At 37.3% G+C, this 57,671-nt stretch carries 53 protein-coding genes (2 of these 53 only partly in view); 34 read left to right on the forward strand and 19 right to left on the reverse strand.

Going from position 1 to position 57,671, the window contains the following annotated elements:
- The 5 genes from ACJRPK_RS04975 to ACJRPK_RS04995 all read right to left on the reverse strand — a co-directional run.
- A protein-coding gene (locus tag ACJRPK_RS04975; protein WP_407138688.1) for a DoxX family protein crosses the window boundary here: on the reverse strand, positions 1–237 show its 5' portion. 162 nt of this gene lie to the left of the window's left edge; the window shows 237 of its 399 coding nt (coding positions 1–237); the start codon lies at positions 235–237; its stop codon lies beyond the left edge, outside the window.
- 136 nt (positions 238–373) lie between these two features.
- A complete protein-coding gene (locus ACJRPK_RS04980) occupies positions 374–673 on the reverse strand; it encodes a hypothetical protein (RefSeq protein WP_407138689.1) in 300 nt (99 codons plus the stop codon).
- A 211-nt stretch (positions 674–884) separates the two neighbouring features.
- Positions 885–1,631: a LytR/AlgR family response regulator transcription factor gene (locus ACJRPK_RS04985; RefSeq protein ID WP_407138690.1), complete on the reverse strand. Its 747-nt coding sequence runs from the start codon at positions 1,629–1,631 to the stop codon at positions 885–887.
- Between the two features lie 2 nt (positions 1,632–1,633).
- On the reverse strand, positions 1,634–4,702 hold the full coding sequence (locus ACJRPK_RS04990) for a two-component regulator propeller domain-containing protein (RefSeq protein ID WP_407138691.1): 3,069 nt from the start codon (positions 4,700–4,702) through the stop codon (positions 1,634–1,636).
- A gap of 206 nt (positions 4,703–4,908) precedes the next feature.
- Positions 4,909–5,475, reverse strand: coding sequence for a hypothetical protein (locus ACJRPK_RS04995; protein ID WP_407138692.1), 567 nt, complete (start codon positions 5,473–5,475; stop codon positions 4,909–4,911).
- A 574-nt stretch (positions 5,476–6,049) separates the two neighbouring features.
- Here ACJRPK_RS04995 and ACJRPK_RS05000 point away from each other — a divergent pair.
- Together ACJRPK_RS05000 and ACJRPK_RS05005 are read left to right on the forward strand one after the other, a co-directional pair.
- A complete protein-coding gene (locus tag ACJRPK_RS05000; protein ID WP_407138693.1) occupies positions 6,050–6,514 on the forward strand; it encodes an RNA methyltransferase in 465 nt (154 codons plus the stop codon).
- Positions 6,515–6,588: 74 nt separating this feature from the next.
- Positions 6,589–7,938, forward strand: coding sequence for an alanine/glycine:cation symporter family protein (locus tag ACJRPK_RS05005; protein ID WP_407138694.1), 1,350 nt, complete (start codon positions 6,589–6,591; stop codon positions 7,936–7,938).
- Positions 7,939–7,943: 5 nt separating this feature from the next.
- On the opposite strand, the gene ACJRPK_RS05010 is transcribed toward ACJRPK_RS05005, so the two are convergent.
- From ACJRPK_RS05010 to ACJRPK_RS05035, 6 genes are read right to left on the reverse strand one after another with little or no spacing between them, the layout of a single operon-like run.
- Positions 7,944–8,342, reverse strand: a complete 399-nt coding sequence (locus tag ACJRPK_RS05010) for a DUF2452 domain-containing protein (RefSeq protein WP_407138695.1) — start codon at positions 8,340–8,342, stop codon at positions 7,944–7,946.
- A 2-nt stretch (positions 8,343–8,344) separates the two neighbouring features.
- Positions 8,345–8,623 (reverse strand): TIGR03643 family protein, encoded by a 279-nt coding sequence (locus ACJRPK_RS05015; protein ID WP_407138696.1) that lies wholly within the window; start codon positions 8,621–8,623, stop codon positions 8,345–8,347.
- A gap of 12 nt (positions 8,624–8,635) precedes the next feature.
- Positions 8,636–10,120, reverse strand: coding sequence for a deoxyribodipyrimidine photo-lyase/cryptochrome family protein (locus ACJRPK_RS05020; RefSeq protein ID WP_407138697.1), 1,485 nt, complete (start codon positions 10,118–10,120; stop codon positions 8,636–8,638).
- Positions 10,110–11,642 (reverse strand): cryptochrome/photolyase family protein, encoded by a 1,533-nt coding sequence (locus tag ACJRPK_RS05025; RefSeq protein ID WP_407138698.1) that lies wholly within the window; start codon positions 11,640–11,642, stop codon positions 10,110–10,112. The genes ACJRPK_RS05020 and ACJRPK_RS05025 overlap by 11 nt, the downstream gene beginning before the upstream one ends.
- Before the next feature lie 4 nt (positions 11,643–11,646).
- Positions 11,647–12,948, reverse strand: coding sequence for a DASH family cryptochrome (locus ACJRPK_RS05030; RefSeq protein WP_407138699.1), 1,302 nt, complete (start codon positions 12,946–12,948; stop codon positions 11,647–11,649).
- A gap of 6 nt (positions 12,949–12,954) precedes the next feature.
- Complete coding sequence (locus ACJRPK_RS05035) at positions 12,955–13,116, reverse strand: DUF2256 domain-containing protein (protein ID WP_407138700.1); 162 nt, start codon at positions 13,114–13,116, stop codon at positions 12,955–12,957.
- 126 nt (positions 13,117–13,242) lie between these two features.
- Between ACJRPK_RS05035 and era the strand changes: the two genes are divergently transcribed.
- The 7 genes from era to ACJRPK_RS05070 all read left to right on the forward strand — a co-directional run bounded on the left by era (position 13,243) and on the right by ACJRPK_RS05070 (position 23,166).
- On the forward strand, positions 13,243–14,124 hold the full coding sequence (gene era / locus ACJRPK_RS05040; RefSeq protein WP_148781364.1) for a GTPase Era: 882 nt from the start codon (positions 13,243–13,245) through the stop codon (positions 14,122–14,124).
- Positions 14,125–14,290: 166 nt separating this feature from the next.
- The gene (gene der / locus ACJRPK_RS05045; RefSeq protein ID WP_407138701.1) at positions 14,291–15,598 is read left to right on the forward strand and encodes a ribosome biogenesis GTPase Der; all 1,308 of its coding nucleotides are present in this window, start codon (positions 14,291–14,293) and stop codon (positions 15,596–15,598) included.
- A 190-nt stretch (positions 15,599–15,788) separates the two neighbouring features.
- Entirely contained in the window at positions 15,789–19,397 is a 3,609-nt protein-coding gene (locus tag ACJRPK_RS05050; protein ID WP_407138702.1) for a chemotaxis protein CheB, read from the forward strand.
- A 12-nt stretch (positions 19,398–19,409) separates the two neighbouring features.
- The gene (locus ACJRPK_RS05055; RefSeq protein ID WP_407138703.1) at positions 19,410–21,623 is read left to right on the forward strand and encodes an ATP-binding protein; all 2,214 of its coding nucleotides are present in this window, start codon (positions 19,410–19,412) and stop codon (positions 21,621–21,623) included.
- Entirely contained in the window at positions 21,623–22,051 is a 429-nt protein-coding gene (locus ACJRPK_RS05060; protein WP_407138704.1) for a response regulator, read from the forward strand. The genes ACJRPK_RS05055 and ACJRPK_RS05060 overlap by 1 nt, the downstream gene beginning before the upstream one ends.
- Positions 22,041–22,604, forward strand: coding sequence for a response regulator (locus tag ACJRPK_RS05065; RefSeq protein WP_407138705.1), 564 nt, complete (start codon positions 22,041–22,043; stop codon positions 22,602–22,604). Before ACJRPK_RS05060 ends, ACJRPK_RS05065 begins: the two co-directional genes overlap by 11 nt.
- Positions 22,588–23,166: a biliverdin-producing heme oxygenase gene (locus ACJRPK_RS05070; RefSeq protein WP_407138706.1), complete on the forward strand. Its 579-nt coding sequence runs from the start codon at positions 22,588–22,590 to the stop codon at positions 23,164–23,166. Before ACJRPK_RS05065 ends, ACJRPK_RS05070 begins: the two co-directional genes overlap by 17 nt.
- Before the next feature lie 83 nt (positions 23,167–23,249).
- Here ACJRPK_RS05070 and ACJRPK_RS05075 read toward each other — a convergent pair whose 3' ends face one another.
- From ACJRPK_RS05075 to ACJRPK_RS05100, 6 genes are read right to left on the reverse strand one after another with little or no spacing between them, the layout of a single operon-like run.
- Positions 23,250–24,056 carry a TPM domain-containing protein gene (locus ACJRPK_RS05075; RefSeq protein WP_407138707.1) on the reverse strand — a complete coding sequence of 269 codons (807 nt, stop codon included), beginning with the start codon at positions 24,054–24,056 and terminating at the stop codon, positions 23,250–23,252.
- Positions 24,057–24,494: a TPM domain-containing protein gene (locus tag ACJRPK_RS05080; RefSeq protein WP_407138708.1), complete on the reverse strand. Its 438-nt coding sequence runs from the start codon at positions 24,492–24,494 to the stop codon at positions 24,057–24,059.
- Positions 24,494–25,096, reverse strand: a complete 603-nt coding sequence (locus ACJRPK_RS05085; protein WP_148781373.1) for a LemA family protein — start codon at positions 25,094–25,096, stop codon at positions 24,494–24,496. The genes ACJRPK_RS05080 and ACJRPK_RS05085 overlap by 1 nt, the downstream gene beginning before the upstream one ends.
- Before the next feature lie 30 nt (positions 25,097–25,126).
- Positions 25,127–25,456, reverse strand: a complete 330-nt coding sequence (locus ACJRPK_RS05090; protein ID WP_148781374.1) for a MerR family transcriptional regulator — start codon at positions 25,454–25,456, stop codon at positions 25,127–25,129.
- 2 nt (positions 25,457–25,458) lie between these two features.
- Positions 25,459–26,574, reverse strand: coding sequence for a CapA family protein (locus tag ACJRPK_RS05095; protein WP_407138711.1), 1,116 nt, complete (start codon positions 26,572–26,574; stop codon positions 25,459–25,461).
- A 4-nt stretch (positions 26,575–26,578) separates the two neighbouring features.
- Complete coding sequence (locus ACJRPK_RS05100) at positions 26,579–27,556, reverse strand: M23 family metallopeptidase (protein WP_148781376.1); 978 nt, start codon at positions 27,554–27,556, stop codon at positions 26,579–26,581.
- Between the two features lie 200 nt (positions 27,557–27,756).
- On the opposite strand from ACJRPK_RS05100, the gene alaS reads away from it, so the two are divergent.
- Positions 27,757–30,393, forward strand: coding sequence for an alanine--tRNA ligase (gene alaS / locus ACJRPK_RS05105; RefSeq protein ID WP_407138713.1), 2,637 nt, complete (start codon positions 27,757–27,759; stop codon positions 30,391–30,393).
- A 57-nt stretch (positions 30,394–30,450) separates the two neighbouring features.
- Positions 30,451–31,398: a GSCFA domain-containing protein gene (locus ACJRPK_RS05110; protein ID WP_407138715.1), complete on the forward strand. Its 948-nt coding sequence runs from the start codon at positions 30,451–30,453 to the stop codon at positions 31,396–31,398.
- Here the strand turns inward: ACJRPK_RS05110 and ACJRPK_RS05115 are convergent.
- The gene (locus ACJRPK_RS05115; RefSeq protein ID WP_407138717.1) at positions 31,387–33,159 is read right to left on the reverse strand and encodes an aromatic amino acid hydroxylase; all 1,773 of its coding nucleotides are present in this window, start codon (positions 33,157–33,159) and stop codon (positions 31,387–31,389) included. The genes ACJRPK_RS05110 and ACJRPK_RS05115 overlap by 12 nt on opposite strands.
- A gap of 159 nt (positions 33,160–33,318) precedes the next feature.
- Here ACJRPK_RS05115 and ACJRPK_RS05120 point away from each other — a divergent pair, with 159 nt between their 5' ends.
- From ACJRPK_RS05120 to ACJRPK_RS05190, 15 genes are all read left to right on the forward strand, one after another.
- Positions 33,319–33,888: a TetR/AcrR family transcriptional regulator gene (locus tag ACJRPK_RS05120; RefSeq protein ID WP_407138719.1), complete on the forward strand. Its 570-nt coding sequence runs from the start codon at positions 33,319–33,321 to the stop codon at positions 33,886–33,888.
- 92 nt (positions 33,889–33,980) lie between these two features.
- The gene (gene paaE, locus ACJRPK_RS05125; RefSeq protein ID WP_407138721.1) at positions 33,981–35,054 is read left to right on the forward strand and encodes a 1,2-phenylacetyl-CoA epoxidase subunit PaaE; all 1,074 of its coding nucleotides are present in this window, start codon (positions 33,981–33,983) and stop codon (positions 35,052–35,054) included.
- 65 nt (positions 35,055–35,119) lie between these two features.
- Entirely contained in the window at positions 35,120–36,076 is a 957-nt protein-coding gene (gene paaA, locus ACJRPK_RS05130; protein WP_148781382.1) for a 1,2-phenylacetyl-CoA epoxidase subunit PaaA, read from the forward strand.
- A gap of 7 nt (positions 36,077–36,083) precedes the next feature.
- Positions 36,084–36,368, forward strand: a complete 285-nt coding sequence (gene paaB, locus ACJRPK_RS05135; RefSeq protein ID WP_148781436.1) for a 1,2-phenylacetyl-CoA epoxidase subunit PaaB — start codon at positions 36,084–36,086, stop codon at positions 36,366–36,368.
- A gap of 96 nt (positions 36,369–36,464) precedes the next feature.
- Positions 36,465–37,238 carry a 1,2-phenylacetyl-CoA epoxidase subunit PaaC gene (paaC, locus tag ACJRPK_RS05140; protein WP_407138723.1) on the forward strand — a complete coding sequence of 258 codons (774 nt, stop codon included), beginning with the start codon at positions 36,465–36,467 and terminating at the stop codon, positions 37,236–37,238.
- A 51-nt stretch (positions 37,239–37,289) separates the two neighbouring features.
- Positions 37,290–37,790, forward strand: a complete 501-nt coding sequence (paaD, locus tag ACJRPK_RS05145; protein ID WP_407138726.1) for a 1,2-phenylacetyl-CoA epoxidase subunit PaaD — start codon at positions 37,290–37,292, stop codon at positions 37,788–37,790.
- A gap of 50 nt (positions 37,791–37,840) precedes the next feature.
- Positions 37,841–38,620: an enoyl-CoA hydratase-related protein gene (locus ACJRPK_RS05150; RefSeq protein WP_407138728.1), complete on the forward strand. Its 780-nt coding sequence runs from the start codon at positions 37,841–37,843 to the stop codon at positions 38,618–38,620.
- A 140-nt stretch (positions 38,621–38,760) separates the two neighbouring features.
- Complete coding sequence (locus tag ACJRPK_RS05155) at positions 38,761–39,966, forward strand: 3-hydroxyacyl-CoA dehydrogenase NAD-binding domain-containing protein (protein ID WP_407138730.1); 1,206 nt, start codon at positions 38,761–38,763, stop codon at positions 39,964–39,966.
- A 14-nt stretch (positions 39,967–39,980) separates the two neighbouring features.
- Positions 39,981–40,367 carry a four helix bundle protein gene (locus ACJRPK_RS05160; protein ID WP_407138732.1) on the forward strand — a complete coding sequence of 129 codons (387 nt, stop codon included), beginning with the start codon at positions 39,981–39,983 and terminating at the stop codon, positions 40,365–40,367.
- A gap of 7 nt (positions 40,368–40,374) precedes the next feature.
- The gene (locus ACJRPK_RS05165) at positions 40,375–40,797 is read left to right on the forward strand and encodes a PaaI family thioesterase (RefSeq protein ID WP_407138734.1); all 423 of its coding nucleotides are present in this window, start codon (positions 40,375–40,377) and stop codon (positions 40,795–40,797) included.
- Between the two features lie 181 nt (positions 40,798–40,978).
- The gene (pcaF, locus tag ACJRPK_RS05170; protein ID WP_407138736.1) at positions 40,979–42,190 is read left to right on the forward strand and encodes a 3-oxoadipyl-CoA thiolase; all 1,212 of its coding nucleotides are present in this window, start codon (positions 40,979–40,981) and stop codon (positions 42,188–42,190) included.
- A 106-nt stretch (positions 42,191–42,296) separates the two neighbouring features.
- A complete protein-coding gene (gene paaZ / locus ACJRPK_RS05175; protein WP_407138738.1) occupies positions 42,297–44,795 on the forward strand; it encodes a phenylacetic acid degradation bifunctional protein PaaZ in 2,499 nt (832 codons plus the stop codon).
- Positions 44,796–44,891: 96 nt separating this feature from the next.
- On the forward strand, positions 44,892–45,644 hold the full coding sequence (locus ACJRPK_RS05180) for an enoyl-CoA hydratase/isomerase family protein (protein WP_407138740.1): 753 nt from the start codon (positions 44,892–44,894) through the stop codon (positions 45,642–45,644).
- A gap of 29 nt (positions 45,645–45,673) precedes the next feature.
- Entirely contained in the window at positions 45,674–46,273 is a 600-nt protein-coding gene (locus ACJRPK_RS05185) for a transferase hexapeptide repeat family protein (RefSeq protein ID WP_407138742.1), read from the forward strand.
- Positions 46,274–46,338: 65 nt separating this feature from the next.
- Positions 46,339–47,073 carry a DUF3050 domain-containing protein gene (locus ACJRPK_RS05190; protein WP_407138744.1) on the forward strand — a complete coding sequence of 245 codons (735 nt, stop codon included), beginning with the start codon at positions 46,339–46,341 and terminating at the stop codon, positions 47,071–47,073.
- A gap of 8 nt (positions 47,074–47,081) precedes the next feature.
- Here ACJRPK_RS05190 and ACJRPK_RS05195 read toward each other — a convergent pair whose 3' ends face one another.
- The gene (locus ACJRPK_RS05195) at positions 47,082–47,555 is read right to left on the reverse strand and encodes an Lrp/AsnC family transcriptional regulator (RefSeq protein ID WP_407138746.1); all 474 of its coding nucleotides are present in this window, start codon (positions 47,553–47,555) and stop codon (positions 47,082–47,084) included.
- A 169-nt stretch (positions 47,556–47,724) separates the two neighbouring features.
- On the opposite strand from ACJRPK_RS05195, the gene ACJRPK_RS05200 reads away from it, so the two are divergent.
- From ACJRPK_RS05200 to ACJRPK_RS05235, 8 genes are all read left to right on the forward strand, one after another.
- A complete protein-coding gene (locus ACJRPK_RS05200; RefSeq protein ID WP_407138748.1) occupies positions 47,725–49,044 on the forward strand; it encodes a dihydrolipoamide acetyltransferase family protein in 1,320 nt (439 codons plus the stop codon).
- Between the two features lie 232 nt (positions 49,045–49,276).
- A complete protein-coding gene (locus ACJRPK_RS05205; protein ID WP_407138750.1) occupies positions 49,277–50,362 on the forward strand; it encodes a branched-chain amino acid aminotransferase in 1,086 nt (361 codons plus the stop codon).
- A gap of 160 nt (positions 50,363–50,522) precedes the next feature.
- Positions 50,523–52,598: a thiamine pyrophosphate-dependent enzyme gene (locus tag ACJRPK_RS05210; RefSeq protein ID WP_407138751.1), complete on the forward strand. Its 2,076-nt coding sequence runs from the start codon at positions 50,523–50,525 to the stop codon at positions 52,596–52,598.
- Between the two features lie 578 nt (positions 52,599–53,176).
- Complete coding sequence (locus ACJRPK_RS05215) at positions 53,177–53,629, forward strand: GNAT family N-acetyltransferase (protein WP_407138753.1); 453 nt, start codon at positions 53,177–53,179, stop codon at positions 53,627–53,629.
- A 314-nt stretch (positions 53,630–53,943) separates the two neighbouring features.
- Positions 53,944–54,135 carry a hypothetical protein gene (locus ACJRPK_RS05220; protein WP_407138755.1) on the forward strand — a complete coding sequence of 64 codons (192 nt, stop codon included), beginning with the start codon at positions 53,944–53,946 and terminating at the stop codon, positions 54,133–54,135.
- A 227-nt stretch (positions 54,136–54,362) separates the two neighbouring features.
- Entirely contained in the window at positions 54,363–55,307 is a 945-nt protein-coding gene (locus ACJRPK_RS05225) for a hypothetical protein (RefSeq protein WP_407138756.1), read from the forward strand.
- 353 nt (positions 55,308–55,660) lie between these two features.
- Complete coding sequence (locus tag ACJRPK_RS05230; protein WP_407138758.1) at positions 55,661–56,566, forward strand: DUF5018 domain-containing protein; 906 nt, start codon at positions 55,661–55,663, stop codon at positions 56,564–56,566.
- Between the two features lie 55 nt (positions 56,567–56,621).
- A protein-coding gene (locus ACJRPK_RS05235; RefSeq protein WP_407138760.1) for a hypothetical protein crosses the window boundary here: on the forward strand, positions 56,622–57,671 show its 5' portion. 126 nt of this gene lie beyond the right edge of the window; only the first 1,050 of its 1,176 coding nucleotides appear in the window; the start codon lies at positions 56,622–56,624; the stop codon falls past the right edge of the window.

Below are 57,671 nucleotides of genomic sequence, written 5' to 3' on the forward strand. Positions count from 1 at the left end.
CTTATATCCAATAAGGAAAATAAAACCAGCTGCCAGCATTACGATACCTGAAAGCGCTATAAGCCATTCCGGTTCTCCAAAAAAATGAGCGATACCTTTGAAGCTCGCTTTTTCTATTCTGTTAGCTGTTTTCTCTGTGTTGAGCAAATGATTCGCACCGGCTACTAAGAAAATACCACTAACTAATATGCGTAATAACTGTATGGAATGACGATTAATTAAAATTTTGTCAGTCATATAATTGTGTTAGAAAGTTGATAAATGATGTATATTGCACGCGTTTTTCTAGTCTATATCATAGCCTAGTTAACCTTTTGAAATGTGAATTTTTAAAAGGGTGTTAAAGTAACGCGTCCATCTATCTATGGAACAATTATATAAAACGGGGAGGGGGAGAAACATTCTCCAAATAGCGATAGCTTAACCTTGAAGTAAAAAATGAATTAACGTCAGGAACTGGGTTCGGGTTATTTACTTCCCAAGAGAATATGTGAAATTGAAATAGTGGAGTGCAATAACCACTGAGAGCAACCACTTGCATAGAAGAAATATCAATTTGCGAAAAATCAGCAGTATCCTTCACTAATTTTGGAGAATTTTCTTTTTTACATTTGGGGTTAAAAAAAGCAATATCATTTCCGTTAAATACCAGATTTAACCAATTCGAATCCATGGCAACAAATTTTACCATAAAGATCGTAATCAATAGAATTGCTATGTAGTTTTTTATTTTCACGAATGGAACAAAAATAATGGATTACCCGATGGGCGTATGTAACTTTTGTTACTCAGCTACGTTAAAATTCCCTTTATTTTCTTAATTAAAGACATAGACACTAGTACGCAAGCTGCTTTTATTATGCAATTATACCACCAAAAATGAATTAATGCATCGTATCCAAAATCTCAATAACCTCAGATTTCTTACGAATTGAGACCGGTACCCGTTCTCCATTTTTGAGCAGCAAATATCCACCTTCTGTTTTGATATATGCGCTGATATATTGTAGGTTGAGCAAATGACTTTGATGAACACGTAGGAACTGATAATTTTTCAGGAGCTCTGCAAAATGTTTTAATGTTTTGGTAACAAATACCTTTTCACCCTCAACCAAGTGAAAAATAGTATTGTTACTATCGGATTCACAACGTACGATATCATCAAGATTGACGATACTAATTTTATCTAAGGTATGCAGGCTGATTTTATCCGGCTTTTGTTCGGGTGCCGACAGCGTATATTTAAGAATGTCCAAACGCTCTTTTGTAGGTTGTAATTGTTCCTTAGCACGTTCAATAGCCTGACTTAGCTCTTCATTAGAGTAAGGTTTTAGCACGTAATCGATCGCTGCAAAACGAAAAGCGCGAATAGCAAACTCATCACTTGCTGTAACGAATATGATTTTCGACTTTAGATTAGGAAAAATTTCTAAAATATCAAAACCGGTTCCATCTCCAAGCATGATATCCAAAAATAGAATATCAGGCTCTTCCTTGCGCAATGCTTTGGCTGCTTCGACCACACTTTGCGCAGTGTCGATGATCTGTATATCGTTGTGATTGGTTTCTATATCACTTTTAAGAAGCTGAAGTGCATCAAACATGTCTTCAACTATAATCGCTGTAAGCATAATTAATAGTCTGTTGTTACCGGAATTTTAAAGGAGATTTCTGTTCCTCCAATACTTTTGTCATCTAGGACTATTTCTTTAATTTTCAGTGCTCCCTTACCCGTAATCGAATCCAAACGCTCGCGCGTAACGGTTAGTGCCATGGATTGATGATCGGTTTTAGTCTTACTGTTATTAGATTGAAATATTCCCACACCATTATCAATAATAGTACAATGTAAAAAATCATTTTTAATCTCAAATCGTAATTGAAGATTTCCTTTTTGCTTTCCCTTCAATATTCCATGTCGAATGGCATTCTCTACAAACGGCTGAATAAGCATTGGCGGAATAAGCACCTCTTCTGTATCGATCTCCTCTTCTAAGTGAAACTGGTATAAAAAAGGTTTGCTGGCCATCAACTGTTCAACCTCAATATAGTTTTTTAAGGTTTTGATTTCCTGATCTAAGGTGATATAATCTTTTCTCGAATTGTATAAAGTTTCGCGTAACAATGTAGCAAAACTATTAATCGTACTATTCATTTTAGCAGGATTACTGGTTCCCATAGCTTTGATACCGTTGAGTACATTAAAGATAAAATGCGGATTCATCTGTAGTCTCAAAGCTTTATGCTCTAAGGTAAGCAGATGATTTTGCATTTGCAGTTTTTCCTGTACAGCGAGGTTTTTTTGTTTGAGTTTTGAAAGATACCATAGTGTCCAGAGGGAAATCAACACGATAGCCGTGGCTAACATGGAATAAATAAACCAGGTTTTCTTGTAGATCGGACTGTCAATAAAGAATTGCAATGAGATGGGTTTGCTTTCTTTCCAACGGTAATTTCTGGATTGCGCAGTAAACAAATGATCCCCATAAGCTAAACCAGCCAAGTTCTGTTTGTTTTCTTTGGTCCATGGACTCCAGATAGCATTGTCTAATCTAAAACGATATTCAATTTCGTTAGGGTGATCAATATCAACAGTCTGATAGCTTAGAGTAAGTTGAGTCTGGGTAGGTTTTAACTGTAAAACCTGTGATTCATTCTGCCACCGAGTCCAATTAATAGAATCAACACTCTTATAAGCCACTTCTACATCTTCAAAATAAAGTTTGGGAGGAGTAATTTTTTTAGATGCCTGTCCTAATTGATACTTTGATAAACCGTAAATAGCTCCAAACCAGAGGTTGCCTTCTGCATCTTTATCAATAGCATTGAGGCAAGTTTCTATACCTAAAAAACCATCATTACGATCATAATGGTACAAATCCACGATTTCGTTATACTTGTTAAGTATAATTTTATCTACGCCACGTTCAGTTCCTACCCATAAGTTTCCATCATTATCGAATATCATTTGATATATGTTGTTGGAAAATGGATTTTTGACTCCCTTAAGCTTGGTGAACTTGAGATCATCAGCAGTTAGATCTCCGTGCCAAATGCCTCTTCCTGCAGTGCCCAAATACATAGTGTTATTATGAAAAAGTATGCTGCTTATAGCAACACGCTGCGGTAAGGGATTCGTAAAATGTTTTATTCTATTTCCTTTTAAATACCCTAATTGTCCATTTTGGGTAGCGTACCAAAGCTTACCTGATGGATCGGCTTTTAAATCCCGAATCAGTAGATCGTCAATACCGTTACGGGTACTGAAAAATTTGAGTCTTCTGATCCGTTTTTTATCAAAATCATAGGTGAATCTAAAGATTCCGGATGAGTACGAAGCTACCCAGACCGTATCATTACGAGCATAAATACTACGAATCCACTCTGATGGTAGACCCGAATTTTTATTTAGTATATGAGTTGTAAAGGAGGTAGTGACTAAGGTGTCAATGATGGGATACTTCTTATTGCTGCTATCAATTACTATACTATCTCTCTGTTGAAGTTCTTTTATTAAAATTCCTTTACCATCCGTACCAGCCCAGATATTACCAGAGCTATCACTGGTAATAGTTTTGATTTTTGTCGAAATTAATTCATCTTCCAAGGGGATAGATTGTACACTCAATGAATCAATTTTGACCAATCCCGCTTCAGAGTTTGAAGCCCAAATATTGGCGTCAGTCGCATGTACCGCATACACCCGGTTTCCTTTTAAACCGTTTTGTTGATTATAATGGGTAAAATTATTGAAGTAATATTTATAAAATCCCGCACCCGAGGTAGCGATCCAAATATTTCCGTTACGATCGTTCGCTACTTTACGAATATGGGAAACACCCAGGCCAGTTTCTCGGTTAATATTGCCAATAATATTATAAGTGTCGGGATCTACCCTATAAATTCCATTGTTATCAGAAGACATCCATAATTCATTCGTATTTTGTCTGGAGATAGCATTGATACGCAATGGTTGGCGTATGGCAAGTCCAAGACGATATTTTGAATTTAAATCGAACACAAAAAAACCAGTGTTAAAAGCAGAAGCATATAATTTGTGCCCGTACCTATGAAGTGCTGTAAAGTTTTTAGACACTTTCTTTTTTAAAGTTTTCGATTCTTTATCTAATGTTGTAGTGGTCCACAGACCTTTGCTGGTGGCAATCCAATAGCGTTTTCCGTCATACAAAATGTCATTAATTATGCTGGTATTGATATCAGCATTTAAACTTAGCTTTTGCATGCCGTGATCTGCGTGATACGAGTATAGACCTACATTAGTAGCGAGCAGCGTGCTGTGCTGAAAACGAAAAATTTTATTTACTCGGGGCCCTTCACTGTTAATAAATGAGTCTTTATATTTAATTGAAAGTCCGCGTTTTGTACCAATAAACAAGCTGTCGTTATAAAATTTTAGCGAATGAATATAATTTGAGAGCAAGCCATCACTTTCATTCCAGGTAATAAATTGCTCTCCGTCAAATCGGGAGAGACCACCCCCTTGAGTACCTAGCCATAAATATCCGATTTCATCTTGTGTAATATCATAAACTTGTGATTGTGGCAATCCGTCTTCTAAGGCATAACCACGAAGCTGATATTCTTGTGCAGTTACTATTCCATAAAATAGAGAGAAAAAACAAAATACAACAGCAGTAGTTATATATGGAAATTTCAAATGCGCGATAGTTCCTTTATACATTGTAAAAAGTAGATTTGCAACCGAGTAGGTTCGGTTGCAACTACAAATATAGGGTAACTCCATTTACAAAAAAAGTGAGTTAAAAATGGTTGGATAATTAGATATATTATGTGCTGAGTATAACGTTTTGTCGCTTTTACTTGACAGCAATTTTTTTATTTGGTGTATCATGGCAGCAATGAGGCAAGGTTTGGGGAACCCTTTTTTTAATTCGATGTCAGTGCATTCGCTGGATTTAAGATCAATATGTCATTGGTAAATGTATAACGTTCTTTTAGACTTACATACTTCATAGTAGCATCTTTGGTATAGCCTACTTTAGTTTTCAGAATATTACCGTCAATTCCAAACTCCTGATTCGGAAAAATATATTGATAATCACTCGTAGTACCTTCACAATATACATTTTGAAGCTGAGGTATTTCAACCACCGTTTGATCATCTTTAAGCATATAATAGAAGGCATCCACATGGGCACAACATGCGTAATACTCTACTTCCAGTTTTATAATTTCTTGTACACCTTCTAAGCCCGGATTCTTTAGCCTGCTTATAAACACTTCTTCGTAAAGCTCGGTGTCGCTAATGATAAGTGGATCTACGTTGATAACGTTGCCTTGAGCATCAGCTAATTTCAAAATAAAGGTAGGAGCAGCTGTTTGATTGTTTACTACATGCTTCTTTATTGTATATGCGTTAGAGCGCTCAAACTCTTGAGAGCGTCCGATATAAAGTATGAATATCAGAGAAAATAAAGGTAGATACTTCTTCATGATGTAATAGTTTAGATGGTTGTTCAATTCAAAAATACAATACGTATTAGGTACAGGGGATGATGTTTTAGTATTCGCAATCATCTATCTAGTATTCGTTAATGAGAATTAACAACTCTAGATTTGCTTTATAAAAATTACATTTAATTGTTTGTCTATAAGTATGTTGTGTGGTTTTTGGTGTCATATTAATCAGGCGTAGTACTCTCGGAAGACCTAACAACTCAACCTCCCGTCTTTTTTCAACAGCAACTCCTCTAAACATTTGTAGTTTTGTTTATTTAGATTTTAAAAAATAATAGTCAGAAGTGAGAAAGAAACTCTTTATAAAAAAAGTTTTTGATGTGATTGACAAACCTTTTTGTTCGAATAAATTTCCTTTATTTAAAATCATAAAGTTTTTCAATAGGATAACTAAAGGAACCTGTCACTACTAAAATTACTAGCTCTCTTTTAAAAGCCCGTGGGGAACTGATAATCGCATGTACTTCAGATTTTGAGGATGATTGTTGAGTTCGCAATACAGGTTGATAGTGTTTCCATAACTTTTAAACTACTTTGCTATTTTTGCAGTATGCTAGATAACTTTGAAAATGAATTTTTCGGTATCGGAATTCAGAATGGTAAAACACCTGAAAACTTAGGCGTGCTTTGGCGATCCGCACAAAATCTGGGAGCAAGCTTTATCTTTACGATTGGTAATCGTTATGCCAAACAGGCTTGTGATACGCATAATGCAGTAAAAGCAATGCCTTATTTTCACTACCAAAATTTTGAGGATTTCTACAGGCATTTGCCCAAAGGGGCCATGTTAGTAGGAGTTGAATTAACAGAATCTGCCGAAGCTCTCGAAGCATTTAAACATCCCAAGCGTTGTGTTTATTTATTAGGAGCTGAAGACCATGGCCTATCAAAAGAAGCAATCGATAGGTCACATTTCTTAATCAAATTTAAATCCGAACTTAGTCTCAATGTGGCGGTTGCAGGAAGTATTGTTATGTACGATCGTGGTATTGATAAGCCCCGATTTATAAAATAAGAATAATGATACTTTATCAAATAAAGAATCTTAGTTTATATAGTATCTTTGGATATAAGTTTTAATTACCCTCTATGTTTAAAAGAATAGAACAACTCGTAGCCGCTTTCAGCTCTTGGATTTGGGATTGGCCGTTATTATTTTTATTAATTGGAGGGGGGTTATTCTTTTTAATTTATTCTCGGTTTACACCTTTTTTATACTTCAAACATGCTATTGATATTTTGCGGGGCAAATTTGATGATGGTAAGGAAGACGGGCAACTTACACACTTTCAAGCATTATCCTCGGTAATTGCTGCTACCGTTGGTATGGGCAATATAAGTGGTGTCGCAATTGCTATAGTCGCAGGAGGTCCCGGAGCTATATTCTGGATGTGGGTGAGTGGTATTATCGGTATGGCAACCAAATTTTATACGTGTTCTTTAGCCATAATGTACCGATCCAAAGATGAGAAAAATATACCCTTAGGGGGACCGATGTATGTAATTACTGCGGGATTAGGATCAAAATGGAAACCGTTGGCAATTTTATTTGCTCTGGCTGGATTGGTAGGTACCTTACCTGCGTTTACTGCTAATCAACTCACCCAAACTTTGGTTGATGTCATGGGCTGGACAGAGGGAGATAAATTCTATATTGGTATTACCTTGGCAATTATCGCGTCATTTGTAATACTCGGGGGTATCAAGAGAATAGGAGCAGTGGCAAGTCGCTTAGTTCCTGCAATGGTAGCTTTATATTTTATTACAGTGCTCACCATATTGATTATCCAAATCGAATATGTTCCCGAAATGTTTATTTTAATTTTTAAAGACGCTTTTAGCGGAGAAGCCGTAGCCGGAGGAGCATTGGGTTATTTGATTAAGACGGGTATTAAACGCGGATCTTTCTCTAATGAAGCCGGAATCGGTACCGCACCTATGATGCATGGTACTACCAAAACCAAAGAGCCTATCAGAGAAGGTTTGGTAGCTATGACAGGACCGGCAATCGATACGTTAGTGGTATGTACATTAACCGCCTTGGCAATTTTATCTACCGGGGTTTGGAAAGATGGAGATGAAAATGGAATAACACTTACGTTAAAAGCATTTAACTCGGTCTTACCTTACGGAATTGGAGATATTATATTAATTATTATGATCTTAGTTTTTGCTTTTTCTACCTTGTTTTCATATTCCTATTATGGTAATTTATGTCTCGGGTTTCTTACCAAACCAAAATATGGAAAGTACTATAACTACATCTATATTCCATCCATCGTAGTTGCAGCTGTGGTTAAGATAGATTTTGCCATTAACCTTATTGATAGCGCTTTTGCATTAATGGCTATTCCCACAGTGATTTCGGGTTTGCTGCTGGCACCAAAGGTAAATCAAAGAGCAAAAGCCTATTTTAAAAGCTTAAACTCTGTCGTCTAGCTATATCATATTTTTTCCCACATGCGATCTGCTTTTAACTGAAATGTTCCGATATATTTAAAATTACATTCTTGAGGAGCAATAACCGATAAGAAAGTTTCCTCATTTTTTCTTTTATATAAATAATAAGTCGCTCCTATGACGGGCTCAAAATTAAATTTTGAGCTATAAATAAGATTGTTGTACTCAAATTGATGCATTAATTGTTCATACTCGTGCTTTAATTCATCAAACTTGGTCTGAATTTGGTGATTTACATTTGCGATGCCTCTATTTTTCCAGGCGGCGGTGTCTTCTATGGTTATTGCAGGAGCACTTACATTGGTGGCATACGCCTTAAGTCCGGCATCATAACGTTGCTCTTTTTCATCAAAAACTACTGCATCGGGTTTCTTTGTTGTCATTTTTATCGTTTTGAAATTTTGTTATGTGTTATTTGTTTTTGCCTGGTGGATTTGAATCGTCCCTCTTCAAAATTTCTCTTCTTGGCATGTTTGGTTTTTCTTCCCTGTACCCGGGCTCGCCACATTTTGAAACTTGATGGTTTCATCTCACGACGCATTAGTTTGATCACTTCTTCTTCGGCAAGATCAAATTGCCATAAAATTGCATCAAAAGGAGTTCTGTCCTCCCATGCCATTTCTATAATACGATCAATTTCTCTTGGTGTTAAGGATGTTTTCATTGTTATTGTTTTTTAATCAAAAGCTTTTCTGTCAGGTAGTGTGTGTTTCCGTAAAATTCGTAGACTTTCTTCTTTCACTAATTGATCATCTCGTAATCCCCAAAGGGTATCACTTGCATGTTTTCGAGTAGGAGATAATGCTACAATAGGTTTTGGATAATCAACTCCGATTACAAAATCGTTAAATTTTTGATCCAGAGCTGTCATTTTATAGGGTTCATGTATAAACTGAGACGGAATATCACGTAGCTCGCTTACCCATTTTTTTATAAAGTCTCCACGCGGATCATGTTCGATGCTATTCTTTACCGGATTGTAAATTCTAAGCATATTGGTACCCGTCTCTCCAGCTTGCATTTGTAACTGCGGAAAATGTATACCGGGTTCAAAATCAAGAAACATCTGTGATAAGTGCGAGGTAGCTTCTTGCCATGGTTGCCATAAATTGTGAGTAAAGAACGACACCACCAAAGCTCGCATTCTAAAATTAAGATACCCTGTTTCGTTGAGACATCGCATACAGGCATCAATTAGTGGATAACCGGTTTGCCCTGTTTTCCAGGCAATCTTGTAGTCATCAGACACTTGTTTTTTTAGTTTATGATATCCTTTATTGATGCTTTCAAATTCCATGGTGTCTTCCATTTCAAATTTTTGAATGAAATGTGCTTGCCAGCGCAGACGTGATGTAAATGAATCAATTTGTTTCTTATAGACTGAAGTTTTTCTTTTCTCCTTGGCATACTGAAATACTTGTCGTACCGATAAATTACCCCAAGCCAGATATGGGGATAATCGACTACATCCTTTACGTGCCAGCGCGGGTTTTGAGATGTGGGCATTGTAATTTTGAATACGCTCTTCAAAAAATGATATTAAATAGCGTCGTGCCATAATTGATCCACCCATTTGCATGAGCGGATTAGGTTTGGTCTCCAGCGGAACGGAATTAAAATGGGTGGTTAACGAGTCAATCGTATGTAAGGGAATAAAACTATCGGGATCCGGAGAAAATTCTAATAAGGGGTGTTGCATATACTCAATCCATTTTTCTTTCCAATGCTTCCGATCTTCTTCTCCTCTAAAAACTCCATTGTTTATATGCTGCTTCCAAGAGATTCGATTATTCTTACAAAATCTGGTAAAATTTTTATCACGATCAAACGTTAGACGAATACCGGTTTCCTGATGACTAAAAATCGTCTTTATTTTCCAAAATTGTTGTAATGTACTTATAACCGAGGTTATTTCGGATAAGACGGTTAGAAGCTTAGTGTTGTATGGCGCTAGTTGATCATTGATTACAACGAGTGATTGCTTAACAAAATTCCAGTGTCGCTCACTATAATGTTTATCCTCTAGTAGTGAATGTTCAAAAACATACAAGAGAAGCGTTGGTGTTTTTGATTGGATGGCATTATAGACAGCCTCGTTATCTAAAATACGTAAATCTCTCTTAAACCAAACCACATTTATTTCCTCTTTTTCAATACGCATCGGGGTGGGCTATTATATGTTGTGCTCTCTTTCTATAGGCTTCCTTTTTCTCCGGATCCATTTTATCTAACATACTCATCATCATTTTCATTCTGGAATTATCTTTAAAATAGCTTCGTTTCTCATCTAAAAAATTCCAATACAAGCTATTAAAAGGACAGGCATCTTCTTCAGTTTTTTTTGAAACTTTGTAATGACATCCTTTGCAATAAGTACTCATCTTATTAATATAGCTTCCACTGGAAACATAGGGCTTTGTCGCTACGAGTCCGCCATCTGCAAATTGGCTCATACCACGGGTATTAGTGATTTCAACCCATTCTATAGCATCGATATAGATCCCTAGATACCATTGATCGACTTCATCAGGATGCACTTGAGTAAGTAGCGCATAATTTCCTGTGATCATCAATCGTTGAATATGATGTGCGTAGGCGTCATCAAGACTCTGGCTAATTGCGTGATGCAAACAATTCATCTTTGTTTTTCCTGTCCAATAAAACTCAGGGAGCTTATTATGGTTTTCTAAATGGTTTTTTTTCGCGTAAGCGGGCATTTCTTTCCAGTAAATTCCGCGCATATATTCACGCCAACCCAAAATTTGACGAACAAATCCTTCTACTTGTGAGATATCAAACGCATCGCTATGATGTCTCCAATAATCAATCACAGTATCGATAACCTCCTTCGGGTGTAACATTTTACTATTCATAGCAAAGGACAAGCGACTATGAAATAAGTAGTTTTGATGGGGATGCATTGCATCTTGATAATCGCCAAAATGTATTAATAAATTTTCACAAAAGTAAAATAGGGTGTCCAGAGCTTCTTTTCTGGATGTAGGCCAGTTGAAACTATTCGGATCAATATTTCCTATAGTTTTTACCTTCTCCTTCCTGAGCAAATCAACTAATGATGTAATATCTTTTGTAGTTTGTTTTTCTTCAGGTATAGGGGGAGATCCTTTCCATTTGTTACGGTTATTTTGATCATAGTTCCATTGACCGCCTTCAGGGTCTTTAGCAGTTGTCATTAAAATGTCATATTTCTTTCGCATGAAACGATAAAAATATTCCATGGTCAGTTGCTTTTTTCCTTCAAAAAAATCAGATACCGTTGTTCGGGTGGTCAGAAAATGCTCTGTATCATATGCTTTATGTTCGATGGATAGTGATTTGCACAAGTCGGTTAATTGTTGGTCTAATCGATACTCATCAGGCAACTGATATTCAAATGTAGTTATGTTTTTTTCCTTAATAAGATGTTTGATGTTTTCGGATAAATCCTGTAAATTCTCTCGATGATCTAAAGAATAATACAACACTTGGTGTCCTTGTTTTTTTAGTGCTTCCGAAAAATTGCGCATGCTATCAAAAAACGCTACTATTTTTTGAATGTGGTGTGTCGTATAATCAGTTTCCTGTCGCATTTCTGCCATAAAATAGAGGACAGTATCATCAACGGCAGTAAACCATGAATGATTCAAATTGAGTTGGTCACCAAGAATTAAGCGTAATTTCATAAGTTTAAAATAAAGATGGTTGTAACCATAATTGTTGATATTCTTGTTGAGGATCGTATCGTTTAGCTTGTAACTCAATATTAAATTTGCGATCACGCGGATCATTGCCAACACCCGCTACGTACATCCAATTCCCATAATTGCTGTGTACATCATAGTCTATGAGATAGGCTTCAAAATAAGCTGCTCCGATACGCCAATCTAATTGTAGCTCTTTGGCAAAGTAAGAAGCTACATTCTGTCGACCACGATTACTCATCCATCCTGTTTTGCGTAATTCGATCATATTGGCGTTGACAAACGGTTGTTTTGTTTGTCCATGGATCCAGGCCTTTAGGTCCTCTTTATCAGTAGACCAAGTATAATTTTTTTTGAGAATACCGCCGATTTTGAAAACATCATTTCCGTGTTTTAGCGATACATATTTAAAGAAATCACGCCAGATTAGCTCAAAAATTAGCCAATAAGTAGACTCGTTTTTTGTGATATCCTTTTCATACTTTTTTACTTCCCAATAAATAGTTCTGGCAGAAATACTACCATTCGCTAACCAAGCAGATAGTTTGGAACTATATTCGGTTCCCACCAAGCCGTTACGTGTTTTTTTATAAGTTGACAGCTGTTGCGATTGCCAGAAGTACTCATCGAGACGCTTTTGCGCTTGTAGTGCTCCGCCTTTAAAAGGAAAAGCGGAACGGAAATCTTGTTGACGAGCTTGGTATCCTAAGTCTTCCAGGGTTGGTAATGATGTAACGTTTTCGATCAGATTAGCATCCGGAAATTTTGAAATCGTGACCGATTTTCGAACCCTGCTGTGTTTTTCACATTGTTTACGAAAGTTTGTAAAAACTTTAGGCAATTCACCGATGTCCATTGGCAAATCTTCTGGATGATATAAAAATTGATCGTATGAAAAATTCCACTGAAGCGATAAATGAGAGGTGTTCTTTTTAACATTATTTATCACATTATATTCTTCCTTTGTCCATTCTTTTTGAAGATAAATGTTGCTTACACTATAGCTTTCTATCACTTTTGGAAGTATCTTTTCAGGAAGATCAACATAGGTAAATAAGGTAATGTTGTACCGCTGCAATGTATCTCGCAGTTCTTGCACCGTTTCTAAGAGGAAGCGAGTCCGATAATATTCAGTTTTTTTAAAACCATATCCAGTATTCTCAAAAAGTCTGGGATCAAAACAATATACTGCAATTACACACTCATTTTGAGCTTGAGCCTTCATCAGGGATACATTGTCAGAAACCCTCAAATCATTTGTAAACCAAACTATAGCAGTTGAACTCATACGCTGTTATTCCTCTGATTGTTTTGTTAGAACACTATTTTTGTTTCTGCGACAACGTTCACTACAATAAAGTACTTCATCCCAATTACGTTCCCATTTTTTCCGCCATGTAAAGGGTCGTTTACAGACCGGGCAGATTTTTGTGGGTAAATTAGATTTGAGTCGCATATGTTATTTTGTTTAACAAATTTAATAAAAAGATAAACAAAGCAATTGCCAATTATCTTGTATTTAACACAAAAAGTCATTTAAACCATCATAAAGCTGTATTTTTGTATCCATAAACAACATTATATGTCACATAAAGCCGGTTTTGTAAATATTATAGGAAATCCAAATGTGGGTAAATCAACCTTGATGAACTCTTTTGTAGGAGAGCGATTATCCATAATAACATCCAAAGCACAAACTACACGGCACCGTATTTTGGGAATTGTAAACGGTGATGATTTTCAGGTTATCTTATCAGATACTCCGGGAATTATTAAACCTGCATATGAATTGCAAGCTTCGATGATGGATTTTGTAAAGTCAGCATTCGAGGACGCAGATGTCTTAATCTATATGGTTGAGATAGGTGAAAAGGACTTAAAAGATGAAGCCTTTTTTGCCAAAATAACCAATGCCAAGATTCCCGTACTTTTATTATTGAATAAGATTGATAAGTCGAATCAAGAGCAACTGGAGGAGCAGATGAAGTTTTGGGCAGAAAAAGTGCCGAATGCCGAGATTTATCCAATTAGTGCCTTAGAAAATTTTAATGTAAAAGAGGTATTTGGTCGTATCGTAGAATTATTGCCAGTATCACCGGCATTTTATCCAAAAGATCAGTTAACGGATAAGCCGGAACGATTTTTTGTAAACGAAGCGATTCGTGAGAAAATATTAATGCATTATAAAAAAGAAATTCCCTATTCGGTTGAGATTGAAACGGAAGAGTTTTTTGAAGAAGATGAGATAATTAGAATCCGATCTGTTATTATGGTAGAGCGGGATTCTCAAAAAGGAATTATTATTGGTCATAAAGGTGCTGCCTTGAAGCGAGTAGGGATTGAGGCGCGTAAAGAATTAGAAAAATTCTTTGGAAAGCAAATTCATATAGAATTATATGTCAAGGTCAATAAAAATTGGCGTAGTAACGAGCGTCAACTCAAGCGTTTCGGTTATAATAAGTAAGCGGTATACTTGGTAAACAACAGTAAGATTTGAAAAAGACTTAGAGCATCGCTCTAAGTCTTTTTCAATTTTTTAAGTTTTTTGTAGTAAGTTAAATTCAAATAGAGCAATAATAGCGTACCAAAAATAAAAAGGCTAATTTTGCAAAAAGTTTAGAAAAAATTCTATGAGTAATATTGTAGCCATTGTAGGGAGACCAAATGTAGGGAAATCTACTTTTTTTAATAGGTTGATACAACGAAGAGAAGCTATTGTAGATGCAGTGAGTGGGGTGACTCGTGATCGTCATTACGGCAAGAGTGATTGGAACGGAAAAGAATTTTCATTGATTGATACCGGTGGGTATGTTAAGGGAAGTGATGATGTTTTTGAAGAAGAAATAGATAAGCAGGTTGAACTGGCTATTGAAGAAGCAGATGCCATTATTTTTATGGTGGATGTCGAATCCGGGGTAACCGGGATGGATGAGGATGTCGCCAATTTACTGCGCAAAGTGGACAAACCGGTTTTTCTGGCGGTAAATAAAGTAGATAACGGACAACGTGAGGCCGATGCAGTTGAGTTTTATTCATTAGGTTTAGGAGAATATTATACGATTGCCAGCATTAACGGAAGCGGCACAGGAGAGTTACTCGATGCATTAATAGAAGCGCTGCCAGAGGTAGAAGAAGAGGAGGATTCTGAGTTACCACGTTTTGCCGTAGTAGGAAGACCTAATGCCGGAAAATCCTCTTTTATCAACGCCTTAATTGGTGAGGATCGCTATATTGTAACTGATATTGCAGGAACCACACGGGATGCAATTGATACTAAATACGATCGTTACGGATTTGAATTTAATTTGGTAGACACAGCGGGTATCCGTCGAAAAGCCAAAGTTAAGGAAGATCTGGAATTTTATTCGGTCATGCGTTCTGTACGAGCCATTGAGCATTGTGACGTATGTTTGTTAGTAGTCGATGCTACCAGGGGTTTTGATGCACAAGTGCAAAATATCTTTTGGTTGGCAGAACGTAACCGCAAGGGGATTGTCATATTAGTTAACAAATGGGACTTAGTTGAGAATAAAGAGAGTAACACGCTTAAGGATTTTGAAAAGCATATTCGTAAGGAAATAGCTCCTTTTACCGATGTACCAATAGTTTTCATCTCTGTATTGACGAAGCAACGACTTTTTAAGGCTATTGAGACAGCTGTTGAGGTGTATAAAAACCGATCTAAGAAGATAAAAACAAGTGTCATGAATGATACGATGTTAGCTATCATAGAGCGTAACCCACCGCCTGCATATAAAGGAAAGTATGTGAAGATTAAGTATTGTATGCAATTACCCACACCACAACCACAATTTGCATTTTTCTGTAATTTACCACAATATATTAGAGAACCGTATAAGCGATATTTAGAAAATCAGTTACGTAAAGAGTTCGACTTTCATGGTGTACCTGTATCGGTGTACTTTAGAAAAAAATAAATAAGCACCGTGTTCTTAAAAGAATAAACACCTCTTAAACTTAACTTAAAAAAGCGCTTAAATTTATTTGAAATTAAGTTAAAACTATTACTTTGTAAGCTAAATACTTACTTTTATTTAACATTTAAAGTGTTTTTAGAGTTGTTGAAAAAATAAGTGTTTTTTTTTAACGCATTTGCAATTTTTTTAGATGAATAAAAATAGTACAGGGAAGAATATACTTGTGGCTGTAGGAGCGAGCGCAGGTGGACTTCAGGCGCTTAGTAGTTTTTTTGAGAATACTCCCGAAGATAGTGATTTCACTTTTGTAGTTATACAGCATTTATCCCCGGATCATAAAAGCTTAATGGGAGAGTTGTTATCCAAAAACACCAAAATTCCAATTGTTGAAGTCAAGAATGAATCCAAGATAAAACCTAATCATATTTATATGATTCCGCCTTCTAGTAATTTGGTTATAGAAGATGGTAAATTTAAATTACTCGAAAAACCGAAGGGCAAGCAACTTAACTTGCCTATTGATATGTTCTTTGAGTCTATGGCAGAGCACTGCAAGGAGAATAGTGTCGGTATTGTCTTAAGCGGCACCGGTAGTGATGGATCCAGAGGTATACGTTCTATTAAAGAACAGGGTGGTATCGTAATTGCCCAACAACCTGAACAAGCAAATTTTGGCGGAATGCCAGAAAGTGCCATTGATACAGGGGTAGTGGATTATATCCTCCCCGTACAGCAGATGATGGATGAGATTATCGATTATTTTAGTGCACCAGAGGTTATTAACCCTCTGGATGATGATATGCATTATGATGAAAAGATATTGCATGAAATTTTACTGCTTTTAAAACGCAGTACGGATCTTGATTTTACCTTGTATAAGAAACCAACGTTAGTTCGAAGAATGGCACGACGTGTAAAAATTATGCGTGCCGATTCGTTAAAAGAATATCTTAAGTACTTGAGAGAACATCCAGAGGAAATTCAAATATTACATAAAGAGTTTCTTATTGGAGTTACTAAATTTTATAGAGATACAAAGGTTTGGGAGATTTTAGAAGAAGAGGTGATTCCTGATTTAGTTTCTCAAAAAATCGATGGAGAGGTTTTAAAAATTTGGGATGTAGGTTGTAGTACCGGCGAAGAAACCTATTCTTTGACCATGGCTTTTTTGGACGAAATTAAAAAACAAGACAAGAAAATAGAGTTAAAGTTATTTGCTACTGATATATCGCAGCATCATATTGACATCGCAAGTAAAGGTAAATATGATTTGGGAATAGCTGCAGATGTTCCAAATAAGCGATTATCTGACTATTTTATCGAAGAAAATAAGTGTTATGTAATTAAAGATCATGTTAGAAAACATGTAATATTTTCTAATCATAACATTATTAAAGACCCACCATTTAATAACATGGATATGGTGGTCTGTCGTAATTTACTTATCTATTTGCAGAACTCTGTTCAAAACAATGCACTGCACGTACTTCACTATTCGCTCAAATTCAATGGAGTATTGCTTTTAGGAACGAGCGAGAGTCTAGGAGCACAAAAAAAGTATTTTGAAGAAATTAGTAGAAAATGGAAAATTTTTAGAAATGTTGAATCTTCCAGGCGTTTGCGTACAGAAGTTTTAAAATCTTCAAGTGATCGACAAACTGCGGCGTCCTTCCCGACTAAGGCTAAGTTTGGTACGATCAATGCTAATCCCAATAATGAGATACTTAATGAGATAAGCAGCACTATTCTCAAGCAATTTGGGGCGGCTAGTATTCAAATTGATGAAGATTTCAATATCATCGATGCACAAGGTGAATTTTATAAATATGCAACCTTTCCAGCGCAGGGTTTTTCTGTGAATTTGTTGAAAATGCTCTCTGAAGATTTAAAAACAGCTGTTTCAATTTCCGTAAAGAAAGCGTCACGTGCGAATGCCGAGTTTTTATATAAAGACGTAGTAGTAAGTGAAGATGATTCTAATAAGTTGATAGATATCATGGTGAAGCCGATCAAAAAACGATCGGTGGATCAGCAGTATAATTACGTAGTTACCTTAATAGAGCATGATCTTAAGCCTGATGATCAGGTGATTGTAGAAAAATCGAATGCAGAAAGAACGTCAAGTAAGCGCATTGAGGATCTTGAGGAGGAACTAGAAGAAGCTAAGCAAGATTTAAAGCGATCAGTAGAAGAGACCGAGACCAGCAATGAAGAGTTACAAGCCTCGAATGAGGAGCTGTTAGCTTCTAATGAAGAGTTACAAAGTACGAATGAGGAGCTACAAAGTGTTAATGAAGAGCTACACACCGTTAACGCAGAACATATCCAGAAGGTCGAAGATTTGGCACATCTTAATGCAGATATGGATAACTTACTTAATAGCACCAAAATTGGAACGATCTTTTTAGATAAAGAACTGACCATACGTAAGTTTACTCCGGCCATCAAAGAAAATTTCAATTTGGTAAAGCAAGATGTAGGTCGACCTATCGAAAACTTTATATCCAATTTTGGCATCTCCCGTCGTAAGACATTGGTCGATAATGCTAAAAAGGTGATGACTACCAATAAAATGTTCGAGAAACGTATCGAAAATCGTAACGGAAAGCATTTTATTCAACGGATATCACCATTCATTGATTCAACAGGACGTGTGAGTGGTGTTGTTATTACGATGATCGACATCACTACGATTCATAAATCACAAGAAAAGCTTCGGAAAAGTGAAGAAAAATTCAAAACGTTTTATGAACATGACCCTGTGATGCACTTGAGTGTTGAGGCAAGTACAGGATTTATTTCAGAGTGTAATGGTTTGGCTTACAGAACATTAGGATACGATAAAAAGGAAGATGTTGTAGGACTTCCGATTATCGATATTTATGCGAAAGAATATCATGAAAAAACCCTGCGATTATTGGATCAATTTCGAAAAATAGGGAAAATTGTAAGTGAAGAGATGGTACTGCTCACTAAGGATGGGAAAGAAATTCCTGTGATTCTCAACTCAGAAGCAGTTCGTGATGATGAGGGACGAATCATTAGAAGTCGGTCTACTTTAGTTGATATTTCTGAATTGAAAAAGAAACAAGAAAAAATTGAACAGCAAAAAATAGAATTAGAACGAGCCAATTTTGATCTGGAACAGTTCGTGTCTATCTGTTCACATGATTTACAAGAGCCTTTAGGAACCATACGATTTGGAAGTGATATTCTCAACAAGAAATTCTCTAATGATTTACCGGCAAAAGCTAAGGAATATATCAACTATATCCATCAGGCGTCAGGGAGATTAAGCGATCAAATAACCGCTTTATTAGAACACAGTCGTATTGGTAGACATCCTAAAATGGAAAATGTTGATACCAAAGAGTTAGTAGAGGTAGTAAAATATGACTTAGGCAAACGAATTAATGAATGCGGTGCTTCAATACACGTGGGTAAATTACCTGTAGTAAAAGGATTAAAGGTCGAGTTGCGTTTATTGTTTCAAAACCTGATAAGTAATGCTATTAAATACTGTAGTGAGGATGTTACGCCGGATGTTAGAATCACTTCATTCAGAGATAATGATTACCATATATTTTCTATCGTTGATAATGGGATTGGGATGGCAGAAGAAGACCTTGAGTCCATATTTACCATATTTAATAGAGTGCAAACAGAGACCGAATATGAAGGTACCGGAGTAGGTCTGGCTCATTGTGAAAAGATTGTAAAATTGCATGGCGGTAAGATTTGGGTAGACTCTAAACTAGGGGTCGGTAGTACATTTTACTTCAAAATTAAAGCATATTAATAGAACAAAATTATGACAAGTCCATCGGCGCTGTATCCTAAAAAAGTTGATTTAACCAATTGTGATAAAGAACCTATTCATATATTAGGAAAAGTGCAAGATCATGGAATTCTATTAGGTTTTGACTCTGAAACTTTGAAATTAACGTACTTCAGCTCGAATGCTAAGGAGTTTTTAAAGGAAGGTCTATCTGATCCAGCTGTAGTGGCACTCAACAGTATACTTGAAGATACTATTGTCACTAGAATTATCCAAAATACTGATAACAATAAGGTTGTACCACTTCAGGTAACGGTCAACTCGCTTCCATATATCTGTATTGCGCATAAAAATGAAAACTATTTAATAGTTGAATTCGAACCGATAGGGGATTCTATAGATCAGATTTACTATCAGCAGCAAATGACCGATATTATTACCGAGTTAGGGAGTGCTGAAACTGATTTGGATATGTGCAACAGTGCTGCACATTTAATAAAAGATTTTTTGGGGTATGATCGTGTGATGCTTTATAAATTTGATGCAGACTGGAATGGAGAAGTGGTTTCGGAAGCTAAAGAGGATGAACTAGAAAGTTGGTTAGGCTTAAACTATCCGGCTACTGATATTCCACAGCAGGCACGTAAATTATTTTTAAAGCAAGGGGTTCGTATCATCGCTGATGTAGATTCGGAACCTGCAAGTTTAGAAAGCTTGAACGTCAAAGATCCATTGGATCTGTCAAGAGCAGAACTCAGAGCAGTTTCCTCAATACATATTGAATATTTGAAAAACATGAAGGTAGGTGCTACGCTCACCGCCGCTATTATTTTCAATAATACACTCTGGGGATTGATTGCCTGTCATCATTATAGTCCTAAATTTATTAATTTTCAACAGAGATTATCATGTAAATTTTTAACACAGGTTTTTTCTACCCAGTTAGCCCTCAAATCCTCCAATGCACAGTTACATAAGATCAACAATGCCGGTGCAACTCGTAATAAATTGGTAGAACAAATGAGCGAAAACTGGAATGTGGCCAACGGACTTTCTGAACATGAATTAACAATGTTAGATCTTACGGAAGCATCGGGAGGTGCTATTCTCGTGGACGGAAAGTGTATCCTGCTTGGAACTACTATAGAGGAGGCTGAGGTCAAAGCATTAAATTCTTGGATTTTAAAAAATCGACCCAATGGTGAGATGTTCTATACAAATAAATTGAGTACGGTTTATCCGGATGCCGGTAAGTATGCAGCGTTGGTTTCGGGAGTTTTACATGTTTCTGTTTCAAAGAATAACAATCCTTGCTTATTATGGTTTAAAGCTGAACAAGAACAAACAGTAGATTGGGCTGGCAATCCCGACAAACCCGTACAAGTTGATAAGAACGCAAGATTAAGTCCGCGTAAATCCTTTGAGAAATGGACAGAAACGGTTTCGGGCGTATCACAACCTTGGAAGGACTATGAAATCGCTGCGGCCGATGCACTCAGGAATAATATTGCTACCATTATTATTCAAAAATATGATGAGGTACGATCCTTGAACGATGAATTAAAGCGAGCGTATAAAGAATTAGAAGCTTACAGTTATAGTATTTCACACGATTTAAGAGCTCCGTTAAGAGGAATTGATGGCTTTGCACAAATAATCAAAGAAGATTATTTTGAAAAACTTGATGAGTTTGGTCAAAGTGCCATTCATACAATCATCGATTCTACCAATAAAATGAATGAATTGATTGATGATATCCTCTCGTTTTCAGGAATGAGCCAGCAGAAAGCAAGTTATCAGAATTTCTCTATGGAGTTATTGATCGATAAAGTGGTGAATTTTCAACATGTAAAAGTTAGTTATCCCAATACGGTTATTGATGTCCAAGATGATATTCCAGATGTGTATGGGGATTCTTCTATGCTATTTCAGATGTTAAATAATTTGGTAGGAAATGCTTTAAAATATTCTGCCAAAAGTAAAGAACCGCTAGTTACTATCGGATTTTCAGAGAAGGAACAGGCTTATTTTGTTCAGGATAATGGTATTGGTTTTGACGCTAAACATAGTAAGAAAATTTTTGGTGTTTTTAATCGTCTTGTAGGAAATGAATATCAAGGTTCCGGCATTGGCCTAGCAATTGTCAAACGTGCTATAGAAAAACACAATGGCAAAATTTGGGCAGTAAGTGAAAAAGATAAAGGGTCTATATTCTATTTTAAATTAAATAAAGAAGTTAAGAAATAATGAAGCGTAGTAAATGCATTCTTTATGTAGAAGATAACGAAAGTGATTTAATGCTGATGCAGCGAATATTCGTTAAAGAAATTGATAATTGTAAGCTAAAACATTTTTATGATGCTAACAGTTGTTTAAAGTGGCTAAACGAAATTATAATCACAGATGAACTACCATCTATGATTTTGTTAGACTTAAAACTGGTAGGTATGAACGGTTTGGATTTGCTTCAGCATATTAGAACCTTCAAAAAACTAAAGCATATCCCGGTAATTATGATGAGCTCATCAGTCGAACCCAAAGATATTCGCAAAGCGTATGAGAATCGGGCGAGTAGTTATGTTGAGAAACCAAAAAATTACGTAAATTTAAAGGATACGGTAAAGTCGATAGTTCATTATTGGACAGACCTTAATAAATACAACTATGATTACTAATAAAATCAGGATTTTGTTAATTGAAGATAACGAAACTGATGTAGTTTTAATGAAACGGCAAATAGCGAAGATTGCGAACAATGCCTACATTCAAATAGCTATTGACTTAAACCAAATTGAATCCATATTAGAGACGTCCACACCAGACATTATTCTGTGTGATTATAACCTGCCAACATTTACCGGCATGGAGGTTTTAGAATTAGCGCAGGAAATAGCGCCTTTCACTACTTTTGTTTTTGTGACAGGATCTATCAATGATGAGGAACTAGCGGCAGAAACAATCTTAAATGGTGCTTCAGGATATATTCTTAAAAAGAATATGGAGATTTTACATAAAAAATTACTACCATATTTTACCGCGGTTGACAAGAATAGTGTTGTCCGTACAGCTGCGAGTAGGCGTATTGCGGAAAGTAAAGAAACTGTCGCTATTTTAGAGAAATTTTTGAAAACTTCGTTTCGTCAGGATCAAGATCACAAAGAAAGTATAAGAAGGATCAAAGAAGATCTTCTAAAGATAAAACAACGATATAATGCTGAAGATTCTTAAAGAAAAAACAGCTGAACTGCATAAGGAAGTAGAAGGATTGAATGATGCGGGATTGATTATGAATCATACTATCAGTTCACCTGAGTATAAGAAATTATTACAACAAAACCTACGTGCTTATAGCACTATAGAGAACTACATAAACGAGCATAGTGATCTGTTACCAGCTCAAATCAAGCAATTTGTTTCGACTCAAAAGTCTGCTGTCTTGCGTAAAGATTTAGCACAGCTATCAGAGGAATATGAAGCAACAGAGATCAGTCTGAAGCAGAAGCCTTCTCCAATGCAACTAATTGGCATGTTATATGTGATTGAGGGTTCTATGTTGGGGGGCATGATGATTAGTAAGCACTTATCTCAATGCCCAGCGTTACAAGAAATTAAAGAACATCATTTTTTTGGAGGAGATCCTAAAGTGCATGTAGCTCGTTGGAAATCTTTTTGTGTAACCATAGAGGCAAGTGACTATAGTGAGCACGATATCAACGAAGCGGTTTTAGGTGCCAATGCCGCGTTTAATGTTTTTAAACAAACGTATGAGACTCCACTGGTAGTTAGTTAAGGTTGTGTGACAAAACTAATAAACACGCATCTAATAGCTATTTAAGCAAAGATGCGTGTTTTTGTATTTTATTAGTTAGTAAATTACCAGCTTCCTCCGGCTCCACCACCGCCAAAGCCGCCGCCGCCGAAACCGCCACCAAATCCGCCACCGCCAGAACTACCTCCAAAACCACCACCACCGCCAAAGCCACCTCGACCAAGACTGCTTAAGATGATAGCATCAAGTATACTTCCTGTTGTTGATCGATGACCGCGATTACCGCCACCCTTTCCGCCTTTATTACCTTTAGCAATAGCTCTGATAATAATAAGAAATACAAAAAACAGAATAATAATTTGTGCAATGGGAAAATTCGGAGCATCCTTTTTACGACTACCTTCAAAAGTCCCGGCCAACACTTCAAAAATAGCCGTGGTACCCATGTCTAAACCTGAATAAAAATTCCCATTTTTAAACTGGGGCGTTATGATTTGATCAATAATTGTTTTTGTATTGAAATCAGTCAGCTTTTCTTCAACTCCGTACCCCGTAGTTATCCATATTTTTCGCTCATTTTTGGCGACTAGAATAAAAACACCGTTATCTTCTTTCTCCTGACCGATTCCCCATTCATGCGCCCATTCTGCAGCGTATAACCCTATATTTTCTCCTTCAAGGGATACAATTGTTGCTATGACAATCTGGGTGGAGGTAGTGTCAGAATAACGTACAAGTTTTTGCTCTAATTCTTGTGCCTCCCCGACACTCAATAACTGAGCCTCGTCATAGACTGCTGTTTGTTTAGTAGGAATTTTAGGAATTTCGCGCTGGCCATAGCTGCTGTTGAAAAAAAGAAAGCCTAAAAAAACTAAAAATAAGAGTTGTATTGTAGAAACTTTTTGTTGCATTTATCCTTTTGAAATTTCATCGGAGAGCTCGTTAGTATCAGTATGATCCCAAGGAAAATGCTCCTGTAATTGTTTTCCTGCTAATAGTATGCCGTCAATCAAGCCTTGTGTAAAGTCTCCTTTTTTAAAATGTGCTAAAATTATGTCCTTAGTGGTTTCCCAAAAATCAGAGGGAACTACGTCATTGATGCCTTGATCGCCATAGATTACAAAGTTTCGATCCTCAACAGCAACATAAATTAAAACTCCATTGTGAAGCTCAGTCAGATCCATTTTGAGTAAGTGAAAAACCTCCTTAGCCCGATCAATAGGATCCAGCTTGGAAGTTTTTTCTAAATGTACCCGAATTTCTCCCGAGGTAGCTTTTTCGGCTACACGAATAGCATCTACTATACGCTTCTCTTGAGCAGGGGTTAAAAATTGTTCTGTTTTGGACATTATTTGAAATCAAAATCTACATCAGGTGCGTTTTCTGAACCGGCATCTGCTTCAAAACGTGCCATTTCATCAAAACTCCCGAACATGCTTAAAATTATATTGTTAGGAAATACTTTTATGTATTTGTTAAATTCGCCAACTTGTTGGTTGTAGCGATTACGTTCTACATTGATACGGTTTTCAGTTCCTTCTAATTGTGTTTGCAAATTCATAAAGTTTTGATTCGCTTTCAGATCAGGATAGCGCTCTACAGAAACTAATAATCTGGATAAAGCAGATGACAAACCACTTTGCGCTTGTTGAAATTGTTGCAGCTGATCCGGAGTGATATTGGTTGGATCTATAGTCACAGAGGTTGCTTTTGCTCTCGCCTGAATTACTTCGGTCAATGTAGTTCTTTCAAAATCGGCAGCACCTTGCACTGTTTTCACAAGATTTCCGATTAAGTCATTTCGTCTTTGATATGCACTTTCTACATTTGACCAGGCTGTTTTTGCATCTTCTTTTAAGGTAACAGCTTTGTTATAGCGACCTGCAAATACAAAATATAACACCATTGCGATACCGGCAATAACTAATATAGGAACTAGGATTTTTTTCATAAATTAAAAATTAAATTGATCTGTGATTGCTTATAAATTTTCTTTTATTTTGAGTAATTGTGCTTTGATAGACTCCAATTTGCGAATAATATCAAAGCTTTCTAATGCTTCTTGTTTCTGTTCTTTTAGATGGACTTTAGCTCCTTCAAGTGTAAATCCACGCTCCTTAACCAAATGATAGATTAACTCAAGATTCTTAATGTCCTCGGGCGTAAATTTACGATTACCCTTAGCATTCTTTTTAGGCTTGAGAATATCAAATTCTTTTTCCCAAAATCTAATTAAAGAAGTATTGACGGCAAAAGCTTCAGCAACTTCACCGATACCGTAGTACATTTTATTTGGTAGTTCGACAAACATGCTTACTTGATTTCTTGAGTAAAACTCCCGTCGTCGTTAAATATTAGCTTACTTTCGGGAAAATCTTCTTGGGTTAATTTACGAATTTCTTTTAAAGCGTCCTGTTTTTCATCCATAAAAGGATAAATTTCGTCAATCTGCTTGGCAGAGTGTATTTTTCCTTTTACAAAATTACCTTTAGCATCAATCTCAATAGCCGCAATGGGTGCGTACCCTTTAATCCCTCTAAGATTGAATCTGGAATAGGTGCAGAAATTACCTAGACTATAGGCGATAAATTTATTATTGTACACCTCAAAAGCCCGGGATACATGTGGTCCATGACCCAAAATCACATCGGCGCCACTATCAATCATTGTATGTGCAAATTTGTATACATTTCCTCTGTCCTCACCATAAAAACGTTCGGTCTCTCGGGTCACATGGGTGTGGTCTGCGCCTTCGGCACCACCATGAAAAGATACGATAACGATATCTACTTTACGCTCAAGTTCTTCAACAATAGCTTTGGCCTTCGTTATATTCTGAATCTTCAAACAATCCTTATTTGGTGCAAAGGCACAAAAGCCGTAGGTAATACCATCTTTTTCAAAAATCATCGAAGGTTGGGCAAAAATTCCGGCATACGCAATACCATGCTTTTCTAAAGTTTTAGCCGTATTTTCAATTCCAATAGCGCCAAAATCACCAATGTGGTTGTTAGCAACACTCATAACATCAAAGCCGGCAGCTTCCAAAAATTCACCATACATTTCTGGAGATCTAAAAGAATAGCATTTGGATGGATCCGAACAACGTTTAGCATTTTCACCTTCATCAGTAAGTGTACCTTCCAGATTACCAATAAGAATATCGGCTTGTTGTAATACGTGTTGTACATTATCAAAGGGACCTTTTCCCGGAGGAGGCAAATAGCTCTCATTAGGAAAATTTGTTCCCATCATAATATCACCAACAGCCATTAGGGTAATAAGATCAGGTTTAGCTAATTTTTGTTGAGCAACAATTGCCTGCTCAACCAGCACAGTCATTGAATCCAGAACTTTTTGAGGAAATTTTTGAGCTTGACCTGTAAAAGTAAAGCCGATAAAAATTGTAAAGAACAGTGCTTTGCACATAGAGTTAATCTAAAGTTTCATTAATAAGGGAAGAAGCTTTTAGCATTTCATTGAATTCTTCCGAAGTTAAACTACCGTAATAGAAGTTTCTTGGATTAATGCGTTCTCCATCTTTAAAAATCTCATAATGTAAATGAGGTGCTACAGATCTTCCGGTACTTCCTACAAACCCTATGATATCACCCCGCTTAACTTTCTGACCTCTTTTTACATTGTATTTACTTAAATGCGCATATAAACTTACGTAGTTGAAACCATGATCAATACGTACGTGGTTTCCATAACCTGTAGAGTTAGCATCTGCTCTTTTTACGATTCCATTTCCCGATGCATAGATGGGTGTACCTGTGGGTGCAGAAAAATCCATGCCATGATGAAATTTTCTAGCTTTGGTAAAAGGATCATTACGCCACCCGTATCCGGAAGCCATACGCTTAAGATCTGAATTTTTGATAGGTTGTATCGCAGGGATGGTCGCTAGTAATTCTTCTTTCTGTTCTGCTAAGTCCGCAATTTCATCAAGGGATTTTGACTGGACAACAATCTGCTTTGTCAATTTGTCTAGGCGTTTATTGCTCTCAATAATCATTTCAGAATTATCAAAGCCCTCCAGATTTCTATATCGATTGATTCCGCCAAAGCCTGCGTTACGTAATTCTTGCGGAATTGGAGGTGCGCCAAAATACAATCGGTAGATATTATCGTCGCGTTCTGCAATTTCTCTTAAAATATCTTCATCCCGTTTTAAGCGGTTGTTAAGAATATCAAATTGCAATTCCATATTTTCCAATTCTCTCCTGTATGCTTTTTCTTTAGGTGTTTCTAGTTGCGGAATGTTAAGGTAGATCACCAATAAAACGAATCCGGCTAGAAAAGTACCTAACACCCCAATGAGTGCTAAGCCTAGCTTGCGTCCTTTCTTTTGCTCAATTTTGCGATATGAAAGTGTATCGCTATCATAGTAATATTTAACCTTTGACATAATCTAAAATATGCTATTTTTGCAGGGCACCAGCCAAAAACGGCTTAATTGAACCCAGTTGAACGCAACAAATATAAGAAATTGTTGTAAAGTCCAACATAAACTAGCAATATAGCGATAGTAATGCTACGTTAAATTGGTGTGAAATTTTTAGGTAAGCAAAATAGGTGAATAGCCTGATTAATTGTAGAAATAAGCGCATGAAATCCCAAGAAATTAGAAATACATTTTTAGAGTTTTTTACTTCAAAACAACATACCGTCGTTCCATCGGCACCAATGGTGATCAAAGATGATCCAACATTGATGTTTACCAATGCTGGGATGAATCAATTTAAGGAGTACTTTTTAGGTAACGGTATTCCTAAAAGCAATCGTCTGACAGATACGCAAAAATGTCTTCGGGTTAGTGGTAAGCACAATGATCTTGAAGAGGTGGGGATGGATACCTATCATCATACAATGTTTGAGATGTTAGGGAATTGGAGTTTTGGAGATTACTTCAAAAAAGAAGCTATTCATTGGGCGTGGGAATTACTGACTGAAGTTTTTGGTGTTGATAAAGATATCTTATATGTCTCCGTTTTTGAAGGTGCAGAAGAGGATGGCTTGGGTATGGATCAGGAAGCTTATGATTTATGGAAAGCAATTGTTCCGGAAGATCGCATCATCATGGGTAATAAAAAAGATAACTTCTGGGAAATGGGAGATCAGGGACCTTGCGGACCTTGTTCTGAAATACACGTGGATATTCGATCAGCAGAAGAGAAAGCGAAGGTTTCCGGAAGAGACTTAGTAAACGCGGATCATCCTCAGGTGGTAGAAATCTGGAATCTGGTATTTATGCAGTTTAATCGCAAAGCTGATGGTTCTCTTGAAAAATTACCGGCGCAACATGTGGATACAGGGATGGGATTTGAGCGATTATGTATGGTATTGCAAGGGCAAAAATCCAATTATGATACCGACGTCTTTACACCCTTGATCAGAGAGATTGAAACTATAACAAATACCACATACGATAAAGATAGTGATCCAAATGAAACCGACGGAAAAGTGAGTGTGGCTATTCGCGTGATCGCAGATCACTTAAGAGCTGTCTCTTTTTCTATAGCTGATGGTCAGTTGCCAAGCAATACGGGTGCTGGTTATGTGATTCGTAGAATTTTACGTCGTGCTATACGCTATGGTTTTACTTTTTTAAATACCAAAGAACCCTTTATCTACAAGTTGGTAGAAACATTGAGTGCTCAAATGAGCTCGGCATTTCCTGAGCTTACATCTCAAAAGAATTTAATCACTAATGTAATTCGTGAAGAAGAACAATCCTTTTTACGTACGTTGGATCAGGGATTGTCACTATTGGATACGGTGATTGCAAATACCAAAGATCAGAAGGTTTCCGGAGAAAAGGCATTTGAATTATATGACACCTATGGTTTTCCAATCGATTTAACTGCTTTAATTTTAAGTGAACAGGGGTATGCACTGGATGAAGCTGGTTTTACTGCAGAATTACAAAAACAAAAAGATAGATCCAGAGCAGCTTCTAAAGTGTCTGCGGGAGATTGGAATATTTTACAAGCCAATCAATCGGAAATTTTTGTTGGCTATGACAGCTTAACGTCTGATGTACAAATAACACGCTATCGCAAGGTGGAAAGTCAAAAAGACGGAGAGCTGTATCAAATTGTGTTTGACCAAACCCCATTTTACCCCGAAGGAGGAGGACAAGTGGGAGACAAAGGGTATTTGGAGGCCGCTAATGGTGATGTTGTCTATATTATTGATACCAAAAAAGAAAATAATCTTATAATCCATATTACAAAGAATTTACCTAACAATATAGAGACTACTTTTAAAGCAGTTGTTGATGCAAAACGACGTGCCAGAACCGCGGCAAATCATACGGCAACGCATTTATTACATCAAGCATTGCGATCAATCTTAGGAACCCATGTAGAGCAAAAGGGGTCGATGGTGCATAGTGGTAATTTACGTTTTGATTTTTCTCATTTTGCTAAGGTTACTGCCGAAGAACTAAAAGAAGTAGAAGATTTTGTGAATGCTAGAATCAGAGAAGGATTATCTCTTGAAGAGCAGCGTGGCATTTCATATGATCAGGCGATAAAAGAGGGAGCTATAGCTTTATTTGGTGAAAAGTATGGGGATGATGTTAGAGCCATTCGTTTTGGCGAATCTATGGAGCTTTGTGGGGGAACTCACGTACAAAATACCAGCAACATCTGGCATTTTAAAATTATATCTGAAGGTGCAGTTGCTGCCGGAATTCGACGTATTGAAGCAATTACGAATGATGCAGCAAAAGAGTATTTTACTTCGCAGTCTGACGCTTTTACTGAAGTGAAGAAGGTATTGAAAAATGCAAAAGATCCGGTCAAAGCAATTAGTACGTTACAGGAAGAGAATACGCAACTTAAAAAACAAATTGAGACCTTGCTTAAAGACAAAGCAAAGAATTTGAAAAGCGAACTCAAACTTGAATTTCAGGATGTAGATGAAATTAAATTCTTGGCAAAAGCAGTTGACCTGGATGCAGCGGGAATAAAAGACTTGTCCTTTGAGTTAGGAGGAGAGATAGAAGATGTGGTCATTGTTTTAGGAACAGAGCATGGAGGAAAAGCCTTATTGTCGTGTTATATTTCTAAAACATTGGTAGAGAAAAAAGAGTTAAATGCAGGCAAGGTTGTTAGAGAGCTGGGTAGATATATCCAAGGCGGTGGCGGCGGACAACCGTTTTTTGCGACAGCAGGAGGTAAAAATCCGGAAGGTATCAATGAAGCCTTGCAACATGCTAAACAAGTAGTTTTTGGTTAATACCTTTGTAGTGCCATGTATTAGCAACAAAGTAATGCTTAACGTTAGCAATATCAGATGAATTTACAGACAAAAATTCCTTTACATCCTCAAGATCCAAAAATCGACTATGACGATAAGATAATGTCGTTGGGCTCCTGTTTTGCAGATAATATTGGAGAAAAGTTTGCTTATTATAAATTTCAAGCTCTTGTAAATCCGTTTGGGGTTTTGTTTCATCCCAAAGCTATTGAAACTTTCTTGTGGATGGCCACGCAGGACGAACGCTATGTGGCCAACGATTTGTTTAATTTTAATGATCGTTGGCATTGTTTTGATGCGCATTCAAAAATTACGGCTGATAGTCAGGCCGAGCTCTTAGAAACACTCAACGCCAAATTAGTTGAAGCAAAAGCACATTTACAAAAAACGACACATGTTTTTATTACACTTGGCACCGCTTGGGTGTATCGTCTCAAGGCGATGGATATGGTTGTTGCTAACTGTCATAAAATTCCGCAGAAAGAATTTGATAAAGAGCTGCTCTCAGTTGAAGAAATATCACAATGTTTACAAAATTGCCTTCATTTTATTCGCAGTATCAATCCTGAGTGTACAATAATTTTTACTGTATCCCCCGTACGCCATAGCAAAGACGGATTTATAGAGAACAACAGAAGTAAGGCGCATTTATTAACTGCAATTCATGAGGTTGTATCGCAAGAGGAACGGCTGAACTATTTTCCTGCCTATGAGATTGTAATGGATGAGTTACGAGATTACCGCTTTTATAAGCCGGATATGCTACATCCTACAGAGACAGCTATTCAGTACATCTGGGAACGATTTATGGAAGTTTGGATAGATGAAAAAACATTGGTCACCATGGGTAAAATTGAAGAAATTCAGCGTGGTAGTGCCCATCGCCCTTTTCAGCCCAATAGTAAGCAACATCAGATGTTTCTGCAAAATCTTGAGGAGAAAAAACGGTTATTACAACAAGAATATAGCTTTCTATCCTTCTAAAAGTTCTTTTTCTTCAATATCGGCAATAGATAATCCACTATTGATCAGATGTTGGATTTGAGGTTTTTGCTGTGAAATGGTAGCCAACCTGTCTTTGATTTTTCGCGCAAACGAGGCATCACGATTAACCACTAATTCATAAACTTCTAAAGCCAACAGCCATTCGGTAGGATAATTTTTTTCCAATACATCGAACACGGCTTCTAGAGAAAATTTAGTGTTTTCTCCATTCCGAATATTACTAACCGATCGGTATAATTCATGTAATTCGTTTTCAGTGTTAGTGTAGTTGGGTAGTTTTGCATCTTCGGTGGGTTGATGTGTGACCAGATCAAACGAATAATCGTCTGCCGGTCCGGAGAAGGCAGCGATAATTTCTTTTCCTACGGCTAAGTCAAAAGTTCCGTATTCCGGCTTAAATAGTATCTCATCATTATATTTAATGGTGCATTCACTAAACTGAATCAATATAAGTTCGCCTTTGATATTTCGTATTCCGGTAATATTCAGACCTGCAATGGTAATACCGCTTTCAAATTCAAATTCGATATACTCACCATCATAAAAATGATAGGCCTTGAGATCCCTTGGAGACATATTCTCAATAGCCAGATTTATTCCTTTCAATTTACCTAAAGGAGATCTGAAACCATTGGGATGACTGTTTATGCCGTGTCCGGTTACTTCTTTCTCACGATAAGACAGTGCAGTGGGACCTGTGGTTTCAAAATAGATGACCTCATTATCCTCATTTTTTAGCATACGCGTAAAAATTCCTGAGATCTGTAAGCCTGTGCTTAATTCAATAGTACCCAGATTTTCAGATTCAATTAATTTAGCTAACCCTCGATGACCACCCTTACGTAAAGCCATGGTATTCGCAAATTCTTCGAGTACTTGACTCAAATAAGCAAAATCAGGAGTGACAAATAATTGTGGTTGCGGTTTGGTGATGTCAAAATCCTGAAAAGCTGCTTCAGGAGAATAGGGTAGTTTTTTTACTTTGTCGGTCATACACCATTCACTTTCTCCGATAGAAGAGAGTAGGCCGGCTCCATAAATCTTCGGATCATCTACCGTTCCTATTAATCCATACTCTACAGTCCACCAGTGTAAATTGCGTAACAACGCCATTTCAGAAGGTTCGCTTTTTTCATTTTGTAAAGCAATAATTTTTTCTTCAGTCTTTTTGATCAAGGTTTCATCCTGATCTTTGGATTCTTTTAAGATCGATAGGAGACGTACTGCTTCGTACATTTCATAATCCTTTTTGGAAGAAATTGCTTTAGAACCAATTTTGCCAAAACGTCTTAAGTATTCTGCATAATCCGGATTTGCAATGATAGGAGCATGACCCGCAGCTTCATGAATGATATCCGGAGCAGGGGTATACTCAATGTTCTCTAATTGACGAATATCAGAGGCGATAACCAGAATATTATATGCCTGAAACTCCATAAAAGCATTGGGAGGTATAAAACCATCTACCGCTACAGCTGCCCATCCGATTTCTTTCAAAATTCGGTTCATACCATACATACTGGGTATGGTGTCAACAGAGATTCCTGTTTGTTTAAGACCTTTTAGATAAGAGTGATGTGCTACTTTTTGAAGGGTTTGGATGTTTTTGCGCATCACGTAACGCCATACCGCTTGATTTATTGGCGTGTAATTTTCGTAATTTTGAGGCTTTACAAACTGTAATAAATGTGGCGGAAGCTTATCTATGAGCGGATTTGACGGAATGGAATCAGTAGACATACAAGTAAAATTATTCGACACTATAAAGAAAGGCAAAATTTAAAGCTTTATTTGCAAATTTTATAGTAAAATGCATTAGTAATTTGGGGATAGGTTGATGCTTATTATGCAAATATGATTTTAAGCTTTATTTTTGAATCAAAGACAAGTAGACATTGCATGAAACCAGAAAATAGAAAGCAAGAAATTATTAACGCAGCAGCAGTGTTGTTTAAAGAAAAAGGGTACAGCGCTGTAACCATGAGAGATTTGGCTAGTGCGATGGGGATAAAAGCAGCAAGTCTTTACAACCATATCCAATCGAAGCAAGAGATTCTTAGCAATATCATAATTAGTCTGGCCGAGGAATTTTCAACTGGGATCAATTCCATAAATGACTCAGAAACTAATGCTATCCAAAAATTAGAAAAAATTATTGAACTGCATATCGATGTGACCTTGCGCAATGCTGATGGGTTAGCTTCCCTTAACAATGATTGGATGCACCTTGAAGAAAACAATCTTTTATATTATGAAAAAATGCGACGAGAATACGAGGATATTTTTAGAGCGATTGTTAAAAAAGGTATCCGTGCAGGCGATATTAAAACGTACGATGTGGAAATTATCGTTTTTTCCACCCTGTCGACATTGAGAACGTTGTATTTATGGTATCCTAAGCAAAAGAAAATTAACCCGGAGCTTTTAAAGCATGATATGATCTCTGTTTTACTAAAAGGATTGGTCTAAAATTTGTAGTAATTAAATTAACAATCAAAATTTGTTTTTGAAACTAACAAATGTTAGTTTTGTTTTAAATTAAACGCATTGCGGCACTATTTATGCATAAATTTTTTAAAGTTAAAGTAGCTGAGGCTCAAAAGGAAACAAAAGATTGTACATCTATTACCTTTGAGATACCAGAAGCGATAAAAGAGGAGTTCTCTTATAAACAAGGTCAGTATTTGACGTTGAAAACTAGTATTAATGATCAGGAAGTACGACGCTCGTATTCCTTATGTTCTAGTCCGATAGAAAATAAATGGCAGGTAGCAGTAAAGAAGATTAATGGAGGTGTTTTTTCTACCTATGCGTGTAACACGCTAAAAGCTGGAGATGTAATTGAGTTATTGCCACCCAATGGTAATTTCTATACCGAAGTGGATACGACAAAAGCAAAGAATTATATTGTATTTGCAGCAGGTAGTGGTATAACACCAATTTTATCTATTATAAAAACGCATTTAGCATTGGAGCCTAATAGTACCTTTAAGTTGTTTTACTTGAATCGTACTGCAAAATCAATTATCTTTAAAGAAGAGATTGAGGCACTGAGGAATACCTATTTTGGAAGGTTTGAAATATTTTATTTTTTGACCAAAGAGCAGCGAGATATTCCATTGCTTAACGGAAGGTTTACCGCTGAAAAGTTACAAGAGATTACCTCAAAACTGCTAGATGTTTCAGAAGTTGATGAATGTTTTATTTGCGGGCCTGAAGAAATGATATTTTTGATTCGGGACTCATTACAGGAAGCAGGATTAGAGAAAGATAAAATTCATTATGAATTATTCTTTTCCGGTGCAACCGACGAAGATAAAGCTAATGCGGCTAAGGCTGTTGAACATAAATATGAGGGAACACATGTAACAATTATTGATGGGGGTAAGGAGTTTCACTTTGATATGGGGGATGATTATGACAATATTTTGGATGGTGCACTTGCTGCCGGTGCAGATTTGCCATTTGCCTGCAAAGGAGGTGTGTGTAGTACCTGTAAATGTAAGATTGTAGACGGTACTGTTGAAATGAAGATTAATTATGCGCTTGAAGAGGATGAAGTAGCCAAAGGTTTGGTACTGTCCTGTCAAGCAGTTCCAACCACAGAGAAGGTAGTGGTGGATTTTGATGTATAAAAAGCTTGTTTTTTGCGAAGTGATCGATGCATCGCAAAAACTAAATAATTTAATACGAGGATGCTATGAGTGATAAAGAGATTAAAAATTTAGAAGAGATTTTTGAGCAACGTATTGCACGTGATGAAAAAATTGAGCCCAAAGACTGGATGCCCGAAAAGTATCGTAAAACACATATACGACAAATTTCTCAGCATGCTCATTCTGAGATTATAGGAATGCTTCCCGAAGGAAACTGGATAACAAGAGCTCCTTCTTTACGTCGTAAGGTAGCATTACTTGCCAAGGTTCAGGATGAGGCAGGGCACGGATTATATCTATATAGTGCTTGTGAGACACTTGGTATTTCTAGAGAAGAGCTATATGAACAATTACACTCGGGTAAAGCAAAGTATTCCAGTATTTTTAATTATCCAACTATCACATGGGCAGATATGGGAGCTATTGGTTGGTTAGTTGATGGTGCTGCGATTATTAATCAGGTACCATTATGTAGCACATCGTATGGTCCGTATGCACGCGCCATGGTTAGGGTATGTAAGGAAGAAAGTTTTCACCAACGTCAGGGGTTTGAGATTATGATGAAGCTTGCTCAGGGTGCACCTGAACAAAAGGAGCTGGCACAAGATGCGTTGAATAGATGGTGGTGGCCTTCATTGATGATGTTAGGACCTACAGATGCTGAGTCGGTGCATACAGAGCAGTCAATGAAATGGAAGTTGAAGCGTAAGACAAACGATGAATTACGTCAGCAATTTATTGATCAAACGGTGCCACAGGCAGAATTAATAGGATTGACCATTCCGGATCCTGATCTCAAATGGAATGAAGAACGTCAAAGTTATGATTTTGGCGAAATTGATTGGGATGAATTTTGGCAAGTAGTCAAAGGACATGGTCCATGTAATAAAGAACGACTTGATGCACGTGTCAATGCATGGGAAGAAGGGACATGGGTAAGAGATGCTGCGGTAGCATATGCAGAGAAGCAGGAAGAAAAGAAACTTAAACAAGCAATTTAATAGCATACTGATGAAAAATTGGCCACTTTGGGAAATATTCGTAAGAAGTAAAAATGGTTTAGAACACCGTCATTTTGGGAGTTTACATGCTGCAGATGCAGAAATGGCTTTAGAAAATGCACGCGATGTCTATACGCGCAGAAGCGAGGGTGTAAGTATTTGGGTGGTAGAATCAAAAAATATCACAGCTTCTAACCCAGAACATAACGGGGAGTTATTTGAGCCTGCACATGATAAAGTATACAGGCATCCCACATTTTATGAATTGCCTGATGAGGTAAAACATATGTAAATATAAAGAGGGAAGGGTATCCTTTGCTCTCATCCTGAATTTTACAAAATGAAATAGCGAATAAGTGTAATGAGTATTAGAGAATCAAGTTCTAGAATGAAAACGAATACAACAGATATTTCCGAAGTTTTAATTCAATATATATATGGAATTGCTGATAATGCTTTGATTTTAGGGCAGCGTTTATCAGAGCTTTGTGGACATGGTCCAAATCTTGAAACGGATATTGCAGGAACCAATATTGCACTGGATTTACTAGGGCAAACCCGCAGTTATTATCAATATGCAGCTCAACTTAAAGGTGGGGACACTACAGAAGATGATATGGCGTATTTGCGCACAGAGCGGGAATATAAAAATGTGCTACTGGTAGAACAGCCTAACAAACATTTCGGGTATGTCATAGCAAGACAATTTTTGTATGATGTGTTTCATGTTATGTTGCTTGAAAAGTTACAAAACAGTCAAGACCCTACGTTGGCAGCAATAGCAAAAAAAGGAATTAAGGAGGTACGATACCATCAGCGATTCTCATCAGACTGGATTAAGCGATTGGGGGATGGTACGCCAGAGAGTCATGATAAAATCCAAGAAGCCATTAATACATTATGGACGTATACAGATGAACTCTTCCATATGACCGAAGCTGATACGAAAGCTGTGGATATGGGGGTAGGAGTTGATGCAAGTGCGCTTAAAGGGGAGTATTATACTCGAGTTCGAGAGTTATTAGATGCATCAACCTTGGAGGTTCCTGAAATGAAATGGTTTCAAAAAGGAGGAAAACAGGGAATTCATACGGAACATATGGGATATTTACTTGCAGATTTACAATATATGCAACGCACCTATCCCGGAATGAAGTGGTAAACTTAAAAAGGAATGTAAAATTATATAAATTACATACGTGGTTTTAACACAATGACAACGACAGATCAACATATAGCAACCGATTTAATTTCGATATTAGAAGGAGTTTCTGATCCAGAGATTCCCGTGTTGTCTATTATGGACATGGGTGTTGTTCGTACCGCTCAATATGACGGAGATATAGTGTTGGTAGAAATCACTCCAACCTATAGTGGGTGTCCTGCAATGGACGTTATTGGGGACGATATTATTACTGCTTTTGCTGAAAAAAATATTGAAGCAAAAGTTTCCCTGGTGTTATCCCCGGCATGGACCACAGATTGGATTACCGAGAGAGGAAGAAAAGCACTCGAAGATTATGGGATTGCAGCGCCACTTGGTGAGGAGGCCGATAAGCAAGTGCTTTTAGGAGATAAACGTCTTGTAAAATGTACTAATTGTGGATCTACTAATACAAAGATGGTAAGTCAATTTGGTTCCACAGCTTGCAAAGCGCTGTTTAAATGTGAAGCGTGTCAAGAACCCTTCGACTATTTTAAGTGTCTAAAATAATTCAGATAAAATAAAAGCAACCCAACTATTTTCAAAATACACACAACTTAATGAGCTCAATACTTGTAGAATTTCACAACGGAGTAGCAAAAATAATATTCAATCGTCCCGAAGCATTTAACAGTTTTAATCGCGAGATGGCTTTACGCTTGCAGGAGACTTTAGATAAATGCACAGTAGACACCAATGTTCGTGCGATCATCCTTACCGGTAACGGGAAAGCTTTTTGTGCAGGTCAGGATCTCAAGGAAGTTACTTCTCCGGAGCTCAATCCTGGTTTCCGAAAAATTCTTGAAGAGCATTACAATCCGATTATAGAACGTATTCGTACTATCGAAAAACCTATCATAGCAGCAGTCAACGGAGTGGCGGCAGGTGCTGGCGCTAATATTGCTTTAGCGTGTGATATCGTCGTGGCAGCTGAGCACGCGAGCTTTATTCAGGCATTTAGTAAAATAGGACTTGTGCCCGACAGTGCAGGAACATTCTTCTTACCAAGACTTATTGGTTTTCAAAAAGCCTCAGCGCTTATGCTATTGGGAGATAAAGTAGACGCCAAGCAAGCCGAAAGTTTAGGGATGCTCTATAAAGTTTTCAATTCAGATACATTTGAAGAAGATTATATGAAACTGGCAACGCAGTTGTCAAAGATGCCTACTAAAGCACTTGGATTGACCAAAAGATTACTAAACAATTCTATGACAAATACTGTGACAGAGCAATTGGCGTTGGAATCTGAATTACAAATTGAAGCGGCTGAGAGTGAAGATTATGCTGAAGGAGTGACCGCTTTTGTAGAAAAACGCAAACCGATCTTTAAAGGAAAATAAACATTAGTTATTATTAAGTTTGATCTTTTTCAAGCAATAGTCTGATATAACGAGACCAAAAAAGTAACGCTGCTAATGACACCTTACTATGTTTTTTAATGCATAGAAAGTGCAAGCAACAATAGTATAATTTTTAAGGTATGATTAAAAAAGTAGGAGTTATAGGATCAGGAACAATGGGAAGTGGTATTGCCCAAGTAGCTGCCACTGCCGGATGTTCAGTAAAACTATACGATACCAATACAGCCGCTTTAGAGAAAAGTGAAATAGCCTTAGATAAAGTGCTTTCCAGATTAATAGAGAAAAACCGTATTGATGCGACCGAAAAGCAACGAATACAAGACAATATCTCTTATGTAACTTCTTTGTCAGATCTGGGAGATAGCGAATTAACGATAGAAGCAATAATAGAAAATCTGGAGATTAAGCAACAAGTATTTACAGCGCTTGAATCATATGTTTCAGATACAGCCATTATCGCTTCGAATACCTCGTCTTTATCCATAGCATCCATCGCCGCCTCCTTACAAAAACCCGAACGCTGTATCGGGATTCATTTTTTCAATCCCGCACCATTGATGAAATTGGTAGAAGTAATTCCCGCAATTCAAACGTCAGAGGTAGTTTTGGATAGTATTACACAAACTATAAAAGATTGGAAAAAAGTAGTTGCAGTGGCTAAAGATACTCCAGGCTTTATTGTAAATCGTGTCGCACGTCCTTTTTACGGAGAATCTTTACGCATTTATGAAGAAGGAGTTGCTGATATAGCCCATATCGACAAGGCTTTAAAATCTTTAGGAGGTTTTAGAATGGGACCCTTTGAGCTAATGGATTTTATCGGGAATGATGTGAATTATACAGTCACCGAAACTGTTTTTGAAGCTTTCTATTTTGACCCGCGATACAAACCTTCTTTTACCCAGAAGCGATTATCAGAAGCTGGGTATCTTGGACGTAAAACAGGAAAAGGATATTATCATTATGACTCCAATGGTAAGCTGACTTCGCAAAATGTAAGCAATAAGATCGTCTCTACTTCCAATGAAGAAGATTCAAAGGACGCAGTTTCACAATATATTTTCGATCGTGTATTGGTTATGCTTATTAATGAAGCGGCCGACGCACTTTTTTGGAATATAGCTTCTGCTGAAGATATTGATAATGCCATGACCAAAGGTGTTAATTATCCTAAAGGCTTATTGCAATGGGCCGATGAAAAAGGTATTGATTGGTGTGTGACACAACTTGATATACTTTACGAAGAGTACCATGAAGATCGCTACCGTTGTAGTCCATTACTGAGGAAAATGCAAAAAAATAGTGCTAACTTTTTTATCAACTAGTCGCCCAAATTGATATGAAACCAGAACAGAATAAAACCCCATTTAAATTTGAAGACCTAATTATATACAATAAATCTGTTGAATTAGGCGAATCGATACAGCAACAAATCAGTAAATTTCCTAATGAGGAACGCGCACGACTTGGATTGTTTTTTAGCAATGCAGCAGATGCCTTGGCGATTAATATAGCTGTAGGCTCCGAAAATAATAAGGAAACCTTTCTTTTGGCTTTAGAAGATGCCTCCAATGCAGCGTATGAATGTGTGGTTTGCAGTACTAAAGCAAAATTACGAGGCTATATATCTGAGGAAGAAGATCAAAAGAATAGGGAAGATGTAGTAGAATTGATCAAAATGATTACTTCTTTTAAGAATCACATTCAATCAAAATTGAATTCATAATGTATTTATGGCAGAACAAAAAATAGAGAGTACGAGCATTCCGCATCACATGCTTAGTAACGATGCATACAGCCAATGGTTGGGAATTGAAGTTTTAGAAGTAGCAAAGGGTTATTGTAAGGTAGGTATGACTATTCGGAATGAAATGCTGAATAGTATGGGGAAAGCACATGGTGGTATTTCTTATGGTTTGGCGGATACAGCGTTTGGTTTTGCTGCGAATACCCATGGTAAATATGCAGTTTCTATTGAGACGAGTATCAATCATATTGAAGCACTTGAAGCGGGAGATTATATCACCGCTGAGGCAGTTACTGATATTGCGAAAACTAAAGTTGGATTTAATATCATCGAAGTAAAGCGAGGAGAAGAAATTGTCGCATTATTTAAAGGAGTTGTATATAGAACCAACAAAGATTGGGAAATGTAAAATTTAAAAGTGACCAACTTCGATCTTTGTTATTTTGCATTTAAAATTCATAATTATTATGTCACCTCGAGCGGAGTCGAGAGGTTTTTTAAAGAGGGTAAAAGAAAAAATATAATAATAAATCTAAACTGAAAAGTAATTCACTTTAGCATTCATTATTTTTAATTTAAAATTTGATATTTTGAAAGAAGCATATATAATCGACGGAATACGAACACCTATAGGAAGTTATAAAGGTACCTTATCAGCTGTACGAACAGACGATTTGGGTGCTATGGTGATTCAAAAATTGGTAGAAAACAATCCGGAAGTTCCAAAAGAAGCTTTTGATGATGTTATTATGGGCTGTGCTAATCAAGCAGGAGAAGACAATCGCAATGTAGCTCGTATGGCTTCATTACTGGCGGGTTTACCTTTTACTGTGCCTGGAGAGACGGTTAACAGACTTTGTAGTTCAGGTTTATCAGCGATCATCCATGCCAACAGAGCGATTAAAGCAGGTGATGGAGATTTGTTTATTGCTGGAGGTGTTGAGAATATGACAAGAGGACCCTACGTCATTGCAAAACCATCATCAGCCTTTGGTACAGATGCAAAAATGTATGACTCAAGTTTTGGTTGGCGTTTTGTCAATAAAAAAATGCATGATCTCTATGGTACCGATGGTATGGGTAATACAGCTGAAAATCTGGTAGAGAAATATAATATTAGTCGCGAAGATCAGGATGCTTTTGCCTATCGCAGTCAAATGAAAGCTACAAAGGCACAAGAGTCCGGACGATTTGATAAGGAAATAATGACAGTTGAGATTCCGCAACGTAAGAAAGATCCAATTCTTTTTTCGCAAGATGAATTTATAAAGCCTACGACTACTAAGGAGATTTTGGCAAAGTTACGTCCGGCGTTTAAAACCGATGGTAGTGTAACTGCTGGGAATTCTTCCGGTCTTAACGACGGTGCTGCAGCCACATTGATCGCATCCAAAGATGCAGTGGAAAAATATAATTTAAAACCATTAGCACGAATTGTCAGCTCTGCAGTAGTTGGTGTAGAGCCTCGTATAATGGGAATAGGACCGGTACAAGCATCAAATAAAGCGTTGGCAAAAGCCGGAATAACCATGGAAGATGTGGATATTATCGAACTCAATGAAGCTTTCGCTTCGCAAGCTTTAGCATGTATCCGAGAATGGGGATTAGCAGATGATGATCCTCGTATAAATCCAAACGGTGGATCCATCGCAATCGGACACCCATTAGGTGTTACCGGGGCAAGATTAGCCTACTCTGCTGCTTTAGAGTTGAAAGAACAGAACAAACGATACGCACTAATTACCATGTGTGTCGGGGTAGGACAAGGGTATGCAGCTGTTATTGAAAACGTGAATATTTAAGATTAAGATGCTTGCTTGAGCGAAGTCGAGAGGTTTCGCAGAATATAGACAGACAAAATAGAATCGAAAAACTTAGTCAGTTTTTTAAGGATAAGAAAACAACGTTATGAATAAACTTGAAAATTATATTAACGGAAAATGGGTAGCAGGAACAGGTGACGGAACCCCAATGCACGATGCAGTTACGGGCGACCTGATCGCCGTATCAACCACCGATGGATTGGATATTCCGGAAGTATTACAGTATGGTAGAACCAAAGGAGGCGAGGTACTGCGTAAAATGACTTTTCAAGAACGTGGTAATATGCTTAAGAAACTGGCGCTCTATCTTACCAAACGTAAAGAACAATTCTACGATTTGAGCTATAGATCGGGAGCTACGCGGGTGGATAGTTGGATAGATATCGAAGGAGGATTTGGTAATTTATTTGCCAACGCCTCTTTGCGTAAGCTCTTTCCTAATCAATCATATCATGTAGAGGGGGATCCCATAGACCTCTCTCGTGGCGGACGCTTTATGGCACATCATATTTTGGTACCGAAGCGCGGAGTAGCAGTCCATATCAATGCTTTTAATTTTCCAATTTGGGGAATGTTAGAAAAATGTGCAGTCAACTGGATGGCTGGTGTTCCTGCAGTAGTTTTGCCTGCACCACAAACCGCTTATTTGACTGAAGCAGTAGTACGCGTTATTATAGATTCAGGTATTTTGCCCGAAGGCGCATTACAATTATTAAGTGGAATGACAAAGTCGATTCTCGATACCGTGGAGTCACAAGATGTCGTCACTTTTACCGGATCTGCACACACGGGTAGAATTTTAAAAGCACACCCGAGGTTGATCGAAGAATCTGTTCCCTTTACCATGGAAGCCGATTCATTGAACGCCTCAGTATTAGGTAAAGATGCAGTCCCAGGTACACCGGAATTTGATTTATTTATCAAAGAAGTTCGCAAAGAAATGACCGTAAAAAGTGGTCAAAAATGTACAGCAATACGACGTGTTATAGTACCGTCAGATCGTATTGAGGATGTGCAAATTGCTTTGGCAAATCAATTAAATAAAATTACTATTGGTGATCCACGTCTCAAAGAAGTGCGCATGGGAGCATTGGCAAGTAAACAGCAAGTGGAGAGCTTTAAAAACAACGTTTCTCAAATTGCTCAAACAGCTCAATTGGTTTACGGAGATCTCGATAGTATTGAAACGATAGGAGCAGATGCTCAAAATGGAGCTTTTGTGAGTCCTATCATTCTAAGAGAAGACAATCCGTTTACTAATACAAAAGTGCATGAGATCGAAGCCTTTGGTCCGGTGGCAACCATAATGCCGTACGACACACTTGAAGAAGCAGTGCAACTCTCTCAAAAAGGAAAAGGTTCGCTCGTATCATCGATATTTACTTATGATGACAAAATTGCCAAAGAATATATCGTGGAAGCGGCTTCGCATCATGGACGTATACTTGTCGGGAATCGTGAGAATGCAAAACAAAGTACAGGTCATGGATCTCCGTTGCCAATGTTAACACATGGAGGCCCTGGCCGTGCCGGCGGAGGTGAAGAAATGGGAGGTATGCGTGGCATCAAACATTATATGCAGCGTTGTGCTATTCAGGGAACACCCACTACTTTAACTGAAGTGACCGGTATTTATCAGGCAAACGGTGCCTATAAAGAGACCGATAAACACCCATTTGCGTATCATTGGGAAGATATTGAACCTGGGATGTCGCTTAAAACACATAAACGTACGATCACAGATACTGATATTATCAATTTTGGTAATCTTACCTGGGATCACTTCTATGCCCATACCGATATCACTTCTTTAGAAGGTAGTATTTTTGAACAACGTACAGCGCACGGCTATTTTATATTAGCCGCGGCAGCAGGTTTATTTGTGTACCCTAATAAAGGTCCGGTAGCAGCGAATTATGGATTAGAAGAATGTCGTTTTTTACGACCGATCTATCATAATGATACGGTTTATGTGCGGTTAACGTGTAAACAAAAAATTGATCGCGATCACCGTGGTGAAGATTTACCTAGCGGAATAGTAAAGTGGTTTGTTGAGGTTTTTGATCAGGAAGAGGAACTAGCAGCCGTAGCAACCATATTGACCATGGTGCAGAAAAAATCACCATTTGTTCAAATCGATCGTTCCAATGTGGCTCAGTATCTGGAGAGATTGACTGAAGCTTCAAAACCACAATGGGGCACCATGACAGCACAGCACATGGTGGAGCACTTTGAGAAAAGTTTCAAGATGGCAGCTGGAAGCTATCAGGACTTTGAGATTGCAACGCCAGAGCAGTATCTGGAACGTGTAAGAGAGATGGTCTTTAATCACGAGCCTATGCCAAGAAATCATAAACATCCCTTGATGAAAGAGGACGGTTTGGATCCATTGAATCATGAAGACTTACTGACGGCTAAAGAAAAACTTTTGGAAGCATACGATAACTATATTCTGTATTTCAAAGAGAATCCGAATGCAGTCACAAAAAATGCCGTGTTTGGTATGATGAGTCGATTTGAATGGGATTTACTAAATGTGAAACATTTTAATCATCATTTCAACCAGTTTAATCTGTTGGATTAGAGATAAGAAATCAAAAATATAAAACTGAAAAAGGTTAAATGTAAAAGTGACCGACTTTAATATTTATTATTTTTCATTCAAAATTTATTATTACAAATGACAGCACCCTACGTAACAATAGATGTTAATAATGAAATAGGAACCATTGAGTTCTTTCATCCCGCTCATAATTCATTGCCAGGCGATATTTTGGCTCAATTAGCAGAGACTATCACTAAGGCAGGAGAGAATGATGTGATAAAAGTTATTATTCTTAAAAGTGGAGGAGATCGTACATTTTGTGCCGGAGCCAGTTTTAAAGAATTGATCTCCATAAATGATGCAGAGACAGGAAAGGTCTTCTTTTCGGGATTTGCCAATGTGATCAATGCCATGCGCAAATGCCCAAAATTTATTATAGGTCGCGTACAAGGTAAAACCGTGGGAGGTGGCGTAGGAGTTGCTTCTGCCACAGATTATTGTATGGCTACTCAATACGCTTCAATCAAACTTAGTGAGTTGAATATTGGGATCGGACCTTTCGTTGTAGGACCAGCGGTAGAACGTAAAATGGGGCTGTCTGCAATGTCACAGATTGCTATTGATGCCAATTCATTTTATGATGCACAATGGGCAAAAGACAAAGGACTATTTACGCAGGTGTATGAAGATACTGAGACCTTGGACGAAGAAGTATCTAAATTTGCTGCGCATTTGTGTACTTACAACCCGGAAGCGATCAAAGAAATGAAAAAAATATTCTGGGAAGGTACTGAGGATTGGGATACTAAATTGGCAGAACGTGCAATTATTAGCGGTAAACTAGTGTTGTCTGAGTTTACCAAAGAAAAATTAAAAGGATTTAAGTAAAACTCCGGTTTCCAATATTTCAAAAAGGTATGATCTATTCATTTAAAGGCTATATTCCCGTGGTACACGAAAGCAGTTTTGTGCACCCACTAGCTGCAGTAACTGGCAATGTGATAATTGGTAAGAATTGTTATATAGGCCCTGGCGCTGCAATTCGTGGAGATTGGGGAGAAATAATTTTGGAAGATGGAGTCAACGTACAAGAGAATTGTACAGTTCATATGTTTCCCGGTAAGTCTATCGTTTTAAAAGAAAGTGCTCACGTGGGTCACGGAGCGGTTATTCATGGGGCTAATTTAGGGAGAAATTGTCTGATCGGAATGAATGCGGTGATTATGGATGATGCTGAGATTGGTGATGAATGTATTGTTGGTGCTATGTCTTTTGTTAAAGCTAAAAGTGTTTTTGCAAACCGAAGCTTAATTGTAGGGAATCCAGCGAAAGTAATTAAAGAAATTAGCGACGAAATGATTATCTGGAAAACCAAAGGTACCCAATTGTACCAGCAATTACCTCAAGATTGTTTCGAATCGTTAGTCGAGGTTGAGCCTTTGAGAGAACTACCTAAAAGTAGACCAACACAAGAAGCATTTTACAAAACGCTGGAAGAGTTCAAAACAAAAGAGTAAAGAATACAAAGTACATGTCAAAGATTAAAGAAACAATTACCCAATTACAACCGTTAAGAGAAAAGTTGCTTAGTCACTCGCTATATGACCATATAGCAACTATTGAAGATTTGCAACGTTTTACTGAAGCACATGTTTTTGCTGTGTGGGATTTTATGTCGCTGCTAAAGGGGTTACAACAACATTTGACCTGTGTCACTTTGCCATGGGTGCCCTCAGCAAACCCCACAACACGACGCTTCATCAACGAAATTGTGTTTGGTGAAGAAAGTGATATCGACGCAGAAGGTCAGCCGATGAGTCACTATGAAATGTACTTAGAAGCGATGCAACAATTAGGTGCGGATACTTCGACTATTCGGTCTTTTGTCACTCAGATTTCTCAATCTAAATCTTTGGAAGATGCTTTTAGTGCAATTACGATTCATCCTTCTGTTCGAGAATTTATAAGTTTTACATTTGACGTACTAGCAACCAACAAACCTCATATCATAGCGGCTGTTTTTGCTTTTGGAAGAGAAGATTTAATCCCTGACCTTTTTATCGCTTTGGTGAAAGGTTTGGCAAAAGATAAAGCGCAACAATTAGACAAGTTGGTGTATTATCTGGAGCGACATATTGAACTTGATGGCGACGAACACGGACCAATCAGTTTGCGTATGGTAGAAGAACTTTGCCAGCAGGATACTGAAAAATGGGAGGAAGCAACAAGATATAGCCAGTTAGCATTGCAAAAGCGAATCGACTTATGGGACGGTATTTACCACACGATTGCCCAATCGGAAACAACACCGGTGTAATCAAATAGCTACGGAAGTAAATTTTTAAGATTTAGTTGCGTTGTCTGTTTTCCTTTAGATAGTGCGACATAGCTTTGTACACTCCCCAGATAGGGAAGCAAGGTCAGTTTTGTAATAATAAACTGTTCATAGGCTTCTACATCTTCTACGACCAATTTTAGGAGATAATCAAAATTTCCTGTAACCCGATAACATTCTACAACTTCAGGGAAGTCATTAATCTGCTTTACAAACTTTTCAAGATAGCTACGTGTATGTCCTTGCAAAGTAATACCGATAAAAACGGTTTGCTTAAAACCTACTTTCTTCTCATTCAGCAGGGCAGCATATTTATCTATATAGCCTTCTTTTTCTAATTTTTTGATCCGTTCGAATACCGGGGTCGTTGTCATTTTTAGTTCCTCTGCTAAGCTTTTGGTTGTACGATTACTATTTTCCTGAAGTAATTCTAAGATTTTTATGTCGATTGCATCAAGCTTCATGGGATGATTATTTGGGTTCATAGCGTATTCAAACGCTTAAAAAGAAAAATAAAATGTAAAAAACAAATATAAAGAATAAACGACTGCTTGCAGCTAAATTTAAAGGCGTAATTAAAGACAAATGTGGATTGTTTGTTATTTTTACATAAATAGCAGAATTTCAAATAAGATGTCAAAAATTGAATTAAAAATGCCCAAAATGGGTGAAAGTATTTCTGAGGCCACTATTATCAATTGGCTTAAAAATGTGGGTGATGTTGTAGAGGCAGAAGAGACGATCTTAGAAGTAGCTACCGACAAAGTAGATACAGAAGTTCCTGCTCCCAGTTCTGGTGTACTTAGCGAAATTCTTTTTGAAGCCAATGAGGTTGTTGAGGTCGGTACAGTAATTGCTATTATTGATGGAGATGCTTCGGCAACATCAAAGAATGCCAAACCAAAAAAAGAGACAGCTACCAAATCAGAGAAAAAAGCTGTTAAACCAGAGCCGGCAGTTATTGCTGATCCTGCGCAGCCAGCGGTAAGCGATTTTTCGTCACTTACTTCTAACCCTGACGCCTTTTTATCTCCTTTAGTACTCAGCATAGCACAAAAAGAAAACTTGTCTTTACAAGAAGTCCAGGCAATAAAGGGAACAGGTACCGATGGGAGAATTAGAAAGAGTGATGTGATGCACTACCTTAAAAACAGAAAGCATCCTTTGCCCAATAGACCAACCGCAGTAGCACAACAATCTCCTGTATCAACCTATAAGGCACCTCCCATCGCTTTTGATGAAAGTAAAGATCGCATTGTAGAGATGGATCGTATGCGTAAGATGATTGCCGATCATATGGTGTATTCAAAACATACCTCTCCGCATGTTACCAGTTACATCGAGGTTGATGTAACCAATATGGTAAACTGGCGAAATGCTGTCAAGAACGATTTTAAAGAAAAGTATGGGGAGAAATTGACTTTTACACCTTTGTTTGTTGAGGCGGTATCCAAAGCTATACTTGCTTACCCGATGATTAATGTATCGGTAGATGATAAGAAAATCATAGTGCATAAGGACGTACATATCGGTATGGCAACAGCGCTACCTAGCGGAAATCTTATCGTTCCAGTGGTGCGTAATGCAGATGAGAAAAATTTGTTAGGCCTAGCCAAGAACGTGAATCATTTGGCTACCAATGCCCGTAATAATAGTTTAAAACCCGATGAGGTGCAAGGAAGTACCTTCACCATATCTAATGTGGGGACTTTTGGAAGTTTGATGGGTACGCCAATTATCAATCAACCTGAGGTTGCTATTCTTGCCTTGGGAATTATTAAAAAACGTCCCGAGGTTATCACCACGGATAAAGGAGATGAGATTGCAATACGCAGTATGATGTACTTGTCCTTATCGTTTGACCATCGTGTAGTTGATGGTTTTCTGGGAGGTTCATTTTTACGTAAGATTGGAGATGAACTAGAAGCATTTGATCCCAACCGAGAGATTTAAATCTCTCTTCAATTTGTCAAATTGAGGTTTGTTAGGTCGAGCGGAGTCGAGACCTGACAATTGGAATTAACGACAGAGCCTGTCTTGAGCCCAGACAAAAGGCTCGACCTGAGAATCGGGGAAAGACAAATAAATCAAATACGCAACCTGACTATCGAAGTTAAGTGGCTTGAAGCGTCAAGAAAGTTAAATAATAATATATCAAAATACCCTCATATAAATACAAGAAACCATGAGTAGCGATAAGACACATACCATTGAAATTACAAAAACTTCAACGTCTGGATTAGCAGAGATTGACTTTAATAACATACCGTTAGGGCAAACTTTTACCGATCATATGTTTATCTGCGAGTATGCTGATGGAAAGTGGAACAATCCCAGAATAGAGCCATTAGCTATGATACCTACACACCCGGCAGCGATGGCCTTGCATTATGGTCAAGCTATTTTTGAGGGAATGAAAGCCACAGTTGGTAAAAATAATATTCCCCTATTGTTTAGGCCTGAGGAAAATGCCAAGCGTTTTAATTTCAGTGCAGCTCGCTTAGGAATGCCCGCAGTACCTACCGACTTATTTGTAGAAGCGGTGAAACAATTGGTCGCTGTTGAGCATCAATGGATTCCGCCGCAAGATGGTAGTGCCTTGTATTTACGCCCTTTTATGTATGCCGACGAACCTTTTATTGGAATGCGCGCCGCTACGAGTTATAAATTTATAGTGATTTGTTCTCCTGCCGGTCCGTTTTTTACCAAAAAAATCCGGTTGTATGCAGAGACCGATTATATCCGTGCAGCTGCTGGCGGAACAGGAGAAGCAAAAGCTGCGGGAAATTATGCAGCTGCGATCTTACCGACCGAAAAAGCAAAAGCTAAAGGATTTGATCAAGTATTATGGTTGGATGCTAATGAGCATAAATACATACAGGAGGTAGGAACCATGAATATCTTTTTTAAGATTGATGGAAAATTTATAACTCCAGAAACTGACGGTTCTATTCTAAAAGGAATTACACGTGATAGTGCCATTACTTTATTGCGAGACAAAGGATTTGAGGTAACGGAACGACCGATAACTATCGACGAAATTATGTTAGCTTCCAGTGAAGGAAAATTAGAAGAAGCATTTGGAACAGGTACGGCTGTAGCTATCGCCATGATTGAAGCTATCGGCTATCAGGAGGAAATAATCACATTGCCGACGACTAATCCTGTGAGCATAGATGTGAAAAGCACGATTGATGCCATAAAAACTCAGGCTACAGAAGATAAATTTGGTTGGATGGTGCCTGTAGACCTTACTGTTGAAAGTGCATAATTAAAGAGGTTAAGTTGATGTTATCGAGCAAGGGATAGAAGTGGCATCCTTTTATTTGACCGTCAGGCGGAAAATAAAAGATATAGCGAATAGCCCGACCCCTTGGGGTTGCTCCTAAAAGAAATGTTTAAAAACGAATTGCGTTTTAAAAAATAAAAATATGTTAGCTGAAAAAACAATTGCCAAAGAAGTTTTAAAAGAAGCCTTTACCAAAATGTGTACGGCCAAAAGCATGACCGAGTTGTATGAGGATAATTTTAAAGTGGTGTCCAAATATGTACACGCCACTTCTCGCGGACATGAAGCTATACAACTGGCAACGGCCATGCAGTTATTACCGCAGGATTATGCATTTCCGTACTATCGTGATGATGCTATGTTACTGGGGATTGGTATGCGTCCGTATGATTTAATGTTGCAGTTATTGGCAAAAAAAGAGGATCCGTTCTCGGGTGGGCGAACGTATTATTCACATCCCAGTTTACGTGATATCGATAAACCAAAAATTCCGCATCAATCTTCTGCTACAGGGATGCAGGCAATTCCGGCAACGGGTGTTGCTTTAGGAATGCAGTACAAAGAATTACTTGACATCAATGATGATTCTGATAAGAAGGAGCAATCAAAAGCACCGCTGGCCGTATGTTCGTTAGGAGATGCATCGGTGACCGAGGGTGAGATCGCAGAAGCTTTTCAGATGGCAGCCTTAAAGCAACTACCTATTTTGTATCTGGTACAAGATAACGGTTGGGATATTTCGGCAAATGAAGCCGAAACCCGAGCGCAAAGTGCGTTTGATTACGCCAAAGGATTTCATGGACTCGAAGCTATGACAATCGACGGTGCAAATTTTACAGAGAGTTACCTTGCCGTTGAAGAAGCGATTCGTATCATACGCGAAGAACGCAGGCCGGTACTGTTACATGCCAAGGTCCCATTGCTTAACCACCATACCTCGGGAGTACGTATGGAATGGTATCGAGATGATTTGGAAGAAGCACGTAGCCGCGATCCTTATCCTGTGTTACGCCAACAATTATTGAATAGTGGTGTTAGCGAAAAAGAAATCGCAACTATTGAAAAAGACACAAAAAAATTAGTGGCTAAGGATCTTGAAGAGGCAATGAAAGCCGAAGATCCTACTCCCGAAGATTTATTTACACACGATTTTGCGCCCACTCCAATTACCGAAGAACAAGGGGAGCGTTCACCCGAAGGCAAAGAAGAAGTGGTAATGGTAGATTGTGCGTTATTTGCGGTCGAAGAACTTATGCGTAAACACAAGGAATGTTTATTATATGGACAAGATGTAGGTGGTCGATTGGGTGGTGTTTTTAGAGAGGCAGCAACCTTGGCTGAAAAGTTTGGTGATGAGCGCGTCTTTAACACCCCAATACAAGAAGCTTTTATTGTAGGTTCTACAGTGGGTATGTCGGCGGTTGGATTAAAACCGATTGTTGAGGTACAATTTGCCGATTATATTTGGCCCGGACTGAATCAATTGTTTACCGAGGTAAGTCGTTCTTGCTATTTGTCTAACGGTAAGTGGCCGGTATCTATGATTCTACGTGTACCAATTGGAGCGTATGGTAGTGGAGGACCGTATCACTCTTCTTCGGTGGAATCTGTAATAACCAATATACGCGGACTTAAAATTGCGTATCCAAGTAATGGTGCAGATCTCAAAGGTTTAATGAAAGCAGCGTATTATGATCCTAACCCGGTGGTGATTTTGGAACATAAAGGCTTGTACTGGTCCAAAGTAAAAGGAACAGAAGCTGCGCGGACTATCGAACCGTCAGAGGATTATGTGTTACCCTTTGGAAAAGCCAAGGTCGTGCAACAAATATGGCCGCAAGATGAAGAGGAAACCTTGAGTGTGATTACTTATGGTATGGGCGTGCATTGGGCCTTGCAAGCGACTAAAGATATGAAGGCAAAGGTAGAGATTGTTGACTTGCGAACTTTATATCCGTTGGATGAAGCTACGGTTATGGAATCGGTAAAGAAAACTAAAAAATGTCTTGTCGTAACCGAAGAACCAAGTAACAACTCATTTGCACGCGCGCTGGCAGGAAAAATTCAAGAAGAATGTTTTAAGTATCTGGATGCTCCTGTTATGACCATCGGATCAGAGAATATGCCTGCTATACCATTAAATAGTACACTTGAACAAACAATGATACCCTCGGCAGCTAAAGTGAAAGCAAAAATCGAACTATTGTTGAACTATTAAGTTGGTATAGTACTTAGTTTTAAAACAAGAGACATCCGTTAGGAAAAGTAGATGCTTTTATTAATGGATGTTTTTATTTTCCTTCCGCACATGATTTTATAATCAAAGATGAGCTCCAGATTCTTTATCGAGGCACCACAAATTTTCGTTTCAAGTTTAATATCAAAAAAACATCTATTCCTTATCCTGAGCTTCAACTCGCCCATAGCTCTCGCTATGTCGTCTTCAAAGGAAGGAAGGAGTACAAAAGTCTCCCTTTGAAGGGAGATTTAGAGGGATGTATTTTAAAGGTGAACACATGAGAATTTAAGAAATACCGTATATTTAGGATTGAATTTTTTAGTCACTGAAAGTTGCATCTACTTCATGCCACATCCCTCAATTATCTAATAGGTAAATTTACAAAACCTCATATCATAGATAAAGAAACCCTGTCTAAGTGGATCGCTACTATTGAAGTTTTTCCTGCTAGCATAAAAAACTCACAAAAAATTTAAGTCCGCAGGAACTAGAAAAAAATATATACCTGGGAATCAGGACTAATCATAAATACTAAAATACAACTTATAAACACTTATATGAATACACGAAAAGCCACTCCAGACGATATAATCCCACTCTCAATATTATTTGATGCGTATCGAGTTTTTTATAAGAAAAAATCTGATCCAGAGGCCGCACAGAATTTTTTAAAAGAGCGAATTACTCAAAACGATTCAGAAATATTGGTTTGCGAGACGGCCGATGGTATATTGGCAGGTTTTACACAACTCTATCCACTGTTTTCATCTACGCGTATGCAGAAATTATGGTTACTTAACGATCTCTTTGTGGATAAAAAATATAGAGGGCAAGGCCTTTCAATACAATTAATCAACCGAGCTAAAAAGTTGGTGGTGGAGACAAATGCGTGTGGTATGTTTTTGGAAACTGAAAAGTCTAATGCCATAGGAAATGCCTTATATCCGCGTGCCGGGTTTTCACTTAATACGAATTCGAATTATTATGAATGGAATGCCTCCAATTACTAAGCAGCTCGTGTTGAGTATAGATTTTTAAAGGTTGGAAGTGTTTTTTATCTGAATCTTATTCTTTGTTTTGGTTTTTGTCTTGTTTCCCCAGGCGTAGAATACACTAACTAAAATTAATTAGTATACTTACAAAGTTTCATTTAGATTTTCTGTTTTTAGAATAATTGCGATTTTATAGAATGGAATGAGGATAAATTAAAAAATTAACTTTTAAGGTGCTACTTCATCCTCACAATCTTGAATCACGATATTTTTACTTTCTTCCTTCACCCAAGTAATGTATCTTGCCATATCATTACACTTAAGGACACACCATGAGATACACCTACATTTTGATCATAGCAGGTTTAGCACTTCTAAATCTGATCTATACCTTTATTAAAACTGAATCAAGCTATGAAATTTTTGGATTTGCTATCAACCTATGGACCTATCGTCTTATTTGGGCGATGATGGTGGTGCTTTGCGTATGGAATTATTTGGTTAAAAAGAGGAGCGCTAAGTGATATTTAGTAGCTGATAGTGAGTTTGTAATAAAACGCGAAAAGTAGATTGTAGGACAACTCATGCGGGTGTTAATCAATGTACTATATCTAGAAGAATCCTGCTGTAAAAGAAAACTGTCAAATTTGCTGTCAGATTATCAAAAGATCCTAAGATTTCCTACAGTAATACTATGGCAACATACTACACAAAATAATTGTATTTAATAACGACCAGAAAACAACAGTTTATGAGTAGAGTTTTAATTTATGTATGTCTTCTCCTAAGCTTACCATGCTGGAGTCAAAAAGGTGAAACAGCTAATTCGACATTAGAATCATTAACAAATTTCACGAATATTAGAGATTTTACAGTATCTACATCAGGACTAGAAGGGTATTGTACAATTCAGAGTCCTTTAGGTGAGGTTTCTTATATCGTAAGAGTTCAAAAAACGGACGCATCGGGTTGGAGTAATCCACAATTAGTTCGGTTTTCCGGACAATTTATGGATCTTGAACCATTTTTGAGTGGTGATGGTTTAAAATTATATTTTGCTTCAAACAGACCTCTCGATAGTATTAAAAGCAAAAGTAAAGATTTTGATATCTGGTATGTCCAAAGAGATGATCTTGCTTCATCATGGAGTGATCCGATAAATTTAGGAACACCAGTCAATACCAAAGCCGATGAATTTTATCCCTCTATAGTAGCGGATGGCTCTATTTATTTTACCAGTACCCGAACCGGGACAAAAGGAAAAGATGATATCTTTTATAGTCAATTACAGGAAGGAGAATTCAAAGCACCCATCTCGCTTGAAAAAATTAATACAGAAGGATATGAATTTAACGCCTATGTTTCTCCGAAAGAAGATTTTATGATCTTTACGGCATATCAAAGAAAGGATGGGATGGGTAGCGGAGATTTATATATAAGTTATAGGGATAAAAATAAAAAGTGGGGGAGTTCAATAAACTTGGGAAATGAAATCAACTCATTGGCAATGGATTATTGCCCTTACTACGATTTTAGAACACATACCTTGTATTTTACCAGCCGAAGAAGTGTAATCGAAAACGACAAGAAATATAAATCCTTAGAAGCAATAGAAAAAGCTATTAATGTTTATAGCAATGGCTATAGCCGAGTTTATGATATAAATTTTGACCCTGAGAATTATATCAAAATATAATACAAGAAGAAAGGTCGAACAAAATAAAATAGAACTTAAATTAGCAGCTCAGCTGTCACAACCATTGGGGCACTTCGTTCCAAATCACATCAAATTTCTATAGTTGATTGAATTAGAATTCAAAGATTTATAGACTTTAAAATGCAGGAAAATTTTAACAAATTCAATTATAAATTTAATAAAATTTTATAATTGTTTACAATCTTTGTAGATTTGCTACAACTCAAAACCTTATCACCTGTACACATTACGTTTATTCGATTCTAAAATTATTAGAAACCGAAAGCTTTATATACCCGGAGCTTTTCAAAGATTAACTTATATTTTTAATTACTAATCATAACCTTTATTTTATGAAACAAATTTATTCTTTAGCTATTTTTATAATAACAGTCATTTCTTTAGTTTCTTGCAGCAGTGATAATTCTGATAGTAGTGATAGCCTAGAGGACATAGATAATGAAGTAATACTTAGCAATGAAAATTCAATTACCGAATTTAAAGTCAAAATAAAAGATCAATATATTAACGGATTTATTGATGATGAATCTTCTACGATTTTGCTAGAAATCGCACCCGACTTCGACCTCCTTAATTTACGTCCTGAAGTAAGTATTTCGGAAAATGCATCTATTTCTCCTAATGTAGATGTAGCTATAGATCTTAACAATATAGTGAATTATACAGTAACTGCTGAAGACGGGTCTGCTAAAAGCTATGAGATAAGCACATTTACAGGGAACTTGCTGAAAAATCCTAATGGAGATAATAATGGTCAATTTTGGAGATTTGATGGGGAAACTGGGATTTATCCAAACGAAAATGAAGCCAATATCTTTTATGTGACGGCAAATGAAGGGGACTTTAGCCCTAGCATAAATCAATTTATAGAGTTCGTGGGCGATTATAGTGACAAGTTTATTCTATTTATCGGAAACCTTACTACAGAGAAAGTTGTCGAAGATTCAATTACCAGACACCCTTATTTATGGGCAGTGCAAAGGGGACAGTTCGAAGCAGACGCTTGGCCTTATATGCAAGGAATGGGTCATAGAGAAGGTGCAAATGTTTGGGAAGTTGTTCATGGCGTTCACAAATTATTGCCTAACGTTACCGGAACTGAGTTTCAAATGTCTCAAGGAAGTATGGTTGGTGATCCGTATGATGGAACCACCTGTAAATTCAAAAACTTGGAAGTACGTGTTTTCGAATCTGAAGCAGCAGCAAAGCACTATGTTGCTAAAATATACAAAGGATAAGTCTTTATTTAGAAATTCTCAAACGTAAAGTTTAAAACACATTAGAATCAGATTTATGAATAAAATCACTTTATTTTTATTATTATCCTTAGGGATGCTTCAAGTCTCATGCGAGTCTGAAGAAGAAATTAGTAATGAGAATTCTATTCTTACTTTTCAAATTCAAAAAGATAGTTTTACAAAGGATTTTGAAATTGGAGAAAATAGTATTCAAGGTTTTGTAGAAAGTGAAATAGTACTTACAGAGCTTACTTTAAGAGTTACTACTTCTAGTAAGAGTGCAATTTCTCCCAATCCTGAATCTATAACTGATTTGACTGAACCTGTAGAGTTTATTGTAACTGCTGAGGACGGTAGCCAAAAAAAGTATGTAGTTGATATTGTTAGACAACTTAGCAATCAAAACTCAATCTCAGTATTTGAATTTCAAAATGGTCAGTTCACAAGTAGAGCAAGAATAGATGAGACTACCAATACAATAGAAAAAAGAGTGCCCGAATCTGTTGATCTTAATAATCTTCAAGTGAACCTTGTCTTTTCTGATAGAGCCACTATTGTTCCTAACCCAACAGAAATAGTGAATTTTACAAATCCTGTGGAATTTTTAGTAACTGCTGAGAATGGAGATCAAAAACGATATACCGTAGTAATAGAAAACACAAGTATTCCTACAAGCGAGGCTTGCGAAACAACAAATGCCTGGAAATGGTTGGGAGGAGATAATAGAACAGGAGTACCTAATTTAGAACCTTATGATCGTAATGTGGGAACTGGTCAAAGTGTTATTATGGATGAAGATTTATCTTTATCGACCTTTAGCGCATATTTTGACCGTCCACTTAGATATGATAATCCGGAAACTGGTCCCTTTAACGGAGAGGTCTCAATTAAATTACAGATAAGATATCCCAATGGTGTTGAATTGGCATCTGCTACCAAAACTAGATCAAATACTACACCATTAGGTTGGTTTACATTTGATCTTTCTGACCAACAAATATTTTTGGAGGCAAACATGCAATATAATTTTACATGGTACATAATCGATGGCGATAAATTAGGCGTGACCACCTCCTCTCCCGGTAATAATTCTGAGCAAGGGGTT

Source organism: Aquimarina sp. 2-A2, from assembly GCF_045505135.1.
Classification (GTDB): domain Bacteria; phylum Bacteroidota; class Bacteroidia; order Flavobacteriales; family Flavobacteriaceae; genus Aquimarina; species Aquimarina intermedia.

Bases quoted from the DNA above. Each gene is read 5' to 3' on its own strand.
- ACJRPK_RS04980 (WP_407138689.1), bottom strand. From the start codon at position 673: ATGGATTCGAATTGGTTAAATCTGGTATTTAACGGAAATGATATTGCT.
- ACJRPK_RS04985 (WP_407138690.1), bottom strand. From the start codon at position 1,631: ATGCTTACAGCGATTATAGTTGAAGACATGTTTGATGCACTTCAGCTT.
- ACJRPK_RS04990 (WP_407138691.1), bottom strand. From the start codon at position 4,702: ATGTATAAAGGAACTATCGCGCATTTGAAATTTCCATATATAACTACT.
- ACJRPK_RS04995 (WP_407138692.1), bottom strand. From the start codon at position 5,475: ATGAAGAAGTATCTACCTTTATTTTCTCTGATATTCATACTTTATATC.
- ACJRPK_RS05000 (WP_407138693.1), top strand. From the start codon at position 6,050: ATGCTAGATAACTTTGAAAATGAATTTTTCGGTATCGGAATTCAGAAT.
- ACJRPK_RS05005 (WP_407138694.1), top strand. From the start codon at position 6,589: ATGTTTAAAAGAATAGAACAACTCGTAGCCGCTTTCAGCTCTTGGATT.
- ACJRPK_RS05010 (WP_407138695.1), bottom strand. From the start codon at position 8,342: ATGACAACAAAGAAACCCGATGCAGTAGTTTTTGATGAAAAAGAGCAA.
- ACJRPK_RS05015 (WP_407138696.1), bottom strand. From the start codon at position 8,623: ATGAAAACATCCTTAACACCAAGAGAAATTGATCGTATTATAGAAATG.
- ACJRPK_RS05020 (WP_407138697.1), bottom strand. From the start codon at position 10,120: ATGCGTATTGAAAAAGAGGAAATAAATGTGGTTTGGTTTAAGAGAGAT.
- ACJRPK_RS05025 (WP_407138698.1), bottom strand. From the start codon at position 11,642: ATGAAATTACGCTTAATTCTTGGTGACCAACTCAATTTGAATCATTCA.
- ACJRPK_RS05030 (WP_407138699.1), bottom strand. From the start codon at position 12,948: ATGAGTTCAACTGCTATAGTTTGGTTTACAAATGATTTGAGGGTTTCT.
- ACJRPK_RS05035 (WP_407138700.1), bottom strand. From the start codon at position 13,116: ATGCGACTCAAATCTAATTTACCCACAAAAATCTGCCCGGTCTGTAAA.
- era (WP_148781364.1), top strand. From the start codon at position 13,243: ATGTCACATAAAGCCGGTTTTGTAAATATTATAGGAAATCCAAATGTG.
- der (WP_407138701.1), top strand. From the start codon at position 14,291: ATGAGTAATATTGTAGCCATTGTAGGGAGACCAAATGTAGGGAAATCT.
- ACJRPK_RS05050 (WP_407138702.1), top strand. From the start codon at position 15,789: ATGAATAAAAATAGTACAGGGAAGAATATACTTGTGGCTGTAGGAGCG.
- ACJRPK_RS05055 (WP_407138703.1), top strand. From the start codon at position 19,410: ATGACAAGTCCATCGGCGCTGTATCCTAAAAAAGTTGATTTAACCAAT.
- ACJRPK_RS05060 (WP_407138704.1), top strand. From the start codon at position 21,623: ATGAAGCGTAGTAAATGCATTCTTTATGTAGAAGATAACGAAAGTGAT.
- ACJRPK_RS05065 (WP_407138705.1), top strand. From the start codon at position 22,041: ATGATTACTAATAAAATCAGGATTTTGTTAATTGAAGATAACGAAACT.
- ACJRPK_RS05070 (WP_407138706.1), top strand. From the start codon at position 22,588: ATGCTGAAGATTCTTAAAGAAAAAACAGCTGAACTGCATAAGGAAGTA.
- ACJRPK_RS05075 (WP_407138707.1), bottom strand. From the start codon at position 24,056: ATGCAACAAAAAGTTTCTACAATACAACTCTTATTTTTAGTTTTTTTA.
- ACJRPK_RS05080 (WP_407138708.1), bottom strand. From the start codon at position 24,494: ATGTCCAAAACAGAACAATTTTTAACCCCTGCTCAAGAGAAGCGTATA.
- ACJRPK_RS05085 (WP_148781373.1), bottom strand. From the start codon at position 25,096: ATGAAAAAAATCCTAGTTCCTATATTAGTTATTGCCGGTATCGCAATG.
- ACJRPK_RS05090 (WP_148781374.1), bottom strand. From the start codon at position 25,456: ATGTTTGTCGAACTACCAAATAAAATGTACTACGGTATCGGTGAAGTT.
- ACJRPK_RS05095 (WP_407138711.1), bottom strand. From the start codon at position 26,574: ATGTGCAAAGCACTGTTCTTTACAATTTTTATCGGCTTTACTTTTACA.
- ACJRPK_RS05100 (WP_148781376.1), bottom strand. From the start codon at position 27,556: ATGTCAAAGGTTAAATATTACTATGATAGCGATACACTTTCATATCGC.
- alaS (WP_407138713.1), top strand. From the start codon at position 27,757: ATGAAATCCCAAGAAATTAGAAATACATTTTTAGAGTTTTTTACTTCA.
- ACJRPK_RS05110 (WP_407138715.1), top strand. From the start codon at position 30,451: ATGAATTTACAGACAAAAATTCCTTTACATCCTCAAGATCCAAAAATC.
- ACJRPK_RS05115 (WP_407138717.1), bottom strand. From the start codon at position 33,159: ATGTCTACTGATTCCATTCCGTCAAATCCGCTCATAGATAAGCTTCCG.
- ACJRPK_RS05120 (WP_407138719.1), top strand. From the start codon at position 33,319: ATGAAACCAGAAAATAGAAAGCAAGAAATTATTAACGCAGCAGCAGTG.
- paaE (WP_407138721.1), top strand. From the start codon at position 33,981: ATGCATAAATTTTTTAAAGTTAAAGTAGCTGAGGCTCAAAAGGAAACA.
- paaA (WP_148781382.1), top strand. From the start codon at position 35,120: ATGAGTGATAAAGAGATTAAAAATTTAGAAGAGATTTTTGAGCAACGT.
- paaC (WP_407138723.1), top strand. From the start codon at position 36,465: ATGAAAACGAATACAACAGATATTTCCGAAGTTTTAATTCAATATATA.
- paaD (WP_407138726.1), top strand. From the start codon at position 37,290: ATGACAACGACAGATCAACATATAGCAACCGATTTAATTTCGATATTA.
- ACJRPK_RS05150 (WP_407138728.1), top strand. From the start codon at position 37,841: ATGAGCTCAATACTTGTAGAATTTCACAACGGAGTAGCAAAAATAATA.
- ACJRPK_RS05155 (WP_407138730.1), top strand. From the start codon at position 38,761: ATGATTAAAAAAGTAGGAGTTATAGGATCAGGAACAATGGGAAGTGGT.
- ACJRPK_RS05160 (WP_407138732.1), top strand. From the start codon at position 39,981: ATGAAACCAGAACAGAATAAAACCCCATTTAAATTTGAAGACCTAATT.
- ACJRPK_RS05165 (WP_407138734.1), top strand. From the start codon at position 40,375: ATGGCAGAACAAAAAATAGAGAGTACGAGCATTCCGCATCACATGCTT.
- paaZ (WP_407138738.1), top strand. From the start codon at position 42,297: ATGAATAAACTTGAAAATTATATTAACGGAAAATGGGTAGCAGGAACA.
- ACJRPK_RS05180 (WP_407138740.1), top strand. From the start codon at position 44,892: ATGACAGCACCCTACGTAACAATAGATGTTAATAATGAAATAGGAACC.
- ACJRPK_RS05185 (WP_407138742.1), top strand. From the start codon at position 45,674: ATGATCTATTCATTTAAAGGCTATATTCCCGTGGTACACGAAAGCAGT.
- ACJRPK_RS05195 (WP_407138746.1), bottom strand. From the start codon at position 47,555: ATGAAGCTTGATGCAATCGACATAAAAATCTTAGAATTACTTCAGGAA.
- ACJRPK_RS05200 (WP_407138748.1), top strand. From the start codon at position 47,725: ATGTCAAAAATTGAATTAAAAATGCCCAAAATGGGTGAAAGTATTTCT.
- ACJRPK_RS05205 (WP_407138750.1), top strand. From the start codon at position 49,277: ATGAGTAGCGATAAGACACATACCATTGAAATTACAAAAACTTCAACG.
- ACJRPK_RS05210 (WP_407138751.1), top strand. From the start codon at position 50,523: ATGTTAGCTGAAAAAACAATTGCCAAAGAAGTTTTAAAAGAAGCCTTT.
- ACJRPK_RS05215 (WP_407138753.1), top strand. From the start codon at position 53,177: ATGAATACACGAAAAGCCACTCCAGACGATATAATCCCACTCTCAATA.
- ACJRPK_RS05220 (WP_407138755.1), top strand. From the start codon at position 53,944: ATGAGATACACCTACATTTTGATCATAGCAGGTTTAGCACTTCTAAAT.
- ACJRPK_RS05225 (WP_407138756.1), top strand. From the start codon at position 54,363: ATGAGTAGAGTTTTAATTTATGTATGTCTTCTCCTAAGCTTACCATGC.
- ACJRPK_RS05230 (WP_407138758.1), top strand. From the start codon at position 55,661: ATGAAACAAATTTATTCTTTAGCTATTTTTATAATAACAGTCATTTCT.